The 55,599-nt window shown below is 63.0% G+C and carries 56 protein-coding genes (2 of these 56 running past the window's edge); 32 read left to right on the top strand and 24 right to left on the bottom strand.

Going from position 1 to position 55,599, the window contains the following annotated elements; translation table 11 throughout:
- The 5 genes from AC1Q6J_RS13000 to AC1Q6J_RS12980 all read left to right on the top strand — a co-directional run.
- Nucleotides 1–1,194, top strand: partial view of an LPS-assembly protein LptD gene (locus tag AC1Q6J_RS13000; RefSeq protein ID WP_492279692.1) — the 3' portion only. 1,281 nt of this gene lie to the left of the window's left edge; 1,194 of the gene's 2,475 nt are visible here — the last part of the coding sequence; the start codon falls outside the window, past its left edge; the stop codon is at nt 1,192–1,194.
- Between the two features lie 186 nt (nt 1,195–1,380).
- Nucleotides 1,381–2,316: a peptidylprolyl isomerase gene (locus tag AC1Q6J_RS12995; RefSeq protein ID WP_492279691.1), complete on the top strand. Its 936-nt coding sequence runs from the start codon at nt 1,381–1,383 to the stop codon at nt 2,314–2,316.
- Between the two features lie 22 nt (nt 2,317–2,338).
- Nucleotides 2,339–3,346: a 4-hydroxythreonine-4-phosphate dehydrogenase PdxA gene (gene pdxA / locus AC1Q6J_RS12990; RefSeq protein ID WP_492279690.1), complete on the top strand. Its 1,008-nt coding sequence runs from the start codon at nt 2,339–2,341 to the stop codon at nt 3,344–3,346.
- On the top strand, nt 3,343–4,209 hold the full coding sequence (rsmA, locus tag AC1Q6J_RS12985; protein ID WP_492279689.1) for a 16S rRNA (adenine(1518)-N(6)/adenine(1519)-N(6))-dimethyltransferase RsmA: 867 nt from the start codon (nt 3,343–3,345) through the stop codon (nt 4,207–4,209). Before pdxA ends, rsmA begins: the two co-directional genes overlap by 4 nt.
- A 13-nt stretch (nt 4,210–4,222) precedes the next feature.
- Nucleotides 4,223–5,281, top strand: coding sequence for an alcohol dehydrogenase (locus tag AC1Q6J_RS12980; protein ID WP_492279688.1), 1,059 nt, complete (start codon nt 4,223–4,225; stop codon nt 5,279–5,281).
- An 8-nt stretch (nt 5,282–5,289) separates the two neighbouring features.
- Here AC1Q6J_RS12980 and AC1Q6J_RS12975 read toward each other — a convergent pair whose 3' ends face one another.
- Nucleotides 5,290–5,967: a spermidine synthase gene (locus AC1Q6J_RS12975; protein ID WP_492279687.1), complete on the bottom strand. Its 678-nt coding sequence runs from the start codon at nt 5,965–5,967 to the stop codon at nt 5,290–5,292.
- Between the two features lie 209 nt (nt 5,968–6,176).
- On the opposite strand from AC1Q6J_RS12975, the gene AC1Q6J_RS12970 reads away from it, so the two are divergent.
- Nucleotides 6,177–7,199 (top strand): hypothetical protein, encoded by a 1,023-nt coding sequence (locus AC1Q6J_RS12970; protein ID WP_492279686.1) that lies wholly within the window; start codon nt 6,177–6,179, stop codon nt 7,197–7,199.
- Nucleotides 7,200–7,251: 52 nt separating this feature from the next.
- On the opposite strand, the gene gmk is transcribed toward AC1Q6J_RS12970, so the two are convergent.
- The 6 genes from gmk to fabG all read right to left on the bottom strand — a co-directional run bounded on the left by gmk (nt 7,252) and on the right by fabG (nt 13,068).
- Complete coding sequence (gene gmk, locus AC1Q6J_RS12965; protein ID WP_492279757.1) at nt 7,252–7,908, bottom strand: guanylate kinase; 657 nt, start codon at nt 7,906–7,908, stop codon at nt 7,252–7,254.
- 6 nt (nt 7,909–7,914) lie between these two features.
- On the bottom strand, nt 7,915–8,802 hold the full coding sequence (locus AC1Q6J_RS12960; protein ID WP_492279685.1) for a YicC/YloC family endoribonuclease: 888 nt from the start codon (nt 8,800–8,802) through the stop codon (nt 7,915–7,917).
- Between the two features lie 116 nt (nt 8,803–8,918).
- Nucleotides 8,919–10,271 carry an endolytic transglycosylase MltG gene (mltG, locus tag AC1Q6J_RS12955; RefSeq protein ID WP_492279684.1) on the bottom strand — a complete coding sequence of 451 codons (1,353 nt, stop codon included), beginning with the start codon at nt 10,269–10,271 and terminating at the stop codon, nt 8,919–8,921.
- Nucleotides 10,272–10,412: 141 nt separating this feature from the next.
- The gene (gene fabF / locus AC1Q6J_RS12950; protein ID WP_492279683.1) at nt 10,413–11,678 is read right to left on the bottom strand and encodes a beta-ketoacyl-ACP synthase II; all 1,266 of its coding nucleotides are present in this window, start codon (nt 11,676–11,678) and stop codon (nt 10,413–10,415) included.
- 111 nt (nt 11,679–11,789) lie between these two features.
- Nucleotides 11,790–12,029 (bottom strand): acyl carrier protein, encoded by a 240-nt coding sequence (locus AC1Q6J_RS12945; RefSeq protein WP_006610957.1) that lies wholly within the window; start codon nt 12,027–12,029, stop codon nt 11,790–11,792.
- A 301-nt stretch (nt 12,030–12,330) separates the two neighbouring features.
- Complete coding sequence (gene fabG, locus AC1Q6J_RS12940; RefSeq protein WP_492279682.1) at nt 12,331–13,068, bottom strand: 3-oxoacyl-[acyl-carrier-protein] reductase; 738 nt, start codon at nt 13,066–13,068, stop codon at nt 12,331–12,333.
- Nucleotides 13,069–13,418: 350 nt separating this feature from the next.
- Between fabG and eat the strand changes: the two genes are divergently transcribed.
- The 3 genes from eat to eutC are packed head-to-tail and all read left to right on the top strand — an operon-like array spanning nt 13,419 to nt 17,031.
- On the top strand, nt 13,419–14,831 hold the full coding sequence (gene eat / locus AC1Q6J_RS12935; RefSeq protein WP_492279681.1) for an ethanolamine permease: 1,413 nt from the start codon (nt 13,419–13,421) through the stop codon (nt 14,829–14,831).
- 26 nt (nt 14,832–14,857) lie between these two features.
- The gene (locus AC1Q6J_RS12930) at nt 14,858–16,252 is read left to right on the top strand and encodes an ethanolamine ammonia-lyase subunit EutB (protein ID WP_492279680.1); all 1,395 of its coding nucleotides are present in this window, start codon (nt 14,858–14,860) and stop codon (nt 16,250–16,252) included.
- Nucleotides 16,249–17,031 (top strand): ethanolamine ammonia-lyase subunit EutC, encoded by a 783-nt coding sequence (gene eutC / locus AC1Q6J_RS12925; RefSeq protein WP_492279679.1) that lies wholly within the window; start codon nt 16,249–16,251, stop codon nt 17,029–17,031. Before AC1Q6J_RS12930 ends, eutC begins: the two co-directional genes overlap by 4 nt.
- 175 nt (nt 17,032–17,206) lie before the next feature.
- On the opposite strand, the gene fabD is transcribed toward eutC, so the two are convergent.
- Nucleotides 17,207–18,160 carry an ACP S-malonyltransferase gene (fabD, locus tag AC1Q6J_RS12920; protein WP_492279678.1) on the bottom strand — a complete coding sequence of 318 codons (954 nt, stop codon included), beginning with the start codon at nt 18,158–18,160 and terminating at the stop codon, nt 17,207–17,209.
- Nucleotides 18,161–18,365: 205 nt separating this feature from the next.
- On the opposite strand from fabD, the gene AC1Q6J_RS12915 reads away from it, so the two are divergent.
- The 6 genes from AC1Q6J_RS12915 to rplI all read left to right on the top strand — a co-directional run bounded on the left by AC1Q6J_RS12915 (nt 18,366) and on the right by rplI (nt 21,566).
- Nucleotides 18,366–18,563, top strand: a complete 198-nt coding sequence (locus tag AC1Q6J_RS12915) for a hypothetical protein (protein WP_492279677.1) — start codon at nt 18,366–18,368, stop codon at nt 18,561–18,563.
- Nucleotides 18,560–18,775, top strand: a complete 216-nt coding sequence (locus tag AC1Q6J_RS12910) for a hypothetical protein (protein ID WP_492279676.1) — start codon at nt 18,560–18,562, stop codon at nt 18,773–18,775. Before AC1Q6J_RS12915 ends, AC1Q6J_RS12910 begins: the two co-directional genes overlap by 4 nt.
- A 304-nt stretch (nt 18,776–19,079) precedes the next feature.
- Entirely contained in the window at nt 19,080–19,556 is a 477-nt protein-coding gene (rpsF, locus tag AC1Q6J_RS12905; protein ID WP_019197431.1) for a 30S ribosomal protein S6, read from the top strand.
- A gap of 5 nt (nt 19,557–19,561) precedes the next feature.
- Nucleotides 19,562–19,801, top strand: a complete 240-nt coding sequence (gene rpsR, locus AC1Q6J_RS12900; RefSeq protein ID WP_002711478.1) for a 30S ribosomal protein S18 — start codon at nt 19,562–19,564, stop codon at nt 19,799–19,801.
- A gap of 137 nt (nt 19,802–19,938) precedes the next feature.
- Entirely contained in the window at nt 19,939–20,907 is a 969-nt protein-coding gene (locus tag AC1Q6J_RS12895; protein WP_492279675.1) for a DUF2232 domain-containing protein, read from the top strand.
- 56 nt (nt 20,908–20,963) lie between these two features.
- The gene (gene rplI / locus AC1Q6J_RS12890; RefSeq protein ID WP_492279674.1) at nt 20,964–21,566 is read left to right on the top strand and encodes a 50S ribosomal protein L9; all 603 of its coding nucleotides are present in this window, start codon (nt 20,964–20,966) and stop codon (nt 21,564–21,566) included.
- A gap of 64 nt (nt 21,567–21,630) precedes the next feature.
- Here the strand turns inward: rplI and AC1Q6J_RS12885 are convergent, their stop codons facing one another.
- From AC1Q6J_RS12885 to AC1Q6J_RS12870, 4 genes are all read right to left on the bottom strand, one after another.
- Entirely contained in the window at nt 21,631–22,086 is a 456-nt protein-coding gene (locus tag AC1Q6J_RS12885) for a PaaI family thioesterase (protein WP_492279673.1), read from the bottom strand.
- An 8-nt stretch (nt 22,087–22,094) separates the two neighbouring features.
- On the bottom strand, nt 22,095–22,910 hold the full coding sequence (locus AC1Q6J_RS12880) for an amidohydrolase family protein (RefSeq protein ID WP_492279672.1): 816 nt from the start codon (nt 22,908–22,910) through the stop codon (nt 22,095–22,097).
- Complete coding sequence (locus AC1Q6J_RS12875; protein ID WP_492279671.1) at nt 22,907–23,512, bottom strand: TetR/AcrR family transcriptional regulator; 606 nt, start codon at nt 23,510–23,512, stop codon at nt 22,907–22,909. The genes AC1Q6J_RS12880 and AC1Q6J_RS12875 overlap by 4 nt, the downstream gene beginning before the upstream one ends.
- A gap of 104 nt (nt 23,513–23,616) precedes the next feature.
- Nucleotides 23,617–24,477 carry a hypothetical protein gene (locus AC1Q6J_RS12870; protein ID WP_492279670.1) on the bottom strand — a complete coding sequence of 287 codons (861 nt, stop codon included), beginning with the start codon at nt 24,475–24,477 and terminating at the stop codon, nt 23,617–23,619.
- A 924-nt stretch (nt 24,478–25,401) separates the two neighbouring features.
- Here AC1Q6J_RS12870 and AC1Q6J_RS12865 point away from each other — a divergent pair.
- The 3 genes from AC1Q6J_RS12865 to alr all read left to right on the top strand — a co-directional run bounded on the left by AC1Q6J_RS12865 (nt 25,402) and on the right by alr (nt 29,766).
- Complete coding sequence (locus AC1Q6J_RS12865; RefSeq protein WP_492279669.1) at nt 25,402–26,661, top strand: cyclopropane fatty acid synthase; 1,260 nt, start codon at nt 25,402–25,404, stop codon at nt 26,659–26,661.
- A gap of 187 nt (nt 26,662–26,848) precedes the next feature.
- Nucleotides 26,849–28,348, top strand: coding sequence for a replicative DNA helicase (locus AC1Q6J_RS12860; protein ID WP_492279668.1), 1,500 nt, complete (start codon nt 26,849–26,851; stop codon nt 28,346–28,348).
- Between the two features lie 245 nt (nt 28,349–28,593).
- Nucleotides 28,594–29,766 (top strand): alanine racemase, encoded by a 1,173-nt coding sequence (gene alr / locus AC1Q6J_RS12855; protein WP_492279667.1) that lies wholly within the window; start codon nt 28,594–28,596, stop codon nt 29,764–29,766.
- 33 nt (nt 29,767–29,799) lie between these two features.
- On the opposite strand, the gene AC1Q6J_RS12850 is transcribed toward alr, so the two are convergent.
- The gene (locus AC1Q6J_RS12850) at nt 29,800–30,189 is read right to left on the bottom strand and encodes a BP74-related protein (protein ID WP_492279666.1); all 390 of its coding nucleotides are present in this window, start codon (nt 30,187–30,189) and stop codon (nt 29,800–29,802) included.
- 106 nt (nt 30,190–30,295) lie between these two features.
- On the opposite strand from AC1Q6J_RS12850, the gene cnbZ reads away from it, so the two are divergent.
- Both cnbZ and AC1Q6J_RS12840 read left to right on the top strand, forming a co-directional pair.
- On the top strand, nt 30,296–31,051 hold the full coding sequence (gene cnbZ / locus AC1Q6J_RS12845; RefSeq protein ID WP_492279665.1) for a 2-amino-5-chloromuconate deaminase CnbZ: 756 nt from the start codon (nt 30,296–30,298) through the stop codon (nt 31,049–31,051).
- Between the two features lie 54 nt (nt 31,052–31,105).
- Nucleotides 31,106–32,326, top strand: a complete 1,221-nt coding sequence (locus AC1Q6J_RS12840; protein WP_492279664.1) for an MFS transporter — start codon at nt 31,106–31,108, stop codon at nt 32,324–32,326.
- Nucleotides 32,327–32,383: 57 nt separating this feature from the next.
- On the opposite strand, the gene AC1Q6J_RS12835 is transcribed toward AC1Q6J_RS12840, so the two are convergent.
- Complete coding sequence (locus tag AC1Q6J_RS12835) at nt 32,384–34,159, bottom strand: adenylate/guanylate cyclase domain-containing protein (protein ID WP_492279663.1); 1,776 nt, start codon at nt 34,157–34,159, stop codon at nt 32,384–32,386.
- A gap of 220 nt (nt 34,160–34,379) precedes the next feature.
- Between AC1Q6J_RS12835 and radA the strand changes: the two genes are divergently transcribed.
- The 3 genes from radA (at nt 34,380) to purF (ending at nt 38,277) form a co-directional block, all read left to right on the top strand.
- The gene (gene radA / locus AC1Q6J_RS12830; protein ID WP_492279662.1) at nt 34,380–35,801 is read left to right on the top strand and encodes a DNA repair protein RadA; all 1,422 of its coding nucleotides are present in this window, start codon (nt 34,380–34,382) and stop codon (nt 35,799–35,801) included.
- A 267-nt stretch (nt 35,802–36,068) separates the two neighbouring features.
- Nucleotides 36,069–36,713 carry a CvpA family protein gene (locus tag AC1Q6J_RS12825; protein WP_024577527.1) on the top strand — a complete coding sequence of 215 codons (645 nt, stop codon included), beginning with the start codon at nt 36,069–36,071 and terminating at the stop codon, nt 36,711–36,713.
- A gap of 43 nt (nt 36,714–36,756) precedes the next feature.
- Nucleotides 36,757–38,277: an amidophosphoribosyltransferase gene (purF, locus tag AC1Q6J_RS12820; protein WP_492279661.1), complete on the top strand. Its 1,521-nt coding sequence runs from the start codon at nt 36,757–36,759 to the stop codon at nt 38,275–38,277.
- A gap of 28 nt (nt 38,278–38,305) precedes the next feature.
- Here purF and AC1Q6J_RS12815 read toward each other — a convergent pair whose 3' ends face one another.
- Nucleotides 38,306–39,397, bottom strand: coding sequence for a GNAT family N-acetyltransferase (locus AC1Q6J_RS12815; protein WP_492279660.1), 1,092 nt, complete (start codon nt 39,395–39,397; stop codon nt 38,306–38,308).
- Nucleotides 39,398–39,695: 298 nt separating this feature from the next.
- On the opposite strand from AC1Q6J_RS12815, the gene AC1Q6J_RS12810 reads away from it, so the two are divergent.
- The 3 genes from AC1Q6J_RS12810 to AC1Q6J_RS12800 all read left to right on the top strand — a co-directional run bounded on the left by AC1Q6J_RS12810 (nt 39,696) and on the right by AC1Q6J_RS12800 (nt 41,792).
- Nucleotides 39,696–40,439, top strand: coding sequence for an SDR family NAD(P)-dependent oxidoreductase (locus AC1Q6J_RS12810; RefSeq protein WP_492279659.1), 744 nt, complete (start codon nt 39,696–39,698; stop codon nt 40,437–40,439).
- Between the two features lie 100 nt (nt 40,440–40,539).
- Nucleotides 40,540–40,917: a DUF2147 domain-containing protein gene (locus AC1Q6J_RS12805; protein ID WP_492279658.1), complete on the top strand. Its 378-nt coding sequence runs from the start codon at nt 40,540–40,542 to the stop codon at nt 40,915–40,917.
- 50 nt (nt 40,918–40,967) lie between these two features.
- Nucleotides 40,968–41,792, top strand: a complete 825-nt coding sequence (locus AC1Q6J_RS12800; protein WP_492279657.1) for a class I SAM-dependent methyltransferase — start codon at nt 40,968–40,970, stop codon at nt 41,790–41,792.
- Nucleotides 41,793–41,803: 11 nt separating this feature from the next.
- Here the strand turns inward: AC1Q6J_RS12800 and AC1Q6J_RS12795 are convergent, their stop codons facing one another.
- From AC1Q6J_RS12795 to AC1Q6J_RS12780, 4 genes are all read right to left on the bottom strand, one after another.
- A complete protein-coding gene (locus tag AC1Q6J_RS12795) occupies nt 41,804–43,471 on the bottom strand; it encodes a Spy/CpxP family protein refolding chaperone (protein WP_492279656.1) in 1,668 nt (555 codons plus the stop codon).
- 153 nt (nt 43,472–43,624) lie between these two features.
- Complete coding sequence (gene der / locus AC1Q6J_RS12790; RefSeq protein WP_492279655.1) at nt 43,625–45,022, bottom strand: ribosome biogenesis GTPase Der; 1,398 nt, start codon at nt 45,020–45,022, stop codon at nt 43,625–43,627.
- 60 nt (nt 45,023–45,082) lie between these two features.
- The gene (locus AC1Q6J_RS12785; protein WP_492279654.1) at nt 45,083–45,601 is read right to left on the bottom strand and encodes a hypothetical protein; all 519 of its coding nucleotides are present in this window, start codon (nt 45,599–45,601) and stop codon (nt 45,083–45,085) included.
- 12 nt (nt 45,602–45,613) lie between these two features.
- Nucleotides 45,614–46,267: a tetratricopeptide repeat protein gene (locus tag AC1Q6J_RS12780; RefSeq protein WP_492279653.1), complete on the bottom strand. Its 654-nt coding sequence runs from the start codon at nt 46,265–46,267 to the stop codon at nt 45,614–45,616.
- A gap of 224 nt (nt 46,268–46,491) precedes the next feature.
- Here AC1Q6J_RS12780 and AC1Q6J_RS12775 point away from each other — a divergent pair, with 224 nt between their 5' ends.
- On the top strand, nt 46,492–46,698 hold the full coding sequence (locus tag AC1Q6J_RS12775; protein ID WP_492279652.1) for a hypothetical protein: 207 nt from the start codon (nt 46,492–46,494) through the stop codon (nt 46,696–46,698).
- A 50-nt stretch (nt 46,699–46,748) separates the two neighbouring features.
- On the opposite strand, the gene AC1Q6J_RS12770 is transcribed toward AC1Q6J_RS12775, so the two are convergent.
- Nucleotides 46,749–47,249, bottom strand: coding sequence for a helix-turn-helix transcriptional regulator (locus AC1Q6J_RS12770; RefSeq protein ID WP_492279651.1), 501 nt, complete (start codon nt 47,247–47,249; stop codon nt 46,749–46,751).
- 132 nt (nt 47,250–47,381) lie between these two features.
- On the opposite strand from AC1Q6J_RS12770, the gene AC1Q6J_RS12765 reads away from it, so the two are divergent.
- Both AC1Q6J_RS12765 and AC1Q6J_RS12760 read left to right on the top strand, forming a co-directional pair.
- Nucleotides 47,382–48,131 (top strand): outer membrane protein, encoded by a 750-nt coding sequence (locus tag AC1Q6J_RS12765; protein WP_492279650.1) that lies wholly within the window; start codon nt 47,382–47,384, stop codon nt 48,129–48,131.
- Between the two features lie 336 nt (nt 48,132–48,467).
- On the top strand, nt 48,468–49,253 hold the full coding sequence (locus AC1Q6J_RS12760; protein WP_492279649.1) for an outer membrane protein: 786 nt from the start codon (nt 48,468–48,470) through the stop codon (nt 49,251–49,253).
- A 110-nt stretch (nt 49,254–49,363) separates the two neighbouring features.
- On the opposite strand, the gene panB is transcribed toward AC1Q6J_RS12760, so the two are convergent.
- Together panB and AC1Q6J_RS12750 are read right to left on the bottom strand one after the other, a co-directional pair.
- Nucleotides 49,364–50,212, bottom strand: a complete 849-nt coding sequence (gene panB, locus AC1Q6J_RS12755; protein WP_492279648.1) for a 3-methyl-2-oxobutanoate hydroxymethyltransferase — start codon at nt 50,210–50,212, stop codon at nt 49,364–49,366.
- A 3-nt stretch (nt 50,213–50,215) separates the two neighbouring features.
- Complete coding sequence (locus AC1Q6J_RS12750) at nt 50,216–50,800, bottom strand: NnrU family protein (RefSeq protein WP_492279647.1); 585 nt, start codon at nt 50,798–50,800, stop codon at nt 50,216–50,218.
- Nucleotides 50,801–51,142: 342 nt separating this feature from the next.
- Here AC1Q6J_RS12750 and AC1Q6J_RS12745 point away from each other — a divergent pair, with 342 nt between their 5' ends.
- Entirely contained in the window at nt 51,143–52,117 is a 975-nt protein-coding gene (locus tag AC1Q6J_RS12745) for a Bug family tripartite tricarboxylate transporter substrate binding protein (RefSeq protein WP_492279646.1), read from the top strand.
- A 203-nt stretch (nt 52,118–52,320) separates the two neighbouring features.
- Complete coding sequence (locus tag AC1Q6J_RS12740) at nt 52,321–52,776, top strand: SRPBCC family protein (RefSeq protein WP_492279645.1); 456 nt, start codon at nt 52,321–52,323, stop codon at nt 52,774–52,776.
- Nucleotides 52,777–52,995: 219 nt separating this feature from the next.
- Here AC1Q6J_RS12740 and AC1Q6J_RS12735 read toward each other — a convergent pair whose 3' ends face one another.
- Nucleotides 52,996–54,612 carry a peptide chain release factor 3 gene (locus AC1Q6J_RS12735; protein WP_492279644.1) on the bottom strand — a complete coding sequence of 539 codons (1,617 nt, stop codon included), beginning with the start codon at nt 54,610–54,612 and terminating at the stop codon, nt 52,996–52,998.
- Between the two features lie 264 nt (nt 54,613–54,876).
- Between AC1Q6J_RS12735 and sugE the strand changes: the two genes are divergently transcribed.
- On the top strand, nt 54,877–55,191 hold the full coding sequence (sugE, locus tag AC1Q6J_RS12730) for a quaternary ammonium compound efflux SMR transporter SugE (protein ID WP_492279643.1): 315 nt from the start codon (nt 54,877–54,879) through the stop codon (nt 55,189–55,191).
- 57 nt (nt 55,192–55,248) lie between these two features.
- Here the strand turns inward: sugE and AC1Q6J_RS12725 are convergent, their stop codons facing one another.
- Nucleotides 55,249–55,599: the end of an inorganic phosphate transporter gene (locus AC1Q6J_RS12725; protein WP_492279642.1), read on the bottom strand. Its footprint extends 660 nt past the window's final position; only the last 351 of its 1,011 coding nucleotides appear in the window; its start codon lies beyond the right edge, outside the window; the stop codon is at nt 55,249–55,251.

The following is a 55,599-nucleotide window of genomic DNA, read 5'->3' as shown; positions in this document are numbered from 1 at the left end:
GTGCTCAACCGCAACATTCTCGGCGGCGAATTCAGCTACAAGGCGAACTTCACCAGCCTGAGCCGCCAGAGCGCTTCGTTCGATCCGATCAGCCCCACCGCGCTCCTCAGCGGCTGGTGCCTGCCCACGTCGGCAGACCCCACAAAGAAGATACCCTCGAACTGCCTGTTGCGCGGCGTTCCCGGCGATTACACGAGGCTGACGGGCGAGGTGGAATGGCGCCGGTCCTTCACTGACTCCATCGGCCAGATTTTCACGCCGTTCGCTTCGCTGCGCGCTGACGTGATCAGCGCCAACATCGACAACCAGCCCGGAGTCGCGAACTACCTGCCGGTCGGCTCGACGCAGACCGCGCGCCTGATGCCGACGGTGGGCCTCGAGTATCGCTATCCATTCATCAACGTGCAGCCGTGGGGCACCACGACGATCGAGCCGATCGGCCAGTTGATTATCCGCCCCAATGAGCCGAGCGCCGGCCGTCTTCCGAACGAAGATGCGCAGAGCTTTACGTTCGACGACAGCAATCTGTTCCGCGTCGACAAGTTCTCCGGCTACGACCGTGTTGAAGGTGGCGGCCGCGCCAATGTCGGCGTTCAGGCGACCACGCAATTCGACCGCGGCGGCTTCGTCAACGTCCTGTTCGGGCAGTCCTATCAACTGTTCGGGCTGAACTCGTTCGCCGTGCAGGACCTGACCAACACCGGCATCAGCAGCGGCCTGGAAACCGCCCGCTCCGATTACGTCGGCCGCATCGCTTATCAGCCGAACAAGATCTACAGCCTGATCGCCCGCACCCGGCTCGACGAGGCAACGGGAGCTGTGCGGCGCTTCGAGCTCGAAGGCCGGGCCAATTTCGATCGTTTCCAGGTAAGCCTGCTCTACGGTAACTACGACAAGCAGCCTGAACTCGGATTCCTCAACCGCCGCGAAGGCATCGTGGGAACCGGGTCGATCAAAATCGCCGCGAACTGGATGCTGTCGGGCGGATTGCGCTACGACATCACGAACCAGACGGTCAATCAGTACATCGTGGGCGCAGGTTACGTGGACGACTGCTTCATCATCGCAGCCAACTACATCACGGACTACGCCTACACATCGACGAGCTACGCGACCCCCGTCACCGATCATCGCATCATGCTTCAGATCGGTCTGCGCACCATCGGCACCAGTTCGTTCAACGCGTCGCAGTAGTATCCCGGTAGCGGAGTTGTGCGGCTCGGGCGATTGCAGGCTTCAAGACGTGTCCCGCAAGGCCGCGGGAATCACCGGGAGTTCATCGGATGCGCGCATTAACGCCGCAAACTCGGGGTTGATTTCGCCGAACGCGCGCTGGAATCTCCAGCTTTCGCCACGAGGGATTTGAAGACGGGTTTGAATATGATCGCGACTGTTTTTCTTCGCTCTGCACGAACAATTTCGCTCGCCGCTGCCGTTCTCGTCATGTCGGGCTTTGGCTCCGGCGTCATGGCGCAATCCGTCGCAGCGATGGTGAATGGCGAGCCCATTACCAATTTCGACATCGACCAGCGCATCAAGCTCACGCAGCTTACGACGCGGAAAGCAATCTCCCGGCAAGAAGCGCTCGACGAATTGATCAACGACAAGCTCAAGATCAAGGAAGGCAAACGGTACGGCCTCGACATGTCGTCGTCGGATATCGACGGCGCATACGGCAACATGGCATCGCGCATGCGCCTGAATCCCGAGCAGCTCAACAAAACGCTCGAAGGTCACGGCATCCGCCCTGAAACCCTCAAGGGCCGTATCAAGGCCGACATGACCTGGGGCAACCTGGTGCGCGGCCGGTTCCAGTCCAGCTTCCTCGTCCCGGAAAAGGATCTCGCCGGAATAGATACGTCCGGCAGCAAGTCGGAAGGCGAAAGCTTCGAGTATCTCGTCCGCCCGATCGTTCTGATTGTGCCGCGCGGCTCCGCGCCCGCCGCCATCGAAGCGCGCCGCAAGGAGGCTGAGTTGCTTCGCAACCGCATCCAGTCCTGCGAAGAAGCGCAGGAGCTGTTCCGGTCGATGCGCGATGCCGCGATCCGCGATCAACTCACCAAGACCTCAGCGGACCTTCCGCCGAACCTGCGCGAACTGCTCGACAAGATGCCCATCGGCAAACTGACGCCGCCGGAAGTCACCAAACAGGGAGTGGAAATGGTGGCGCTGTGCAGCCGCAAGCCAACCAAGGCCGACACGCCTGCCAAGCGCGAAGCGCGCGAGAAAATCTACAACCAGAAGTACGAAGCCAAGTCCAAGTCGTATCTTGAGGAAGTCCGCAAGGGCGCCATGATCGAGATGCGCAACAAATGAGCTCACCAGCGGCGCCGCGGCCATGACCAAAGCTTTGGCGCTGACGATCGGCGAACCCGCAGGCATCGGTCCTGACATCGCTATCGCCGCTTGGCTGAAGCGGCGCGAACTCGATCTTCCCGCGTTCTATCTGATCGGCGACAGCACCTTCATCGCAGCCCGCGCCCGGACGCTGGGTGTCAGCATTCCGACCACCGACACGACCACCGAAGACGCCGCCGGCGTTTTTGCAGATGCTCTTCCGGTGGTCACGACCCGCGTGGCGGCGACGGCAAAACCCGGACAGCCCGACGACAGCAGCGCACCGGCGGCCATTGCATCGATCCGGCACGCGGTCGCCGACGTTATTGCCGGACGCGCCAGCGCGGTCGTCACCAATCCGATCGCCAAGAGCGTGCTCTATCGGGCGGGCTTCTCACATCCCGGTCACACCGAATTCCTGGCGCAGCTCTCCGCTGCGGTGAACGGCTCGGTGCCTCATCCGGTGATGATGCTGTGGTCGCCCGAGCTTGCCGTGGTGCCGGTGACGATCCACCTGCCACTGCGCGATGCCATCACGCAACTGACCAGCGATCTCATCGTCAGGACCGCGCGCATCGTCGCGGCGGATTTGCAGGCCCGGTTTGGCATCGTCCGCCCCCGCCTCGCGGTCTCCGGCCTCAATCCGCATGCCGGCGAGGACGGCTCGCTCGGCACCGAGGACCAATCGATCATCGCGCCGGCGGTTGCGGCGCTTCGCGCCGACGGCATCGACGTCCGGGGCCCGTTGCCCGCGGACACCATGTTTCATGCGGCGGCGCGGAAGACCTACGACTGCGCGATCTGCATGTATCACGACCAGGCGCTGATCCCGATCAAGACCATCGCCTTCGACGACGGCGTCAACGTCACGCTGGGACTGCCGTTCATCCGCACTTCGCCGGACCACGGCACCGCGTTCGACATCGCGGGCACCGGCCGCGCCAATCCGTCGAGCCTGATCGCGGCGCTGCGCCTCGCGGCGCGCATGGCCTCGGCATCGAAGGCATGAGCGCCATCGACGATCTGCCGCCGCTCAGCGACGTCATCCGCCGCTTTGAACTGTCGGCGCGCAAATCGCTCGGCCAGAATTTCCTGCTCGATCTCAACCTGACATCGCGGATCGCGCGCGCGGCCGCTCCGCTCGAGGACGCAACCATTGTTGAGATCGGCCCCGGCCCGGGCGGGCTGACGCGTGCCCTGCTCGCGCAGAACGTCAAGCGCGTCATCGCTGTGGAGCGCGACGCGCGCGCCATTCCCGCACTCGAAGAGATTGCGCAGCGCTATCCCGGCCGCCTGACCATTGTAAATGCAGACGCGACGACATTCGATCCGCGGCCGCATCTCCATGGCGAACGCGCGAAGATCGTCGCCAACCTGCCCTACAACATCGCGACCGCCTTGTTGATCGACTGGCTCAGCGCCGAACCCTGGCCGCCGTGGTACGACATGATGGTGCTGATGTTCCAGCGCGAGGTCGCCGAGCGCATCGTCGCCCGCGAAAATGACGAGGCCTACGGCCGGCTCGGCGTGCTGTCGAACTGGCGCGCCGAGACGAAGATCCTGTTCGACATCTCCCCCGGAGCCTTCGTGCCGCCGCCCAAGGTCACGTCGTCCGTGGTGCGGCTGATCCCGCGTGCGGCGCCGGAACCCTGCGACCGCCGCATGCTTGAGCGCGTGGCTGCCGCCGCCTTCGGCCAGCGGCGGAAAATGCTGCGGCAAAGCCTCAAGTCGCTGAATGCCGATCCGGCATTGCTTGCCGCCGCGGCCGGTGTCGATCCGACCCGCCGCGCGGAGACCATCCCGGTGTCCGGCTTTGTTGCCATGGCCCGCGAATTGGCGGATATAACAGCCGCAAAATCAAAAACAGTGTAACGGAGAAAGCCCAATGGCCCAGATGCGCCGCCAGTCTCTCGTCAAGTTCGATGCTCCGCTCTGCGAAACCATCGTGGAGACCCCGAAGCCCCAGGGCCGGGAAGTTCTGGTGCGCATCGAGCGCTGTGGCCTGTGCCATTCCGACCTGCACATCCAGGACGGCTACGCCGATCTCGGCGGCGGCAAGAAGCTCGACACCACGCGCGGCATGACCCTGCCCTTCACCCTCGGTCACGAGATCGCCGGCGTCGTCGACGAAGTCGGCCCCGACGCGGACAAGTCCCTGATCGGCAAGAAGATGGCAGTCTTCCCCTGGATCGGCTGCGGCCAGTGCCGCGACTGCCAGAACGGCGACGAGAACCTTTGCGCACGCAACCGCTTTCTCGGCGTGTCGATCGACGGCGGCTTCGCCAGCCACGTCCTCGTGCCCGACCAGAAGTATCTCATCGACTACGGCCAGGTGCCGGTCGATACGGCGGCGACGCTGATGTGCTCGGGCATCACCGCTTACGGCGCACTGAAGCGCCTGGTCGATCGGCCGCGCCAGCGCAATCTGCTGCTGATCGGCCTCGGCGGCGTCGGCATGATGGGCGTCTCGCTCGCGCAGGCGATGTTCAAGCAGCCGGTCACGGTCGCCGATCTCAGTGCATCGGCCCGCGATGCGGCGCTCAAGAACGGCGCCTCGGCCGCTTACGATCCGACAGAAGCCGATATCGCCAAGCGCATTGTCAAGGAAACCGACGGCGGCTTCGACGGCATCGTCGATTTCGCCGGCAACGAGAAGTCGATGGCGTTTGCGACCTCCGTGGTGGCGCGCGGCGGCAAGATCGTGGTGTCGGGCCTGATGGGCGGCAACTTCAACCTGCCGATGGTGCAATGGATCTACAAGCGCATGACGGTCGAAGGTTTCATGACCGGCACTCTTGCAGAGGCTGAGGAACTGATGGCGCTCGCGCGCGCCGGCAAGGTGAAGCCGACGCCGATGAAGGAAGAGCCGATGGGCGACGTGCAGAAGTGGATCGACCAGTTGCGCGCCGGCAAGGTCGTCGGCCGCATCATGCTGACGAACTAGGCTCCTCCTTAGAGGCTTAGCCGGATCGCAATCCAGATCACATGACGCGCGCCACCACGCTTGCCGTTGGCGCGCGTTTTGATTTCATCCACATCGAAACCGGCTGCGCTCAGCCGCTGGGTGAAGCGCGGATCTGGGCCTGACGACCACACCGCGAGCACACCGCCGGGACGCAGCGCCGCATGCGCGGCGGCAAGGCCGCTCTTGTTGTAGAGCGCGCCGTTGGCTTCGCGGCTTAGCCCTTCGGGCCCGTTGTCGACATCAAGCAGGATGGCGTCGAACGCTCCCCGCTCAGCACGTATCAGCGCGCCGATGTCCTTCTCGCGGACGGACACACGCGGATCGGCTAGGCTGTCGCCGAACACCTCCGCCATCGGTCCGCGCGCCCACGCCACCACCTCCGGCACCAGTTCGGCGACGACGATCCGCGCATCCGCGCCAAGCACAGACAACGCCGCGCGCAAGGTGAAACCCATGCCGAGACCGCCGATCAGGAGCCGCGGCTTCTTGCATCCCTGCAACCTCTCGCAAGTCAGCGTGGCGAGCGCCTCTTCCGAGCCGCTCAGGCGGCTGTTCATCAGTTCGTTCTGGCCGAGCTTGATGGAGAATTCGGCGCCGCGCCGCATCAGGCGAAGCTCGCCGCCGCCGGGGATTCGCGCGGTATCCAGCAGGATCCAGGGGATCAACGATATGTCCTCGATTGTTGAGCGCGGCGCGCGGCAGCCTCTCGTTACGCCATACGGGTTCCCGAATGCCAGCCAGAATTGAGCAAAAGGGACCCTGCCCGTGCGCCCGAATGTTGCCCCAGCCTGTCCGGATTTGCGGCCTATTCCGACCCAACTTGTCGCTGAAAACGCAACGAGAGAATGGGTCCGTGTTGCGTAAGGGGGACAGAATGTCAAACCGCACCGCCGCAATTGCTTGTGCCGTCATCGCAGGCTGCGTTTCAATCCTTGGCACATCCCTTGGCACATCGGTGTCGGTAAACGCGGCGCCCGCCGCGGAACCCGCGGCCCAAAACGAATGTCTCTCGGCGCCGAAGGGCGCGACGCCGGCGGGCGCACATTGGTATTACCGCATCGAGAAAGGCACCAAGCGCAAGTGCTGGTATCTCGCAGACGAAGTCGCCAAGACGACGAAGGCGGCAACACCGGCCCCGGCATCATCGGACACCGCCGAAGCGGATACGCCGCCTCCGACAAGGATCACACCTGCGCCGAAGCAGGAAACTGCGAAAAAGCCCATTCAGAAATCGATCGCAAATGCACGCGCCGAATTAACCACCGGAACGGACGACGATCCGTCGCTTGCGGAAACAACGTGGCCGCCGATGCCTTCGCCTGCCGCCGCGGACGTCCGCGCCGACAATCAGGTGGCCGCGATCCAGCCGGCTCCTGAAGCTGCGCCCAAGCAAGGCTGGAATGTCGCGACGCGCTGGCCCGAACCGACCACCCCGGCCTCCGCCAGCGATCAGCCCGCCGCTGTAACACCGGCACCTGCGCAGCCTGCTCCTGTTCTGACCGCCGAACGTCTTGCCACAGCCGCTGCACCGACACCAGCGACGGCCACTGCGCCGGCGGCATCGCCGCAACAGGCTACACAGCCTGCGGACAGCGAAGGCTTGTCGCTCCGAGTCTTGCTGAGCATCCTCGTCTGCGTGCTGGCGCTCGCCGCCATCGTCGGCCCGCTGCTGTTCAAGTACTTCCGGCCGAAGCCGCGTGAAGACGAACGCACCCATGGTCAGCGCCGTCAGATCTGGGACCTGAGCGAATCCGGCCGCGCAATTCTGCAAGACAACCCGGCGCCGGCGCTGGCACCGCACTACGTAGACACCCTGCCCGAGCCGCGCATGCTGGACGTTACCACCGATGAAATCGAGGAGTTGCTCGCGCGTGTTTCAAAGCGTTCGGCGGCATAGGCTCAACGCATAAAAGGCGCAACGCTTGAAACGGCGGGCGAAAACCCGCCGCTTACTTTTCGAGCTGCTTCTGCAATTCCCGCACGAAGGCCGACAGTCCGGTCTGGCGTTCACGCTTCAGCCGTTCGGCCCTGAGAATGGTCACAACCTGGGAATACGCTTCGTCCAGCTCTTTGTTGGTGACGACATAGTCGTATTCCGCCCAATGGCTCAGTTCGTGGCTGGCGCGGCTCATGCGCCCGGCGATCACCTCATCGGAATCCTGTGCGCGGGTGTGCAGCCGCTTTTCGAGATCGGCGGCGGACGGCGGCAGGATAAAAACGCTGACGACATCGGCGCGGGCCTTCTCGCGCAATTGCTGCGTGCCCTGCCAGTCAATATCGAACAGCACGTCCTGCCCTGAGGATAGCGCGTCCTCGACCGGCTGACGCGGCGTGCCGTAAGAATTGTCGAACACGGTTGCGTGCTCGAGCAATTCCCTGCCCTTCACCATGGCGTCAAACTTCGGCTTGTCGATGAAGTAGTAGTGTTCGCCATCGGTCTCGCCCGGACGTTTGGCGCGCGTGGTCACCGACACCGACATGCGCAGATCGGGCATCTTCTCGATCAGCATGCGCGCCAGCGTGGATTTCCCCGCGCCCGACGGCGACGACAGCACGAACATCAGTCCGCGCCGCTCACCGCCTCTCAAGGTGCCCCCCGCCGCCATCACCGCTTACTCCAGATTCTGAACCTGCTCGCGAAACTGCTCGACCACGCCCTTCATCTCAAGCCCGGTGTTGGTCAATTCGATATCGTTCGACTTCGAGCAGGTGGTGTTGACCTCGCGGTTGAACTCCTGCGCCAGGAAATCCAGACGGCGTCCCACCGCGCCGCCCTTGCCGAGCAGTTCGCGGGCCTGCGCGATGTGCGAGACGATGCGGTCGAGTTCTTCGCGGATGTCCGCCTTCGCCGCGATCAGGATCGCCTCCTGATTGAGCCTGTCAGTGTCGAAACGATCCGACGTCTCGAGCAAGGCCGCGACCTGTTCGGCGAGCCGTCCCCGGACTGCCTCCGGCTTGCGACCGGGAGCAGCTTCCGCCCGTTTCGCGAGGCTTTCGATCTCGTCCATGCGTTGCGCAAGGATCTGGCCAAGCGCGACGCCTTCACGTTTGCGCATATCGATCAGGCTTTGCAGCGCCTGCTCGAACGACGCCGAGACGGCCGCGCGCGCGGCCTGCATTTCGGCCTCGTCGTTCTCAGGCTCAACGACTTCGATGACGCCCTTGATTCCAAGCAACCCGTCGACGCTCGGCGCGACGGCATCGGTCCGCGCGGAAATCTCGCTCGCCACTTTCAGGATCGATGCGAGAACGTCCTCGTTGATGCGTACAATTGATCCCGCACCGGTGCGTTTCACCGTGAGGTTGGCATAGACAGTGCCGCGCGAGAGAAGCTCGGTGGCCCGCTTGCGAGTCCCGGCCTCGATATCGTCCCATCCGACTGGCAACCGCATCCGGAAGTCAAAGCCCTTGGCGTTGACCGATTTCAACTCCCATTCGAACGCATAAGGTCCGCTGGTGCCGTGGCTTCGCGCAAAGCCGGTCATGCTCGACAGCGCCATCGCGAAAGTATCTCCGTTACTATGGTTCAACGACTCAACTGGTAAGCCGCCAGAGCAGCTCGCATCAGCCGTCAGCTTGTCCCTGAAATCGGCAGCGCACGCAAGCGAGAGCGGTGTTACTGCGTCTTCTCTTCTTCGGGCTCCGGCTCGGCGGGCGCCGCGGCCGGGGCGCGTTTTGCGGTGCGCTTGCGCGAGGCCGCGCCATCTGCCGCTGGCTCATTGGCCATGATGCTCGCAGGCGCGGATGCCTTTGGCGCAGCGGCCTTTGGCGTGGCCTTGGGAGCCGCACCGGCGGGCTTTGCGGGAGCCGCGGCGGCTGGCGCGCCTGTTGCGGGCACCGGTACCGTGGCAACCGGCGGCTGATCGTCAGCATCCACCGTATCATTCTGCTGCTGGCGCTCCATCGCGCGCAGCTTCGCAACACCCTTCTGATGCTGATCGTAAGTCTCGGAGAAGGAATGACCGCCGGTGCCATCGGCGACGAAGAACAGGTCACGGGTGCGTGCGGGATTGGCGGTGGCTTCGAGCGAAGCGCGTCCGGGATTGGCGATCGGCCCCGGCGGCAGGCCCTCGATTACATAGGTATTGTAGGGCGACGGCTGCTGGATTTCGCTGCGCTTGATCGGCCGGCCGAGGGTGCCCTTGCCGCCGACCAGACCATAGATGATGGTCGGATCGGATTGCAGCTTGATGCGCTGGCGCAGGCGGTTGGTAAACACCGCGGCGACGCGGCTGCGCTCGTCTGCCCTGCCGGTTTCCTTTTCCACGATGGACGCCAGCGTCACGAGCTGTTCCGGTGTGCGAACCGGAATCTCAACATTGCGGCGCGCCCAGACCTCCGCGAGGACCTTCTTCTGCGCCTGCTGCATGCGATGGATCACCTGATCGCGCTGCGTACCGCGCGGGAAATGATAGGTGTCGGGCAGCAGCGTGCCTTCGCGTGGCTGCTCTTTCAGCGAGCCCGAGAAAATGTCGTTGTCCTGAAGCCGGGCAACGATCTGCTCTGACGTCAGGCCTTCCGGAATCGTGATGGCATGCTGAACCACCTTGCCATCGACGATGGTGTTGATCACATCGCGCAGGCTGGCGTTCTTCTGGAACAGATACTCGCCGGACTTGAGACCGGAGCGCGCATTCATCGCCAGCACGCTGCCAATGAAAGTCCAGCGATCGGCGGAGATCACGCCGGCGCGCTGAAGAATGTCGCCAATGTCGGTCATGCCGGCACGCGGCGGGATATTGACGACCTTGTCTTCCGCGAGCGGGCCTTTGGCCTCGATCGTTTTCTTGCCGTAGAAAAAAGCGCCGCCAGCAAGCAGCATTGCGACGATCAGAAACGTGAAGATGGCATTGCCGACGACAACGAACGTACTTCGGGCGCGTTGCGAGTGCTTTGGCGGCTGCGGCACCTGCTCGGGCTCGAGCGCCGCACGCGGACTACGTGGCGCGATGGGGGGTCTCTGACTCATTGAGCAACCTAAAATCTTGCCGGCGTTTAGCGTGTCGGTTCAGCGTTATACGCGCGCCCGTGAGAGAAATTATGTCCGAATGAGGCAAAACCTTGAAGACAGTTTTGCCCGTTCCGTCAGTCTATTAACTCTTGAAACGCTCTAGTTCGCCAGCCGCCGGACGACCAGCGACGCATTGGTGCCGCCAAATCCAAACGAATTCGACAGGGCCACGTTGATTTCGCGGGGCCTTGCCTTATTCGGGACCAGGTCGATCGCGGTCTCGACGGAGGGATTGTCGAGGTTGATCGTCGGCGGCGCGACGTTATCCCGAATCGCCAGAATGCAGAAGATCGCTTCGATCGCGCCCGCCGCACCCAGCAAATGGCCGGTCGAGGACTTGGTCGACGACATCGATACTTTCGATGCCGCATTGCCGAGCAGCCGCTGCGCCGCGCCAAGCTCGATCTCGTCGCCGAGCGGCGTCGAGGTTCCGTGAGCGTTGATATAGTCGATGTCGGAGGCCGTCACGCCGGCACGCTTCATCGCCGCGCTCATGCAGCGGAATGCGCCGTCGCCGTCTTCGGCGGGAGCGGTAATGTGATAGGCATCGCCGGTCAGACCGTAGCCGACGATTTCGGCATAAATCTTCGCACCACGCTTTTTCGCGTGCTCGTATTCCTCGAGCACCACGACGCCGGCACCCTCGCCCATCACGAAGCCATCGCGATCCTTGTCATAGGGCCGCGACGCGATGGTCGGATTATCGTTGTATTTGGTCGCCATCGCGCGGAGCGCGCAGAAGCCGCCCATGGCGAGGCGGTTGACTGCGGACTCAGCGCCACCCGCCACCATCACGTCGGCATCGCCGAATGCGATCAGACGGCTGGCGTCGCCGATGGCGTGCGCGCCGGTCGAACAGGCCGTCACCACCGCATGGTTCGGACCCTTGAGGCCGTGCTTGATCGACACATAGCCCGACGCGAGATTGATCAGGCGGCCGGGAATGAAGAACGGCGACAGCTTGCGCGGCCCGCGTTCCTTCAGGATCACAGCGGCTTCACCGATGCCCTCGATGCCGCCGATGCCGGAGCCGATCATGGTGCCGGTGGCGCAGCGGTCTTCTTCCGTCGCCGGATGCCAGTTGGCGTCGTCAAGCGCCTGGCTCGCAGCGGCCATGGCGAAGATGATGAAATCGTCGACCTTGCGCTGCTCCTTCGGCTCCATCCAGTCGTCGGGATTGAAGGTGCCGTTGCTGCCGTCGCCACGCGGAACCACGCATGCGATCTGGCAGGTCAGGTCGGAGACATCGAAATGTTCAATGCGCCTTGCGCCGCTCTCGCCGTTGAGGATGCGTTTCCAGGTTGGCTCGACGCCATTGGCGAGCGGCGAAACCATGCCCAGACCCGTGACGACAACCCTCCGCATAACTTTCCTCTCCGGCTCAGTCCGTAGCAGCCAGTCGGCACCACCATGACAGCAAGACGGCGGGTCGTTCGATCACAACCCGCCGCGTGTCATTGTGGCTGCGCGCTGGCGTCAGCTCTTGGCGTTCTTCTCGAGAAACTTCGTGGCGTCGCCCACGGTGAGAATGGTTTCGGCGGCGTCGTCTGGAATTTCGCAGCCGAATTCTTCTTCAAACGCCATCACGAGTTCGACCGTATCGAGGCTGTCGGCGCCGAGATCGTCGATGAAGCTCGCATTGTCGACAACCTTTTCGGGTTCGACACCAAGGTGCTCGACCACGATCTTCTTAACTCGCTCGCCAATCTCACTCATCGTTTAACCTCGTGCTTGTTCCATTAAACTCGACCGCAAAACGATACGAGCCCCTCGCGGTGCGAAAAAATGCAAATTCGTGCCGTCCGTACCACGCATCCCTGTCCCTTCGCCACATGGACGAAGTCACCGAAAACGGCGGCTGGCGCCGGAACGGCAATATACGGGGTTTGGCGATCCTGCAATGGCGTTTTCCCCAACCGATTGCCGTTCGGTTACCATACTTCCCCGGACTTGACCACACAGCCCCGGCCACCGTCCAGCAGCCATTCCGCTTGACAAAAACCCTGTGGAACAGGGTCTAAATCATGGCCATTCCGCCGTTGACGTGGATGGTCTGCCCCGTCACGTAGGCCGCCTCATTGGAGGCAAGGTAAACGGCGGCGGCGGCAATGTCGTCCGGCGTCCCGAGACGCCCGGCGGGCACCTTGCCAAGCACCGCCTCGCGCTGCTTTTCGTTCAGCACGTCCGTCATCGGCGTTGCGATGAACCCGGGTGCAATGCAATTGGCCGTCACATTGCGGCGCGCATATTCCGCGGCGACTGATTTCATCATTCCGATCAATCCGGCTTTCGAGGCGGCATAGTTACCCTGCCCCGCATTGCCGGTGACGCCCACGACCGACGTGATCGCGATGATTCGCCCGAATCGCTTGCGCATCATCAGCTTGGTGGCGGCACGCGCGAGACGAAACGTAGCGGTCAGGTTGACCCGGATGACATCGTCGAAATCTTCATCGCGCAACTGCACGAACAGGTTGTCGCGCGTGATGCCCGCATTGGCGACCAGGATGTCGAGTTGTCCCATCGCCTTCTCGGCTGCCGGGACCAGTGCTTCGACCTCTGCCATATCGGACAGATTGCACGGCAGCACATGCACACGGTTCTTCAGTTCACCCGCCAGCGTGTCGAGCGCCTCGCGCCGGGTGCCCGAGATCGCAACCGTTGCACCTTGCGCATGCAGCGCGCGCGCGATCGCGCCGCCGATGCCGCCAGTCGCTCCGGTGACAAGTGCGGTCTTGCCAGTCAAATCGAACATGTCGCCCCCTTGGGAACAGCCCGGGAAATCCCGGGTCAAAATTCGTGCTCCGTTTGCCGCAAGAAAACGCGGTTCGTCAATGACCTATGCCTAATCTATTGCCACAAAACCGCCTGGTGTGGTGGTTCGTAAGTCCGCATCATGATGCTGCACGCCCTGTTTGCGGACCTGCGAACCAAAACCACCCTAGAATCATATTGATCCAGCATCCTTTTCGAATCCGAAATTCGCTGTGGCAGCACTGCGAAATGAGGCGAACTTCGGATTCTGGACACCAGGTTGAACTCCGCTCCACGGTCCCATGGCACCTCCCTTGCATATTGCCCTGCATCACAACGGAGGACAAACCGATGGCTCCCACCCAAGTCCCGTCTCATTCCGCCGGCCTGCAAAAGGTACTCGGCCCGTTCCAGCTCTGGGGCATCGCCGTGGGGCTCGTGATCTCGGGTGAATATTTCGGCTGGAGCTACGGCTGGAATACGGCCGGCACACTCGGCTTTCTGGTCGCCACGGTGCTCGTCGCGACGATGTATACAACCTTCATCTTCAGCTTCACCGAACTGTCGACTGCCATTCCGCATGCGGGCGGGCCTTTTGCTTATGCACGGCGCGCGTTCGGGCCGACCGGCGGCTTCATCGCCGGCTTTGCGACTTTGGTAGAATTCGTGTTCGCGCCTCCCGCCATTTCGCTCGCCATCGGCGCCTATCTCAATGTGCAGTTTCCCGGCATCAACCCGAAATTCTTCGCGCTCGGGGCCTACATCATCTTCATCGCGCTGAACTGGATCGGTGTCGGCATCGCCGCCGCGTTCGAACTGTTCGTGACAATTTTAGCGATTGCTGAACTGCTGGTGTTCATGGGGGTCGTCGCGCCGGGCTGGTCGATGGCGAACTTCGTCGCCAACGGCTGGGCGGGCAGCAACGTGCTCAATGGCGCGGCGATTTCCGGCATCTTCGCGTCGATTCCGTTCGCGATCTGGTTCTTCCTCGCGATCGAAGGCGCGGCGATGGCCGCGGAAGAAGCCAAGGACCCGCAGAAGACCATCCCGATCGCCTATGTCGCAGGCATTCTCACGCTGGTCGTCCTGGCATTCGGCGTCATGATCTTCGCGGGCGGCGTCGGCGACTGGAGCAAGCTTGCCAACATCAACGATCCGTTGCCGCAGGCGATGAAAGCCGTGGTCGGCGAGAACAGCGGCTGGCTGCACATGCTGGTGTGGATCGGCCTGTTTGGGCTGATCGCCTCGTTCCACGGCATCATCATGGGCTATTCGCGCCAGATCTTCGCGCTGGCGCGCGCAGGCTACCTGCCGAAGACGTTCGCGGCGCTCTCGCCGCGCTTCAACACACCGCACCGCGCGCTGCTGGCGGGCGGTATGATCGGCATCATTGCGATCTTCAGCGACGAATGGGTGCAGTTCGGCGGGCAGACGCTCACCGCCAACATCGTCACCATGTCGGTGTTCGGTGCGATCATCATGTACCTGATTTCGATGGCCGCGCTGTTCAAGCTTCGCCAGAGCGAGCCCGATCTGGTCCGCAGCTATCGCGCGCCGTTCTATCCGGCGTTCCCGGCGATCGCGTTTGGACTGGGGCTGGTTTGCCTGTTCGCCATGGTCTGGTTCAATGCTATGCTGACGCTGCTGTTCCTTGTGCTGATGGCCCTCGCCTATACCTACTTCAGGATGACCGCCGGTCAGCGCGACGCAGCAGCACCTGACGAGATGCTGTCGGTCACAACCGGCACCGTGCCCGCCGAATAAGGCATCCCAACGCGAGGTGGATACCGTTGCGCTATCGTACCGCCATCGATCAGCAACTGTTCGCCTTCGACGACCTGAAGCAGGTGATGGCGTTCGCGTCACCTGCGCGTTCGGGCGACTATCTCGCGGGCATCGGCGCCGCCACCGCGCAGGAACGGATGGCAGCGCGTCATGTGCTGGCGGAGGTGCCGCTGAAGCAGTTCCTCACCGAAGCATTGATCCCCTACGAGGACGACAACATCACGCGGCTGATCATCGACAGTCATGATGCGAAGGCGTTCGCGCCGGTCTCGCACATGACCGTCGGCGACTTCCGCAACTGGCTGCTGTCCGAGCAGGCGACGACCGATGCGCTCGCGGCGCTGGCGCGCGGCCTCACGCCGGAAATGGTCGCTGCCGTGTCCAAGATCATGCGCAATCAGGATCTGATCGCTGTGGCGCGCAAGTGCCGCGTCATCACGCGTTTCCGTGACACCATCGGACTTGGAGGCCATCTCTCGGTTCGCCTGCAACCCAACCACCCCACCGACGACCTGCGCGGCGTGGCCGCTTCCACGCTCGACGGCCTCCTGATGGGTTCCGGCGACGCAGTGATCGGACTGAACCCTGCGTCCGACAGCATGCCGGTACTCGGCGATCTGCTGCACATGCTGGACGAGGTGATCCAGCGTTTTGAAATCCCGACCCAGAGCTGCGTACTCACCCATGTCACCAACACGATTCAGCTCGCGGAGAGCGGCGCGCCGGTCGATCTGGTGTTCCAGTCGATCGGCGGCACCGAAAAGACCAACCTTTCCTTCGGCGTGACGCCGGAAATTCTCGACGAAGCGCAGGACGCGGCGCTGTCGCTGAAGCGCGGCACCATCGGCGACGACGTCATGTACTTCGAGACCGGCCAGGGCAGCGCGCTCTCCGCTGACGCGAATTTCGGTGTCGATCAGCAGACCTGCGAGGCCCGCGCCTACGCGCTTGCGCGGCGCTACAAGCCGTTGCTGGTGAATACCGTGGTCGGATTCATCGGCCCCGAATATCTCTACGACGGCAAGCAGATCATCCGCGCCGGTTTAGAGGATCATTTCTGCGGCAAGCTGCTCGGCCTGCCGCTCGGCTGCGACATTTGCTACACCAACCACGCCGAAGCCGATCAGGACGACATGGATACGCTGCTGGTGCTGCTGGGCAGCGCGGGCATCAGCTTCATCATGGGCATTCCCGGCGCAGACGACGTGATGCTGAACTATCAGAGCACGTCGTTTCACGACGCCCTGTTCCTGCGCGAGACCATGAATCTCAAGCGCGCGCCGGAATTCGAGGCATGGCTGCAACGCATGCAGATCACCGATGCCGACGGGCGATTGCGCCCACCCTCGCCCAATGCGCTGCTCGGCGGCATGGGCAATCTCAAATCGCTGGTCGCATGATGGACAAGAACGTGACCGAGTCTCCGTGGGCCGAATGGCGCAACGTGACGCCGGCGCGGCTGGCGCTTGGCCGCGCCGGTGCGGGTATGCCGACCGACGAGGTGCTGCGTTTCGGCTGGGCGCATGCGATGGCGCGCGATGCGATTCATGCCGCCCTGGACGTGCCGAAACTTGAAGCGGCATTGCATGACCAGGGCTGGACCGTCGCGCATACCCACAGCCGCGCGCCGGATCGCACCACCTACCTGCGCCGCCCCGATCTTGGCCGGGTGATCGATCCTGACGAGATCGCGAAATTGCGGACGGCGCCTCTCGTGCGCAGCGACGTCTGCATCGTGATCGGCGACGGCCTGTCGTCGCTGGCGATCGACCGCCATGCCGCGCCGCTGCTCGCGGCGCTGAAGCCGCATCTCGCCGATGAATTGAAGCAGGCACCGGTTGTGATCGCCACACAGGCACGGGTCGCGCTGGCCGACGAGATCGCAGAACTGTTGCAGGCGAAGCTGTCGATCATGCTGATCGGCGAGCGGCCGGGACTGAGTTCGCCGGACAGCCTCGGCATCTACATCACGCACGCACCATTTCGTGGGCGCAACGATGCCGGACGCAACTGCATTTCCAACGTGCGTCCGGAGGGGCTGAGCTACGCCGCCGCCGCCTTCAAGCTGGCGTGGCTGGTGCGCGAGGCGCTAGGCCGTGGCCTGACTGGCGTGGACCTGAAAGACGAGAGCGATCTGGCGCTGCTGAAATCAAAGGCAGCAACCCAGATCACAGGCTGACGGTTCGCGCATAAAAAAGCCGCCAGCGCCGGAAGACGCTGGCGGCAATGCCCCAGCCCAAAAAGGGGCACCGCTCAAAAACTGGAGTAAATGAGCAGCCCGAATGACGTAGCAACAATCGGGCCACGGCGGAACGCCGCGACGAGGCCCGCGCGAGCCAAGTCCGCCGGTAAGCTTAACGCGCCGCTGCGATCGCAGCCTTCGCTGCCTCGATGTCGCCCGGCCCACCGGCCGACACGCCGACCGCGCCGTCGGCAATGCGCTTGACCAGACCGGACAACACCTTGCCCGCTCCGATTTCGAGGAAATGCGTCACACCCTGCGACGCCATCCACGCCACGCTCTCGCGCCAGCGTACCGTTCCGGTCACCTGTTCGACCAGCCGTTTTCGGATTTCGTCCGGGTCGGTAATCGCCGACGCCAGCACGTTGGACACCACCGGCACCTTCGGCTTGTTGATGGTCACGCCCGCGAGCGCCTGCGCCATCGCGTCCGCCGCCGGCTGCATCAGGCGGCAATGGAACGGCGCGGACACCGGCAGCAGCATGGCACGCTTGGCGCCCTTGGTCTTGGCGATCTCAAGCGCGCGCTCGACGGCGGCCTTGTCGCCGGACACGACCACCTGCCCGCCGCCGTTGTCGTTGGCAGCCTGACAGACCTGACCCTGCGCGGCTTCGTCGGCCACCGCGACGGCGGCGGCGTAATCGAGCCCGAGCAGCGCCGCCATCGCGCCGACGCCCACCGGCACGGCCTTCTGCATGGCGAGACCGCGCGTCCGCAGCAGCTTCGCGGTGTCGCTGATGGAGAAGCTTCCGGCTGCGGCCAGCGCGGAATATTCGCCAAGCGAGTGACCGGCAACAAAGGCCGCGTCGCGCGCGATGTCGATGCCGGCTTCGGTCTCCAGCACACGCAGCGTCGCCAGCGACACTGCCATCAATGCAGGCTGGGCGTTCTCGGTGAGTTGCAGCGTTTCCGCAGGCCCCTCCCAGATAATCGCCGTCAGCTTTTCGCCGAGCGCCGCGTCGACCTCGTCGAACACAGCCTTGGCTGCCGGAAATGCGTCGGCGAGCGCTTTGCCCATGCCGACTGCCTGCGATCCCTGACCCGGAAAGGTGAATGCTGCTGTCATGAAAGTCCCCAAAGTGAGCAGGCCGTAAGACACCGCCGGGGCCACGGGTGTCAAGCCGTGGTGCGGTGAACCCGTGAACACGAAGCCTCATGGTCGGCCATCGGACGGCTCGTCCAGCGGCCCGGCAGGCCAGTGACCGAGCTGGGAGGGAACCCCGGTCCTGAATGTGAGTTTTACCTTCGGGGCACCCAGTGGAGTGCGCACCATGGAAAAAGATCCTCGCAAGCCACAGACGCTGGCTCTGGCGCCGGTTCTGATCTTCGCGCTGGTTCTCGCCGCCGTATTCGGGGCGGCGCTGATCACCACATTCGACCGCAGTCCGATGGTCGTGACCGCCACGGATACCGCACCGCCCGGCACGACGGGCCTGGCAAAATCCCGTCCGACCACGGAGCGCCGATGATCGTGAGCCACAATTCAGATGACACGGTTGGCGGCAAACGGGCCTACCGCAAGTTCCTCTGGGGCGCGGCCATAGGCGCCGTTATCCTTGGCGGCGCCTTGGGTTATTCCAGCCAGCGGATGGATGTCGGCAAGGTGCTTCCGATTGTTGGCGCCCCCTCCTTCCCGATTTCCCCTCATGCGGAAGCGCCGAGGCTGGCGGACACGAAATAGGGGTGACAAGCGGCCAAGGGGCTCAAAGCGTCGGCAAAACGGGCCTTTGAGGGGGTTTTCGGACCTCCATAAGCCCTGTTTTGCCTTGCAACCAGCCCCAGAATCCTTATAACCGCGCCATCCGTGGATCCCGGCCGGGAGCTGAACGGACGGTCTCACCAATCTCACCTTTGGCGATTTTGATGTGACAGGGCCAGTCGGTCCGTCGTCCCGTGCTTCCGCCTTCTGAGCAATATCGAGGTCCTTTCCGAAGGTCTCGAAGGGCTTGCCGCCAGGAACCGCGCTAACACTGGAAAGGACTCCCATGCCTCTTTACGAGCATGTTTTTCTCGCGCGTCAGGATGCGAGCGCCCAGCAGGTCGAGGAATTCACCACGCAGATTACTGGCGTGATCGAAGGTCTCGGCGGCAAGGTCACCAAGACCGAGAACTGGGGCGTGCGCTCCCTCACCTATCGCATGAACAAGAACCGCAAGGCTCACTTCATGCTGCTCAACATCGATGGCCCCGCAGCGGTGGTCGCCGAGATCGAGCGTCAGGAACGCATCAACGAAGACGTTATCCGTTATCTCACCGTTCGTGTCGACGAGCTGGAGGAAGGCCCCTCCGCCATGATGCGCAAGGCCGAGCGTGACCGCGACGAGCGCGGTGGCGGCGGCTTCCGTGGCGATCGTGAAGGCGGCGGATTCCGTGGCGGCGACCGCGAAGGCGGTGGCTTCCGTGGTGACCGTGGTCCGCGCCGTCCGCGTGACGAAGACGCAACCGCGTCGGTAGAGGAGTAAGAATCATGGCTGAAGCAGGTGCGCGCCGTCCGTTCTTTCGCCGCCGCAAGACGTGCCCGTTCACGGGCCCGAACGCGCCGAAGATCGACTACAAGGATTCCAAGCTGCTGATGCGTTACGTGTCCGAGCGCGGCAAGATCGTGCCGAGCCGCATCACGGCCGTGTCGGCAAAGAAGCAGCGTGAACTCGCCCGCGCCATCAAGCGCTCGCGGTTCCTCGGTCTGCTGCCTTACGTGATCCGCTAAACGACCGGGCGAGCGTGCGGCATTCGCGCGCTCGCCTGCTTTCTCGACGTTTATTCTCATAACATCGCGGGGTCGTCCCACGGTGGATGGTTGGGGTTCACAAAACCTCTAACTGCTCGAAAGGAGCAGGACAGCTGATGATGACAGGACTTCTCATTGCACTGGCGGCCGGCCTCGCGTCGGCACTGATGTTCGCGTCGATCATTTCCGGCGCGCTGATTTCGCTTGTCCTGTTTTACCTCGCGCCGCTCCCATTGATGGTCGCGGCACTCGGCTGGGGATCGGCCACCGCGCTGATCGGCGGCATTATCGCTGCGCTCGGCCTCGGCGCCCTCTTCGGCATCCCCTACATGGCCGCGTTCGCGCTGACCGTCGCGCTGCCCGCGTGGTGGCTCGGACATCTGACGCTGCTGGCGCGCCCGGTCTCGAACGATCCGCAACTCGCCAACCTCGCGCCGGCACTCGACTGGTATCCGACCGGGCGCATTCTGGTGTGGGCTGCGGTGTTCGCCACCGTCACCACCACAAGCGCGCTACTGACTCTCGGCTCCGACGATGCCACCATCAACGCCGCCTTGCGCCGCGGCCTGATGCGCATCATGGGCAGCAGTGGAACACCGACACCTGCCGGTGAAAGCGAACGCGTCATCGATGCATTGGTCGCGGTCGCGCCCGGTGCTGCGACCATCATCGCAATGATGACGCTGACGCTCAATCTGTGGCTATCGGCGAAAATCACCACCACATCCGGCCGGCTGAAGCGGCCGTGGCCCGACCTGCGCACCACCACGATGCCCAAGATGGTGCTGGCCGCGCTGCTGGCCGCCATCCTGCTCTGCTTTGTCGGCGGACTGCTGGCGATGCTGGCGCAGATCGCCACCGCCGCCCTGCTGATGACGTATGCCCTCACCGGCTTCGCGGTGCTGCACACCGTGACGCAGACTTTCTCGGGCCGCTCCTTCGTACTCGGCGCGGCTTATGCGGGCACGCTGTTCATCGGCTGGCCGCTGCTTGGAATGGTCGGCCTCGGTCTCGCCGACGCGATCTTCGGAATTCGACAAGCCTACTGGACACGGCACGGGCCGCCGCCCATGCCGACGACCTGACATTCAACCTAACGCGGCATCATCAACTCAACTCAGACACCGAACGGAGAACTCAAATGGAAGTCATTCTGCTGGAACGCGTGGCCAAGCTCGGCCAGATGGGCGACGTGGTCAAAGTGAAGGACGGGTTCGCCCGCAACTTCCTGCTCAAGCGCAACAAGGCGCTGCGCGCGACCAAGGAAAACCGCGAGAAGTACGACGGCATGAAGGCCGATCTCGAAGCCAAGAACATCAAGGCCAAGGGTGAAGCCACCGAGGTCGCCAAGAAGATCGACGGCCGCAACGTCGTCATCATCCGTCAGGCGTCGGAAACCGGCCAGCTTTACGGCTCGGTCTCGGTGCGCGACATCATGGCCGCGCTCGAAGCCGACGGCGTTTCGCTCAACCGCCAGCAGGTGCTGCTCGACGCGCCGATCAAGACCATCGGCCAGCACAAGATCACCATCGCCGTGCATCCGGAAGTCGAAGTGCATGTGTCGACGACGGTTGCCCGCTCCGAGGCTGAAGCCGAGCGCATCAACCGCGGCGAAGACGTCAACAGCCGCCAGGAAGACCGCGACGCAGCCGCAGAGGCTATCGCCGCTGCCGGCGAGTTCTTCGATCCGGAAGCGCAGCACGACGACGTTACCGAGCCGGCCGCTCCTGCCGAAGAGAAGTAAGACCTCGGCGCAAGCCGATCATTTACTGAAAAAAGCCCGGCCTCATCGAGGCCGGGCTTGTTGTTTAGCTGACCACCTTCGGCGCAATCGCCTGATCGATCATCGCAATCGATGCAAGGGCGGTGGCGGTGTGTTTCTCGGCGCCGTCGATCACGCAGAACACGTCGGCCGCGACGACCGACACCTGCCGTCCCGGCTTCACAACGCGTGCGCGGCAGATCAATCGATCCCCCGAAGCCGGTGCGAGCAGGTTCAGCTTGTACTCGGCGGTCAGCGCCGCCTGCCCCTTCACTGTCGCAGCCGCGATCGTGGTTGCATTGTCGATCAGGAACGCCGTGACGCCGCCGTGGAAGAATCCGTTCTGCTGCAACAGCTCCGGACGGCGATCCACCGACAGGACACATGTGCCGCGCGTGAGATCGGTCACCTCTGCGCCAACATGCGCCATGAATCCCTGACGCATGACGTTGCTGCGAATGCGGGCCGCAATCGGCGCAAAGTGATCGTCTGTTAGTTCCATCGCGGCTCTCATGTCGCGGCGAGCTTGAACGCGCGCACGGCATTGCCGCCGAGAAACAGCGCCTTGGCTTCGTCGTCCAGCGGCGCCTCGGAAAAACCTTCCAGCGCCTTGCGCGGGGCAATCATCGGCCAGTTGGTGCCGAACATCACCTTGGTCCGCCCGTGACCGGCCATGTATTTCACAAGGTTTTCCGGATAGCGATTGAAGGAATAAGCCGACGTGTCGATGTAAACGTTGGGATGCTTGGTGGCGACCGCGATAGCCTCCTCAGTCCACGGATACCCGATGTGCCCGCCAACGATCACCAGTTCGGGAAAATCCAGCGCAACCTGATCGATATAGGGAATCGGGCGCCCGACTTCGGACGGCTTCAGCGGTCCGGTGTGACCGATCTGCGTGCAGAACGGCACGCCGAGATCGCAGCACTCGGCAAAGATAGGGTAGAAGCGCCGGTCGGTCGGGGGCACCTCCCAAAGCCACGGCACCACGCGGATGCCCTTGAACCCGAGTACTTTCACGCAACGACGGACTTCGCGAACCGCCGCCATCGGATCTCGAATATCGACAGAGCCGATCCCGACAAGACGGTTCGGTGCGGCCTTCACCCAGCCGGCGACTTCATCGTTGGTGACGAGTTCGCCCATCGGCCCGATCCATGCACTGGTCAGACCGATATCGACATGCCCCTCATCCATGGCATCGAGTGTCGCCGACAGAGGCCATTGGCCGCCAAAATCATTGCGTGTCCACCGCTTGAGGCTGGCGAGCCAGGGCTGTGCCATGAACCGCTCGGTTGGATGCTGCATCCATGCGTCGACGATCATCGGGAACTCCCCTTATCAATCGTTGAGATTTTTGCTGTCAGCGCACGAACGGCGCATGCGATCAGCACGTCGGCATGATCGCGTGGATCGGATGGATCGCGGCCCGACAGCCACGCGCGGCAGACAAACTGCGCCGGGCCGATGATCTGGCTGAAGAACAGCGAGGCTTGCATCGGCAGCAGTTCACCGCTCGCGACCAATGGCGCGCGCCATGCCTCGACGCCTTCCGCAACGGTTGCGTTGCGTGCCTTGCGCGCGTCGCGCACGTCCTGCGCCCATTCGCTGCGCGATATCTCGAACAGGAAATTGGCTTCGCGGCGGTTGTTGACGACCCAATCCAGATGCGTGCGGATCAGACGCGCGATGCCCTCCTCCGCGCCAGGCGGCGGGTCGATCGCGTCGAGCATGGTGATGTGGTAGCGCCGCAGCAGTTCGAGAAACAGCGTCCCGGCCAGTTCGCGCTTCGAATTGAAGAAATGGAAGAAGCTGCCGTTGGATGCGCCTGCGCGTTCGCGGATCGTGGCCACAGTCGCACCCTCGAAACCGTCCCGATCGAACACCGCCAAGGCGGCAGCCAGCAGATCGTCGCGCGCACCAGCCATAGTGCCACCTCGTGATCGGTTAGAGCATCGCTCTAGAGTATTGCTCCAGTCAAGACGAAAGTCATTGTGCAGGCAAGCCCGCATGGACAGCCAAATTGCAGAATCTAGCGGGAGATCGGCGGTTCAGGCTTGCCAGCGGGCACCGGCGGCGGACCAACCGGCACAGCCTTGGGCGGAACTGGCGCGGGACCCATGTCGATGGTCAGAGGACCCGATGGGGTATCGTCCTTCGGTGGCACAGCCGCCACCTCGGCAGGCTTCGTGTCCTCCTTCGGCGCGGGCGTCACGGCGGGCACCGGGTCCGGGCGAGTTCCATCCACCTTGGCGGTCTCGGTCTTGCCGGAGTCCTTGGCCGCATTAGCCTTGTCCGCATCCGGCTTTGCGTCAGCAGACGGCGCGTCTTTCGGCGCCTCATGCCGCGCCTCGATCTTCGGCGGCGCAGGGTCTTTCCCGGCCTTGGCGGCCTCTCGGGCCGCCTGCCTCGCCGCCCTTCGTTCCGCAGCGGCCTTCTGCCGAGCCGTCATTGTTTGAGGATCGGGCGCTCCATTCTGCAATCCGTCGGCATCCGGCCGGGAAGCTTCGCGGGTCGGCTTGCGGCCCTTGGCGGCCTGTTCGGGACCCGGCTCCTGAGTCGGTTTCGGACCGGTTTTCGCTTCCTGGCCCTGCTTGGTCAAGTTGCCGCCGCCGGGCGCTGCATTTGCGGCACCGTTGGAGAGAACATAGGCGCTCATGGCCGCAGCCATGTCGGTGCTGGTAGTGTAGTGCTGGCGCAGGAAGCCCGGCAGTGATCCGGGTGAGACGCTTTTCAGCAATCCGCGCGAACTCTTGTGGCAGAGCGAGCAGGTGCTGGAGAAAATCTGGGAGGGAGGCTTGCCGGCTTCGAGATTCTGCGCGTCCGCCGGGATTGCCCCGAAACAGCCCAACACGAAAGCCACCGCCGCCAAAATGAGCGCTCGGCTCAACATCCAAGGTCTCCATAGCCAGTCAAGGACGGACGGCGGTTCATCCCTGCCCTCAGCCTCGGGTCACCTTTAGCGGATTATGAAGCGAATGGAAGCACCGAGATTTCGCATCAGGGTAACGTTGTTGATATTGCTGAGCTTCGTTTTGGCCCGGCCTGAGGGCCGAGTCAGATTCCGCTGCCGGGGGTAAAGCAGAAGACGTCCGCGCTGTACGCACGCTCAGGCCGGGGCGCGCAGAGGTGGCTGCGCCCGTCGGGGTTGTCGCGGTTCTGCTCGACTTTCTCAAGCGGGACACGAAGCCACTTCCCGTCTTCACGGCGTTTTGCAAACCAGACACCGTCTTCGACGCGAGCTTCGGTCGGGTAGCAGTCGTGTTGGCTACAGCAGGATAGACGAGGGTTATCCGGCCTCATCCATGTCGAATAAAACTTCTCGTGGATCTGCACGTCCTGCGGCGGATGCCGATGTTGCGCGAATGCGCGGACGGACCCGAACAAAAGCCCGGCGGAGATCAAGACAACAATGACGCGCCAAGTGATCACAAGCACCACTCCGGCCACGTTCCCGGCACGACCCGGGACTCGCTAAAAGTCTATCAGATATTGGCGGTCGGAAGGGCAACGGGGCCATCTGACGTTGTCGGCGGCCTGTAGCGCGATCTGGTCAAAGCCTGCCGGCGCGATCCGGATTCGCCGGGAACCATGGCCAGCAATATCAAAGCGATAGGCCCTGGTGACGAATGCCTCGCAACTGCATGAACCGTTAGAGGCCGCCAGAGCCGCTCCTTTTAGGCATACCGCCCCCGGCTCACCGGACAAAAACGCAGGGCAGCCTTCCGTGACAGTCGTCTACGGCAAATTGCGATTGAAACCGGAACAAAAATTACCAACATTTATCCGTATGTGAGACCACTTTGGATCATTGGACATGCGTTCGATGGATCGATTGCTGCGGTTTTTCCTGAGCCGGTTCATTCGGCGCGGCTCGGTGACGTTCACGATGACGAGCGGCGCCACCTTCACCTGCGGCGATGCTACAGGAAAGCCGGTCGCGGTGAGGTTTCTCACCAAGGAAGCCGAACGTCACCTGTTGCTCGACCCTGAACTTGCGCTGGGCGAAATCTACACCGACGGTGATTTTGTGGTCGAAACCGGGTCGATGACCGATCTTTTGGAAATCGTGCTCGGGCAGCCGGATCTTGTGCCGCGCTGGTCCAGAGCCCGGTGGTGGCTTCGCTACCTGATCCGGCACTGGCAACAGTTCAATCCGCCCGCCCGCTCGAAACGCAACGTCGCCAGTCACTACGATCTCGACGGCCGGCTGTATCGGCTCTTCCTCGACGCGGACATGCAATACAGTTGCGCCTACTTCGAGACGCCGGATTCCACACTCGACGACGCGCAGCTTGCCAAGAAGCGCCACCTCGCGGCCAAGCTACAGGTCAAGCAGGGCCAGCGCGTCCTCGACATCGGTTCCGGCTGGGGCGGGCTCGGCCTTTACCTCGCGGAAATGACCGGTGCGAACGTCACCGGCGTCACCCTGTCCGAAGAACAACTCGGCGTTTCCAATGCGCGCGCCGGAGAACTGAACCTGACCGACCGCGCGCAATTCCGCTTGCAGGATTATCGCGAGACGCCCGGCCCGTTCGACCGCATCGTTTCGGTCGGCATGTTCGAACATGTCGGCGTCGATTACTACGACACATATTTCAAGCGTTGCGCGGAACTGCTCAGCGGCGACGGCGTGATGGTGCTGCACTCCATCGGCCGCCCGGAAGGGCCCGGCATTACCAATCCATGGGTCGCAAAGTACATTTTTCCCGGCGGATACATTCCCGCGCTGTCGGAAGTCCTGCCGGCGATCGAGCGTTCGGGATTGCTGGTCGCCGACATTGAAATCCTGCGGCTGCACTATGCCGAGACGCTGAAGGCCTGGCGCGAACGCTTCCTTGCCCGGCACGAGGAAGCCGCGAAGCTTTACGACGAACGCTTTGTCAGGATGTGGGAATTCTATCTGGGCGCGTCCGAGATGTCGTTCCGCAAGCAGAACAGCATGGTATTCCAGATTCAGCTCACCAAGAAGCAGGACGCGGTTCCGGTCACGCGCGATTACATCGCCCGCGAGGAAGAACGGCTGCGCGGCATCGAGGCCACGAAACATCCGGTGCTTCGGCTCGCGGGCGAATAAACCTGGGGTCATGACGCGGCTGACGCAGCCGCTGAGGCTGGTCAAGCCTCACACCGATGACAATCCAGGTTCATTCGAAACAACTTGTGTGAATCGTGCATAAGACCATATGGCGCTTTCGTCCGGCCCCGCTGCGGTGCTTGATACGTGCCCCGCATTCGCCGAATTGGAAGCATACTCTCCCGCTATGGCCATTACTGATTCGAACATTATCAAGCTCGCGCCGGACGCCGGCACGCCGGCCTACCGGGTTGCGCCTCACAATATCGAGGCCGAACAGGGACTTCTCGGCGCCATCCTGGTCAACAACGACGCCTTTTACCGCGTCTCGGACTTCCTCGAGCCGAAGCATTTCTTCGAGCCGATCCATCAGCTGTTTTTCGAGACCGCGGGCAGCCTGATCCGCGCCGGCAAGATCGCTACCCCGGTCACGCTGAAGACCTTCGTTCCGGCGGACACCGATCTCGGCGGCATGACGGTCGCGCAGTACCTCGCCCGCCTCGCCGCAGAAGCAACCACCATCATCAACGCGCAGGATTACGGACGTGCCGTCTACGATCTGTCGATCCGGCGCGATCTCATTCGCGTCGGCGAGGACATGGTCAATGTCGCGTTCGACGCGCCGGTGGACTTCGCGCCGCGCGCGCAGATCGAGGACGCGGAAAAGAAGCTCTACGACCTCGCCGAGTCCGGGCGTTACGATGGCGGCTTCCAGAAATTCTCGCAGGCACTGACGGTCGCCGTCGACATGGCCGCCGCCGCCTACAGCCGCGACGGCAACCTGTCGGGCCTCGCATCCGGCCTGCGCGACATGGATATCAAGATGGGCGGTCTTCAGCCGTCCGATCTCATCATCCTCGCCGGACGCCCGGCGATGGGCAAGACCGCGCTCGCGACCAACATCGCCTTCAACATCGCACGCAACTGGCGCGGCGAGGTGCAGGCCGACGGCCAGATGAAATCGGTCGATGGCGGCATTGTCGGCTTCTTCTCGCTGGAAATGTCGGCGGAGCAGTTGGCCACACGTATTCTGTCGGAGCGCACCGGCATTTCATCGAGTTCGATTCGCCGCGGAGGCATCAGCGAGCGGGATTTCGACAAGATCCGCGACCACTCCATCGAGATGCAGAACCTGCCGTTCTACGTCGACGACAGCGGCGGCATCTCGATCTCGCAGTTGACCGCGCGCGCGCGGCGGCTGAAGCGGCAAAAAGGGCTCGATCTGTTGATTATCGACTACATCCAGCTTTTGTCTGGATCGGGGAAACGCTCCGACAACCGCGTGCAGGAAATCACCGAGATCACCACCGGCCTCAAGGCGCTGGCCAAGGAACTGAACGTCCCCATCATCGCGCTGTCGCAGTTGTCACGTCAGGTCGAGAACCGCGACGACAAGCGCCCGCAACTGTCGGACCTGCGTGAATCGGGTTCAATCGAGCAGGACGCCGACGTCGTGCTGTTCGTGTACCGCGAGGAATACTATCTCCAGAGCAAGGAGCCGCGCCCCGGCACGCCCGAGCATGAGAAATGGATGCTCGATATGTCGCTGGTCCACGGCAAAGCCGAAGTCATTATCGGCAAACAGCGTCACGGCCCCACCGGCACCATCAATCTGCATTTTGACGCCAACGTCACGCGGTTCGGCGACCTCGCGCATGACGGCCAGGTGCCCGAGCGATTTGGCTGATCGAGTCTACTTTCGCGCGCAAAGAGTGTGCTAGTGTGGTGGCTCGCAAGTCCGCATCATTTCCACCGCACGGTCTTTTGCGGACTTGCGAGCCAAAACCACACTAGAATCATAATTTCTAGTGTCCTTTTGAATCCGAAGTTCGCGCCAGAGGGTGCTGCAAAATGAAGCGAACTTCGGATTCAGGACACTAGAGTCTGGTTCAACATTCTGAATCAAACTCGCTGCAAACCTTTGCTGAGCCAATGACTCCTGCTTCCGATCTCAAGTCCGCGACACCTGCTGCTGCGAGCGTCGCGGACGTGCGCTTGCCTGCCAGCGCGACCGGCATCCTGACCATCGACCTCGACGCCATCGTCGCAAACTGGCGCAAGCTCGAAAGCCATGCCGTGCCTGCGGACTGCGCCGCCGTCGTGAAAGCCGACGCCTATGGCTGCGGCATCACGCAGGTCACCCGTGCGCTGGCGCGGGCGGGATGCAGAACCTTCTTCGTCGCCACGCTGGACGAGGCGCGCGCGGCACGCGCGGTGACGCCCACCTCCGCCATCTATGTGCTCGACGGATTTTTTCCCGGCTCGGGCGATCAGTTTGCGAAGATCGATTGCCGCCCGGTGATCGGCGACGCCACCGAACTCGCCGAATGGGACGCGTTCCGCAAGACCAGCGGTTGGGAAGGCCAGGCCGCGATCCATATCGACACCGGCATGAACCGTCTCGGCTTCCGCGTCATCGAAGCGCAGGCGCTGCTGCCACGGATCAGGAACGGCAATCACGGCATCTCGCTGGTGATGAGCCATCTCACCAGCGCCGAGATGCTGCACGATCCGGCGAACGGACGGCAGGTCGCGGCGTTCCGCGAGATCGCGTCGCAGTTCTCCGGTGTGCCCGCCTCGCTCTCGAACTCATCCGGCATTTTTCTCGGGTCCCAATTCCATTTCGATCTGGTGCGTCCAGGCGCGGCACTCTACGGCGTCAATCCGACGCCGGAAGCCGATACGCCAATGCAGCCCGTCGTCGATCTCAAGGTGCGCGTGGCGCAGGTCCGCAACATCGAAAAAGGCGAGCACGTCGGATACGGCGGCACCTGGACCGCACGGCAGCCGACGCGATTGGCGATCGTCACGGCAGGTTACGCCGACGGCTATTTCCGCGCCGCGGGCAGCATCGACAACATGCGCAGCGCCGAAGCGATGGTGGCGGGCAAGCGTTGCCCGGTTGCCGGGCGGATCTCGATGGACCTGATGGCGATCGACATCACAACCCTGCCGCCGGGCGCGACCCGGCGCGGCGCGCTGGTGTCGCTGCTCAACAACGAGATCACGGTCGATGAGCTCGCGCACCATTTCGGCACCATCGGATACGAGGTGCTGACCAGCCTCGGCAAGCGATATACGCGCGTCTACAAGGGCGGCGAGTAAGCGGGCCGGTCAACTCAACCAATAGCGCGGACATCAGGTGTCAGCGTATTCAATCGGCAGTCCGGCCATTCCAGCCGCGCTGTCGAAAACCACCTCTTCCACCAGACTCGATCGCCATGGGCACCAGCGGTTATGTGGCAGAAATGCTCCGCCGACCTCACTCAAATGCGCCTCGACCTGCACAATCGAGGCCTCGCACACCTCCATCGCCTCACCGAAGAATTCGATGGACGCCGGATCGAGATGCCAGCTCCAGGGCTTGTTGTAGGGCTTTGGCTGCTTGACGATCACGCCTCTTATGCTCGTACCTGTCGTTATGCTTCGCGACAGGATCGCGCGAGCTTTCTTCACTGTTGCTTCGTCGGTAATCTCGACCACAAAACAGCGATTAATGACCGCCTGGATACATCTGAAAAATGCCATGCCAATCCCCTTTGGTTTAATGTTGCAATGCTTGCATGAATGATCTGCGCCCTTCTACAGAATTCTGTATTGAGATTTGAGGAACTGGATCCGAAGGGACAATCGAATGCCGGACGTAATGGAATTCAAGCCGGGGAATTACAAATTCATCGTTTCGCCCGGCGGACCCTTCTCCAGCGGCGTCGCGGCGATGCCCGGCTACGCGCTGCGCAGGGTGCGCTTCGCGCATCCGATCCCGATGGCCGATGGCTTTGCCTTCATCAAGGCGCATCTTGAGCGCGAAGGCCGTCCCATCACTGCGCTGGCCGCCTGCGAACTGCGCTCGCCCGCTGCGATGACCATCGAGCAGTTTCAGGCCTTCAACAGCGAATATCTGAAAACGCTGCATCAGTGGGGCTGCAAGGCAGGCGACATCAATCCGCTCGCGCGCAGCAACCTCGCGCCGATCACGGAAATCCCGAACGAGACGATGTTCTTCGCTTTCACCTACACCGCCCCCGAAGCCGGCGCCTCGGGCGACTTCCTGATCTCCGGCAAACCTGAAATCCGCGATGGCGTCACCACCGACCGTATCGTCGGCGGCCGTGACGTCTCATTGAAGGGTCTGGAGACCAAGGCGCGGTTCGTGATGAACGCCATGCGCGAGCGCGTCGATGTGCTCGGATGTGACTGGGCCGCTGTCACCGCAGCGCAGATCTACACCGTCCACGACATTCGTCCATTGCTCGACACGGTGTTCACCGAATACGGCGTGAGCCAGATCGGCCTCGCCTGGTATCCGGCATGGCCGCCGGTGATCGGGATGGAATTCGAAGTCGATGTGCGCTGCGTGCGAACCGAACTGGTGATCGATCCGCGCTAGTCGGGCCAAAGCCGCCATGGAGCCGCGGTGTCCAGGAAGGCAAACAGGAAATCCATGACGAAAAGCGCCAGCGCAACTCACACCCTTCGCGCTATTCCAGCCGGTGTCTGGGCATTGGGCTTCGTCTCGATGCTGATGGACATCTCGTCCGAGATGATCCACGCCCTGCTGCCGGTCTATCTCGTCACGGTACTCGGCACATCGATGGCGACGGTCGGCGTGATCGAAGGCATCGCTGAGGCGACGGCATCCATTACCAAGATATTTTCAGGAGCCCTCTCCGACTGGCTTGGCAAACGCAAATTTCTCGCGGCAATCGGCTATGGTCTGGCGGCTTTCACCAAGCCCATCTTTCCCCTCGCCCCCACCGTCGGCTGGCTGGTAGCTGCGCGCTTCATCGATCGTGTCGGAAAGGGCATCCGGGGCGCCCCCCGCGACGCATTGGTGGCGGACATTTCTCCGGTTCATCTGCGCGGATCAAGTTTTGGCCTTCGCCAGTCCCTCGATACGGTGGGCGCATTCCTCGGTCCGCTGCTGGGCATTGGCCTGATGTGGTGGACGGCCGACAACTTCAAGGCGGTGTTCTGGTTTGCGGTCATTCCCGCGTTTCTGGCTCTGGCGCTGATCGTTTTCGCGGTGCGTGAGCCTGACCGGGTCCAGGGTCTGCGCGAAATACGCAATCCCATCAGCCTGACCGAAATCAGGAACCTTGGCGCGGCCTATTGGCGGGTGGTGGCCATTGCGACTGTGTTCACGCTGGCACGTTTCAGCGAAGCGTTCCTGATCCTGCGCGCCCAGAATGCCGGACTGCCCATCATGCTGGTGCCTGCGGTGCTGGTGCTCATGAATGTCATCTACGCCGCCGCCGCCTATCCTGCCGGCGTCATGTCGGATCGCACGAACCGCGTCGTCGTGCTGGCGATTGGAATTGTGCTGCTGATCGCCGCCGATCTCGCGTTGGCTCTGCTGCCTTCGGTCACCGGCGTCGCGATCGGCGTCATTTTGTGGGGGCTGCACATGGGATTTACGCAAGGGCTGCTAGCTACACTTGTCGCGGATACGGCCCCCGTCGAACTGCGCGGTACCGCCTATGGATTTTTCAATCTGCTCGGCGGTCTCGCCATGCTCGCGGCGAGTGTCATTGCCGGCGTGCTGTGGGATGCGATTGGGCCAAACGGCACGTTCTTCGCTGGCGCCGGCTTCGCGCTGGTGGCGCTCGCCGGGTTGCTGGCTGTACGCGGCGAAATTAACGCAAGGACGGACTCGAGAGTGTGAGCGGTCATCTTTTCAAGATGAAGCGCATTGCACGTAAATGCATCGCCTCACTCGCAATCATTCCGGCACGCCTGCCAGCCGATAGCCTTCCGCCAGCTTCGCGATATCCTGATCCCGCCGCAGCGGAAATCGCTCGCGGATCTTCGAAATCCGCATCGACGAATTGACTTGCCGCGCAGCCTCCCACGCCTTCCTTGCGGCATCGATCTGTCCCAGCAGCGCATGGGCCGCCATGATGACCCCGTGAGCGCCCAGAAAATTCGGGTTGGCGCGCCGCGCGAGTTCAGCCCACCGCAACGCCTCTTCATAGTGCCCCAGGAAAAACGCCGCCTGCGCGAGCGCGGTGTAGGTGCTGAAGATCGCCGAATCCAGCGGACTCAATCGTAACGCGCGTTTGCAGTAGTCCGTTGCTTCCTCGTGGTTGCCGAGCAGCACATTGATCGCGCCCCGGAACGACCATGCGAACGCGGAGTTCGGACTTTCGGCCGTCGCGCGCTCCAGATAATCGGCGGCCTGCTCGACTTCATCGGCCAGCAACGCGAGCGTCCAGCCAGCCTGCCCCAGAACGAACGTATCCCTCCTGCCAAGCTCAATGGCTTTGCGGGCAGCGCCGATCGCTTCACCGACGTCGCGGTCGCGATCGGTACTCCATCCGGAGAACAGCCACACGGTGTACCAGCCGGCTATGCCGGCATAAGGACGTGCAAAATGGTTATCGAGTTCGATCGCCTTTTTGAACAGAGCAAGCGCCTCGGTCAGGGCTTCCTTTTCGAACTGCTGGAACTTCGAGACGCCCCGAAGATAGTAATCGTAGGCCGTCAGGTTTTCCGTCGGCTTGCGGTTGGCCCGATCGAGTTCCGATTGCTGGAGCTTCGGAAAGATCGCGACGAGAACGCTCTCGGTGACCTTGTCCTGCAAATCGAAAATGTTGCTCAGTTCACCATCGAACCGGTCCGCCCAAAGGTGAGCGCCGGTCTCGGCATTGATCAACTGTCCTGTGATGCGGACGCGGCTGCCGGCCTTGCGCACACTGCCTTCCAGCACATAGCGAACGCCAAGCTCGCGTCCGACCTGTTTGATGTCCACGGCCTTGCCCTTGTAGGTGAAGGCCGAATTGCGGGCGATGACGAACAGCCAGTTGATGCGCGACAGCTCGGTGGTGATGTCTTCGACCATACCGTCGGCGAAGTATTCCTGCTCCGGATCGCCGCTCATGTTCTGGAACGGCAGCACCGCGATCGACGGCTTGTCTGGCAACGGCAATGGCGCCCTGGCTTCCGGCGATGGCGACGGAAGGGAGCGCTCGCCCGCGGCGCTCACAGCGTAGGCGCGAACGGGTTCGATGTTCTTGAGCTCCTGCATTCCGAGATCGACGAATGTCAACGACAGGATCTTCCGGACCTGATCGTGCGCGACGCCGGAAATGCAGATGCCGCCCGCTGCCGCATTGGTCTGAAGGCGCGCGGCGATGTTGACGCCATCGCCGAACAGGTCTCCGCCCCTGACCATCACGTCGCCGAGGTGGACACCGATACGGAAGTTGATTTTCCGGTTTGGGGGAACCTCGCTGTTGGCGTTCGCCAGGGCTTCCTGCGCGGCGACGGCACATTCAACCGCATCGACCGCGCTGCCGAATTCCGCCAGCACGCTGTCGCCCGCGGTATTCGCGATCCGGCCGCGATGCGACGCGATCAGATCGTCCATGATTCGCCTGCGTTCGGTCAGGTCGCGGAGCGTCCCGACCTCGTCGGCGCCCATCAGGCGGCTGAACCCCTCCACGTCGGCTGCGAAAATGGCCACCAGTCGCCGCTCGGTGTCATGAGATGTAGCCAAAGCGAACTCCCGGTTACGCCTGAACAGTTTGCTATGGCGGCCCCTCCGCCGTCCAGCAGCGAAGGGTCTGCGCCAAAGCGGATTGAACACACGCGAACACGTCGCGTGATGACAGTGCATCACGCGTTGCGAGGCCGGAAATTGCGGTTGACTTTTGCCGCAAAATAACGAACAAAAGAAGAACAAAAATGCAGACGATTTTGAAGGACGGAATTCGTAAATGGCCCGTACCGCAGTTCTCTCCTTTGTCTGCCAGAACTGCGGAGCCGCCTACAATAAATGGCAGGGTAAGTGCGAATCCTGCGGCGAGTGGAACACGCTGTCGGAAGAAGACACCACCGGCGCGACGTCGATGCCCGCGAATTTGCGCCCCAAGCGCAAGGGACGTCCGTTCGCACTGGAAACCCTGACCGGATCGAGCCCCGAAGCGCCCCGCCTGTCGTCCGGAATGGGCGAACTCGACCGCGTCACCGGCGGCGGCTTCGTGCGCGGCTCGGTGCTGCTGGTCGGCGGCGATCCCGGCATCGGAAAATCGACACTGCTGACCCAGGCCACCAGCCTGATGGCCCGTGCGGGGCATCGCGTGGTCTACATCTCGGGCGAAGAAGCCGTCGCGCAGGTCCGCCTTCGCGCCGCGCGGCTCGGTCTCGCCGACGCGCCCGTGCAACTGGCCGCGCAGACCTCTGTTGAGGACATCATCGCCACGCTGTCGGAAGGACCGCCGCCTCGCCTCGTGGTGATCGATTCCATCCAGACCATGTGGACCGACACCGTCGAATCCGCGCCCGGCACGGTGACGCAGGTCCGCGCGTCGGCGCAGGCGCTGATTCGTTTTGCGAAGAAATCCGGAGCGGCGCTGATCCTTGTCGGCCACGTTACCAAGGACGGCCAGATCGCAGGCCCTCGCGTGGTCGAGCACATGGTCGATGCGGTGATGAGCTTCGAGGGCGAAGGCTCGCAGCAGTTCCGTATCCTGCGCGCGGTCAAGAACCGCTTCGGCCCCACCGATGAAATCGGTGTGTTCGAGATGACAGGCCTCGGCCTGCGCGAAGTCTCCAATCCATCAGAGTTGTTTCTGTCGGAGCGCGATCTCGGCAGCCCCGGCACCGCCGTATTCGCCGGTCTTGAAGGCACGCGTCCGGTGCTGGTCGAATTGCAGGCGCTGGTTGTTCCGACAACGCTTGGAACGCCGCGCCGCGCCGTGGTTGGCTGGGAGTCGAGCCGCCTGTCGATGGTGCTGGCGGTGCTGGAGGCGCATTGCGGGGTCAAGCTCTCCGGCTACGACGTCTATTTCAATGTCGCCGGCGGCCTGCGGATCAACGAACCCGCGGCCGATATGGCGGCGGCAGCGGCGCTGGTGTCATCTCTCGCCAACGCCCCGTTGCCGGTCGATGCAGTCTATTTCGGCGAAATCTCGCTGTCGGGCGCGGTGCGGCCGGTGGCCCAGACCTCGGCCCGGCTCAAGGAAGCCGCCAAGCTCGGTTTCGGCCGCGCCGTGCTGCCGGAAAATGCCCGCGGCGATACCGGCGGCGACGCTGGATTGTCGCTGAATACGGTGGGATCGCTGGCCTCGCTGGTCGCGGACATCGCAGCAAGGGGCAACAAAGCCACAGCCAGAGGTAAAACCGCGGCTTCAGGCTGATTCAAGCCTGTTGAGAACCAAACGCGGCGTGACGCTGGCATGACTGGCCGCTATATAGCCTGCGGCGTTGCAACGGCTGCCGATTGCGCCCCGCTACGGATCGTTAACCGCAACAGGCGATCCAGGAGAGCGATGCAGTTTTGCCGTTGATGTCTGGGTTTTTGCGGGTTCCCGGCCCTTGCGGGACGTGCGATATGGCCGTCAGCTATCCGGACCTGAGACAACCCGATTCGGGGTTTCGAAACTGAAAGCGGATCTGACCAGCCGATGCCGATAACGCTTCTCGACATTATCGTTCTTGCCGTGATGCTGTTGTCGGGCCTTCTGGCGATGATCCGCGGTTTCATGCGTGAGATTCTGTCAATCGCGGCCTGGGGCGCAGCGGCCCTGACCACGCTCTACGCCTATCAGAAGCTGCTGCCGACCGCGAAAACATACTTCAATAACGAGACCGTCGCGGCGGTGGCCGTGGTGGCCGGCGTGTTCATTCTGACGCTGATCGTGGTGTCGATCATCACGGTGCGCATCTCGGACATGATCCTGGACTCCCGGATCGGCGCGCTCGACCGCACCCTCGGTTTCCTGTTCGGGCTCGCGCGCGGACTTTTGATCATGGTGGTGGCGTTTTTGTTCTTCGCCTGGCTGGTGCCGGATAAACAACAGCCAGATTGGGTCCGTAACGCCAAGTCGCGGGTGATGTTGCAGGGAACCGGCGATTGGCTGATGGGCCTCTTGCCTGACGACCCCGAGAACACCATCTTGAAGAGGTTCAAGAAAAAGGGCGACGAGGAGCAGACCGATGCTGCTCCCGAACCGCGCACAACAGCAACGGTGGGGAACGACGGCGGGTACGGGAAAACAGCCCGTGACGGCATGAAACAGTTGATCGAAGGCAAAGCCGCAGGACGCTAGATTCAGTTCTAGTCCTGCCTCAGACAAGGGCGCGGTGGACCATATGAAAACCCCTTCCGGCGATCACTCTCCCACTCCACCCTCCAAATCCGACCACGACCTGGATGACGATCTGGATAAGGATTTGAACGGCGACACGCTTCGCGAGGAATGCGGCGTGTTCGGCATCTTCGGCCATCCCGAGGCCGCCGCGATCACCGCCCTCGGGCTCCACGCCCTCCAGCATCGCGGCCAGGAAGCCGCCGGCATCGTCACCTACGACAACGGCCGCTTCCATTCCGAACGCCGCCTCGGTCTCGTCGGCGATACCTTCTCCCGCGCGGAAGTCATCTCACGTCTGCCCGGCAACATGGCCGTCGGCCATGTCCGTTACTCCACCACAGGCGGCACGATCCTGCGGAACGTGCAGCCCCTGTTCGCAGAGTTGAATGCAGGCGGTTTCGCCGTCGCTCACAACGGCAATCTCACCAACGGCCTGACGCTGCGCCGTGAACTGGTCCGCCATGGCACCGTGATGCAATCGACCACCGACACCGAGGTGATCCTGCATCTGGTCGCGCAATCCAAGCGCGGACGCTTCATTGAACGCTATATCGAGGCGCTGCGCGCCATCGAGGGCGCCTACGCGCTGGTCTCGCTGACCAACAAGAAGCTGGTCGGCGCACGCGATCCGCTCGGCATCCGCCCGCTGGTGCTCGGCGAACTCGACGGCTGTCCGATCCTCACCTCGGAGACGTGCGCGCTCGACATCATCGGCGCGAAATATGTCCGCGACATCGAGCCTGGCGAAGTGATCGTGTTCGACGAACACGGCCAGGAAATCCACAAGCCGTTCCCGCCGCAGCCACCCCGCCCCTGCATCTTCGAATACATTTATTTCGCGCGGCCGGATTCGATCGTCGGCGGCCGTTCGGTCTACGAAGTCCGCAAGGCGTTCGGCGCGCAACTCGCGCGTGAAAACCATGTCGACGTCGATGTGGTGGTGCCGGTGCCGGATTCCGGCGTCCCTGCCGCGGTCGGATACAGCCAGCATTCGGGCGTGCCGTTCGAGCTTGGCATCATCCGCAACCATTATGTGGGCCGCACCTTCATTCAGCCGACGCAGAGCGTGCGCGAGCTTGGCGTGCGCATGAAGCACGCGCCCAACCGCGCCGCCATCGAAGGCAAGCGCATCATCCTGATCGACGACTCGCTGGTGCGCGGCACCACATCGAAAAAGATCGTGCGCATGATGCGCGACGCCGGCGCCAAGGAAGTCCACTTCCGTCTCGCCTCGCCGCCGATCGTCAATCCGGATTATTACGGCATCGACCTGCCGGACCGCGGCGGGCTCCTGGCTGCGACCCATACGCTGGAAGAAATGCGCGAGATCATCGGCGCGGACTCGCTGGCGTTCCTGTCGATCGACGGCATGTACCGCGCCATGGGCGAACCGGCGCGCGACCCGGCCAATCCGAAATTCGCGGATCACTGCTTCACCGGCGCGTATCCGACCCACCTCACCGACCAGACCCAGGTCGAGCAGCCGCAACATCAGCTTTCGCTGCTGGCGGAAGCAAGCTGAGTTTATGGTCTATGGCGGATGCACCGGCTCAGCCGCTCTGCATCCGCGCCAGCCAGACCGTCAATCCTCCACAGTCCTGATCCTCCACCACATGCTGCACGGTTGAAAAGCCGTGCGCGGCAAGAAGCGCCTCGTATTCATCCGTATCGAGGCTGGCGTGATAAAGCGCCTCGCCTTGATACGCGCCGATGGCTTCGCCCGCCTTTGGCCCGCTGGTGAAAATCAGAGCTGCGCCGGCCTCCGCATGATCGCGAAAGACCCTGAACATCGCGCGCTGACCGTCCGGCGTCAGATGGAAAAAGCTGTTCCATGCGACAATGCCGCCGAAGCGGCGCGAGAGAGAAACGTCGCGCATGTCGCCCGCGATCCACGTCTGATCTGGAAAGCGCGAGCGGCACAGATCGATCAGCGTCGGCGATGAATCGACGCCTGTCACGCGATGCCCCGCGTCGGTCAGAAAGCGCGCGACCGGCTCACCCGATCCGCAACCCAGATCGAGCACGTCCGCGCCGCCGGGCATGACATCCCTGAACCGTTCGAACCATGCACGCTCAACCAGCCGCTTGCCGCGATCGCGGTCGAACGCCGCGGCATGACGCTCGTACAGCGCGCCGATCGCTTTCGACGCCGGGTGCCAGCCGGGCGCCTGAAGTGTCCGCGCCATGAAGCGGGCATCGTTGCCGTAACTGCGCAGCCTGGACTCCAGCAGCGGGTCATGCACGGCATCAAATCCCTGACGTTGCCAGAATCCCGTGGAGCCGTTGACCGCGATCAGCGACATGCTGGACAGGCCGCAGGCAGACGCATGACGCGCGAGCCATGCGACGACGCTTGTTGCCGCGCCGGTGCCCTGCACCTCCGGCGCCAGCGCGAGATCGTGGATGTAGAACGTCGACGGCTGCGGCGGCAGCGTGCCGAGCAGCGCGTTCAGCGGCGGTGGTTCCAGATGCCGCCACGGATGGCTGACCACATAGGCGACGAGGCCACGTTCGCCTTCCAGCACCCGGCAGCCTTCCGGATAGAGCCGCAGCCGCTCGGCAAAGACCGCGTCATCCTCCGGGTAATCCGGATGAATGCGGGCGGCCAGCTTATTGACCAGGGGCAGATCGGAGATCGACATGGCCCGCCACCGGCGGCCGGCGGCGGCTGGAGAGTTCGGGGTCATACCGGACCATGTAGCACGGTTCGGAGCCGTCTTCCTCTGTCACCTCTCCCCGCATGCGGGGAGAGGTCGGATCGCCATAAGCAAGGTCGCGCGTGTCCACGACGCGCTATGGCGATCCGGGTGAGGGCCGGCCCGGCATGGGTTTATTCATGCGCAGCATTGTGCAATAGCAGGCCCCTCACCCGGCGCGCCGCCGACGCGGCTCGCCACCCTCTCCCCGCAAGCGGGGCGAGGGAAAAACCGGGCTTTCCCTATGACCAAACCTCTCGCCTCCCGCATCGCTCTCGTCACTGGCGCATCGCGCGGCATCGGCCATGCCACGGCGCGCGCGCTGGCACGGGCCGGTGCCCATGTCATCGCGGTGGCGCGAACCCAGGGCGGCCTCGAAGAACTCGACGACGCCATCCGTGCCGACGGCGGCAGCGCCACGCTGGTCCCGCTGGACATGACCGATCTCGATGGCATCGCCCGGCTCGGCGCGGCGCTGAACGAACGCCACGGCAAGCTCGACATCCTGATCGGCAATGCGGGTGTCGCCGGAACATCATCGCCGCTCGGCCACACCGATCCGAAATTCTGGGACAACATGTTCGCGGTCAACACCACCGCGAATTTCCAGTTGATCCGCTGCATGGAGCCGCTGCTGCAAAAATCCGATGCCGGCCGCGCGGTGTTCATCACCTCCGGCATTGCTCACAAGGCCACTGCCTATATGGGCCCCTACGCAGCATCGAAGGCTGCGCTCGATGCGCTCGTGCGCGTCTGGGCGAACGAGACCGTCAGCACGCCGATCCGCGTCAACCTGTTCAGCCCGGGGCCGATCCGCACCCGCATGCGCGCGACCGTGATGCCCGGCGAGGACCCGATGATCCTCGACACGCCCGAGCAGGCGGCGGAATTCATCGTGCCGATGTGCATGCCGTCATGGACCGAGACCGGTAAGTTCTTCGACTATCCGTCAAGGACGCTGATGAGCTTCCGCACGCCGGTGGTGTGATGTCCGACATTACCCCCTGCGGTTGACACTCCTCAGGCCCCCCTGTTCAATTTGCGCAAGCCCGCACACAGAGGCTGGCGCACATTCGAGGGGAAACGAAATGGCATTGAAAATTGCAGCCGCAGTTGCTGCTCTCGCGCTCATGGGAACATCTGCGCTTGCAGGCGATCCGAGCGGAACGTGGCTGCGCGACACCGGCGCATCGCGCGTCAAGATCGGGCCGTGCGGCGGCGGTGCGTATTGCGGCTCGCTCGTCTGGCTCAAGCCGGGCGTCGAGACACCGGCCAAGGTCGGCCAGCGCATCTTCTACGACATGAAGCCGGACGGCACGGATGCGTGGAAAGGCTCCGCGTTCAATCCCGAAGACGGCAAGACCTATTCCGGCAAGATGTCGCTCTCGGGCGGCATGCTGACCACGGCGGGATGCGCCATGGGCGGGATGATCTGCAAGTCCTCGACCTGGACGCGGGCGAACTAAAATACTGGTGAACGAGAAGTGCTCCATCTTCCACATGACGGAGGATCGACATGGACGCGACCGACAAGCTGTTCTCTGGATCAATTCCCGAGATCTACGACAGGCTGTTTGTTCCTCTCATTTTCCAGCCTTACGCAAACGACCTCGCCGGGCGGATCGCCAGGACCAATCCAGAGAGTGTGCTGGAGACCGCTGCCGGAACGGGCGTTCTGACCAGAGCCATGGTGCCGCGGCTTCCCGACACGGCCCGGATCGTCGCGACCGATCTCAATCAGCCGATGCTCGATCACGCCATGGCGAAGCAGCCTCACCCGGATCGCGTGACAGTTCAGGTTACCTGGCGGCAGGCTGACGCGCTCGCCCTGCCGTTCGGCAATCAGGAATTTGACGTCGTTGCCTGCCAGTTCGGCGCGATGTTCTTTCCCGACAAGATCAAGGGTTTCAGCGAGGCCCGCCGCGTCCTGAAGCCGGGCGGTCATTTTTTCTTCAATGTATGGGACCGGATCGGCAACAACGAATTTGCCGATGTCGTCACCGCGTCACTGGCCACGCTTTTTCCGCAGGACCCGCCCATGTTCATGGCCCGCACTCCGCACGGCTATCATGATATCGCGCGAATACGCGGTGAACTGAGCGCGGCAGGTTTCTCAGCCATTTCCATTGAAACCGTCGACCACAGAAGCAAAGCCGCATCGCCACGGGACGTTGCCGTCGCCTACTGTCAGGGAACGCCGCTCAGAAACGAAATCGAGACGCGCGATGCATCATTGCTCGAAAAGGCGACGGAGATCGCGGCTGACGCGCTCGCACGGCGATTTGGAAATGGACCGGTCGACGGCCTCATCCGGGCGCATGTCATTACTGCCACGAACTGAGCGCATCCGATTCAGCGAACGAACGACATCATGCGCCGGATCATGTAATCGACGTTGCCATAGTGATGGTGACGGCGGCTGCGCGCCCGGCGCGGCGTATCCGCGTCATTGCGTGCAATGGCGTTCTCATCCAACGCGCTCAGCCGCTTCGGACCTATCGCATCGAAGCTCGCCTTCTGCTCGTCGGTGAGCGATCCATAAAAGCTGTCCAGCGGCGCGCGGACGGTCTTCACCGCTTGCAGCATGGTGTCGAGCCGCTTGCCGACAGCCGCGAGCCGCGCGGGCGGCGTATTCGCATTCTCGGGCTGGCACGACGACTTCAACATATCCGACGCCTTGGCCGCGGCATTCTGAAGCGCTTCCAGTCCTTTGCGCTGGGCATCGGTCGGCTTCACCGCCTGATCGATCATTGCACCCGGCCAATCGGTCACGCCCGGCTGCGAGACGTCGCAGCTCGGCTGCGCCGCATTCGCTGTCTGTCCGGCGCGCGCGGGCCGTTGCCGCTGCGCAAGCGCGTTGAACTTCGCTTTCTGCTCGTCGTTCAGAAGCCCGTAAAACTTCTCAAGCGGCGGCTGCACGGTCTTCACCGCTGCGATCATCGCTTCGATGCGCTGCTGCATGACCGCGAGGCGTCGCGGCGCCGTCAGTGCAATATCAGTGGGGCAAGCGGCCTTGATGTCCTGCCCGGCCTTCAGCGACGCGTTGGCGAGATCGTCGAGCGCCGCCCGCTGCGCGGCGTCGGGCTCGATCGCCTTCTGGATCGCGTCGATCGGCAATCCGGCGATGTCGCGGCTGTCCTCGCCGCACATTTGCGACAGACTCATGCGATCGTTCGGATCCGCCGACGCAAACGACTCGCGGCCTCTCCCGCTCCGGGCGGCGTAGCCCGGCAGATAGCCGGAATAGCCGATGAGATCGTCGTAGCCGTAAGGCGCGAAGATGCCGGCATAGATGTCGGGATATCCATAGTCCCAGAAGGCCACGTCGTAGTCGTAGCCCCACAGCGAATAACCGTAGATGTCGTAGAAGGCGAACGGCCAGAACACCGGGCCCACCCATCCGAATCCGCCGTGGCGATGACGCCACCAGCCGTGGTGGTTGTGCCAGCCTGCCGTTGCGAGGCGCGATGTCACGAGCGCGCGGGTTGCCGGGTTACGCAGAGCGCCGGTGTTGCGCAAGGCCCGGTTAACCGGGCGGGCGTGAAACGCATTGCGCACCGCGTTCGCATTGCGGGTGACATTTGCACCGCGCGCAACATTCAAGGCGCGTGTGCTCGACGTGTTCATCGCGTTGCGTGCGATACCGCGCGAGGAACCAAATCGCGCGCTGCGGTGGAATTGCCGGTTGTGGATGGCATAGGACCGCCCACCCCGGAAGCTCGGCCCCGCAAATGAACGGGAGACATGCGGCCGGGCGTGGAAAGCGTGTCCTCCACCCATCCGGAATCCGCCACCGCGAAACGCGGCGCCACCCCCGCGAAAGCCGCCGCCACGAAAAGCCGCGCCGCCCCCGTGGAATCCACCGCCGCGGAATCCGCCGCCGCCGCCATGAAAGCCGCCACCTCCGCCGCCATGACCGCCGCCTGGCCTTGCCGAAGCGGCATCATACGCCGCCACGAAGAACAGCGCGCCAAAAGCCAGCGCAAAGAGCGTGATGAACCCTGACCTGAAGATCGACATGGCACCCTCCGCTAAACGGACAGCGGGAGCCGCAGGTGCGGAGGCCCGCCGGGGCGAAACCTCAAATCAATCCATTAAGTGATAAATTGTTCCGATCCTGGCGTCCTGAATCCGAAGTTCGCCTCTTTTGCAGCGCGCTCTACACGAGTGCGCTCAAGACTTCCGCTTCGCTTTATGTGCGAACGGGTTGTCCTTCTCCCGCAGCGTGATACGGATCGGCGTACCCGGCAGTTCGAAATAGCCGCGCATGCTGTTGGTCAGGTAGCGCAGGTAGGATTCCGGGATCGCGTCCGAGCGCGAGCAGAACACCACGAAGCTCGGCGGACGCGCCTTGGCCTGCGTGATGTAATTGAGCTTGAGCCGCCGGCCCGACACCGCCGGCGGCGGATTGGTCTGGACCGCCTGCTCGAACCAGCGATTGAGCGATGCGGTCGAGATGCGACGGTTCCAGACGCCATAGGCGTCCTCAATCGCGCTCATCAGCCGGTCGATGCCCTCGCCCATCATGCCCGACACCGCGACCACCGGCATGCCCTTCACCTGCGGCAGCAGGTGATCGGCATCCTCGCGTAACCTGGCGATCTGGTTCGGCGCGCGGTCCATCAGGTCCCATTTATTGACCGCGATCACGATGGCGCGGCCTTCGCGCTCGATCAGATCGGCGAGCCGCAGGTCCTGCTCCTCGAACCTGTTCTGCGCGTCCATCATCAGCACGACGACTTCGGCGAAGCGCACCGCGCGCAGCGCGTCCGACACCGACAGCTTTTCCAGCTTGTCCTCGATGCGCGAGCGCCGCCGCAATCCTGCGGTATCGAACACGCGAAACTCGCGGCCCTTCCACATCACGTCGACGGCGATAGAATCGCGCGTCGTTCCGGCTTCGGGACTGGTCAGCAGCCGCTCTTCGCCAAGCAGGCGATTGATCAGCGTCGACTTGCCGGCATTGGGGCGGCCCAGCACCGCGACACGGATCGGACGCGTCGACAGATTTTCGTCCTCGCCATCCACGTTCTCGAACGACTCCGGATCGTCCTCCTCGTCGTCCCTTTCGGCCGGCTCCGGCATCAGCACGCGCAGCGCGTCGTAGAGGTCGCTGAGGCCTTCGCCATGTTCGGCGGAGATCGGAATCGGATCGCCGAGCCCAAGCGCATAGGATTCCATTGCCCCCGCCTCGCCGTGCTTGCCCTCACTCTTGTTGGCGACCAGCACCACCGGCTTGTTGGCCCGGCGTGCGAAATCCGCGAAAGCGCGATCGGTTGGCGTCAGTCCCGCGCGCGCGTCGATCACGAACATCAGCGCATCGGCGGAAGCGATCGCCGCTTCGGTCTGCTCCTGCATCCGCGCGGTGAGCGAACCCTTCGGGCCTTCATCGAGACCGGCAGTATCGATCAGGGTGAATTCGAGATCGCCGAGGCGGCCGTCGCCCTCGCGGCGGTCGCGCGTCACGCCCGGCTGGTCGTCGACAAGCGCGAGCTTCTGCCCAACCAGCCGGTTGAACAGGGTCGACTTGCCGACATTGGGCCGGCCGATGATGGCAATGGTGAAAGACATGGTGATCCGTTCGCCCTTTACGGACCTCGTGTCAATAAAGGGGCGCGTTGAAAGCCTAAATCAGCGCGCAAAGCCCCCGCTCGGCAGCGGCGCGGGGAAAGAGGATGGCGCTTGCTGTTGGGGCGCAGCCTGCTGCGGCGGTGCGGCCTGCTGTTGCCGTTGCGGCGCAGGCGCGGCCGGTTCGGCATCAGGCTCCGGCGCCGTGATGCGGGCCCGCTTGGGCTTCTTCATCTTCGGCGCAGCCGCGCCGGCATCGTCCACCGGCTGCGGGAACGGCTCAGGCTCCCGCGTCGCGGACTTGCGTGATTTAGCCTTCGGCTCCGGCGCAGGCGGCGGGGTCTCGGCGACCGGCGGCGGCGGGTCCTGGCGGGCGCCCTTGTACATATCCTTCGGCACACCCTGTTCGACGCCCGGAACGCCTTCAGGAAACACCGGCCTGCGCTCGCCGGGCAGCTTCTTCTTGGTGTCGAACCAGTCCATCACATCGGTCGGATCGAAGTTGCCGCTGGAGCAGCCAGCAAGCGCGAGCGACATCGCGGCAAGAACGGTGGCGGCAATCAGGCGTTGCGGGCGGCGCATCGGTATCTCGCCTCAGCTCTTCGCGGCGGGCGGCAGCAAGGCCTGCAACGCCTCGGCGCGGCTGCGCATGCTCGCCGGCGTGCGCGCATCGTTGCCGATCATGTCCAGCCATTGGCGGGCAGCCGCCGTATCGTTGCCCCGGTAAGCCGACAGGGCCAGCAACTCGCGGGCGGTATGCCGATAGGTCCGGCCCTCGCCGGTCGCAGGTTCAAGGCGCTGGCGCATGGCCGCATAGGGCTCGGTCTCCATCAGCAGGCCAGCGGCGCGGATGCGCGCGAGGTCCTGTTCGGGAGCGGAAACGCCGGGGTCGGCGGCAATGGCGTCGTAAAGCTTGGCTGCGGCCTGCGGATTCGCGGCGGCGGCGTCAGCGGCGGCGCGCAGCCGGGCAAGCACGCGATAGCCCCTGGAGCCGTCGGATGCGATCTTGGCGAAGGCGGCCTCGGCCTCACTCTTCTTGCCCTGCTCGGACAGCGTGATCGCGGCTTCGAAAGCGGACCCGGCCTCGGCGGCCTTCTTGGCCTCCAGGTACTGATAGCCTCGCCAGCCGCCGACGCCGGCGACAATCAGAATCGCTGCCGCGATGATGAAGATCGAATAGCGCTCCCAGAGCTTCTTGATCTGCTCCCGGCGCAAATCCTCGTCGATTTCATTAAATATTTCAGACACTTAATCGTCCCGCCCGGCCTGTTTTGAAAGAGATGTGATAGCGCCATCGGCTGCGCTGACGGCGCAGCTCCCCCCGATGTGACGGCGGCGATACAGTACCGGTATGGCGACCGCAAGGCAAAGTCAGCCGGATCAAAGCGTTAACACTGTTTGGCGGCTGTAGGGCCCTCGCATCGTTGCTTTAGCCCGACCGGCTGCTAAAACCCGCCGCAGCAGGAGAACCCATGCCATACAACTTCTCGATCAATGACGACGTCCATCATCAAAGTCAGGGGCCTCAGGGCCGCGCCGAGAAAATCCGGTCGAACGTCTACACGATCATCGGCTGCATGCCGATCGAGGCGGATGGCCGCGTGCGATACCGCATCCGAAGCAAGACCGAAAACATCGAGCGGATCGTGACCGAAGAGCAGCTCAGCCGGTCGCAGTGAACCTCGGCGCCTCCGCGAAATTTTGAAATCAGGGTTCGGCGTATTCGGCGTTACGCCGTCGCGCTTTCCGACGGATCAGCTTCGCTGCGCCCTTGCCTTAACCTGGATGGCGTGCAGCCGTAGCGTCTGCGGAAGACCCGGTTGAAATACGAAATATCATTGAAGCCGCATTTCAGCGCGATGGCGCTGATGGACTGCGTGCTGGCGTCGGGATCAAGCAGCATCCGCGAAACATATTCGAGGCGGGTTTCGAGGACGTAGGCCGTGAACCTCGCTCCCTCGGCCGCGAAAAGCTTCCTGACATAGCTCGACGAAATGCCCTGGTGCGCGGCGATGTCAGCCAGGCACAACGCGGGATTATCGATTTTGGAAACGATGTACGCCTTGATCGCGCTCAATCGCGAACTGCGCGTAGCGAAAAAATAGCCGTCCATGCAATCCATCCACCCCTTGGGGCGCTGCCCGCCCAAGGATGTGTCGCTGGATAGACACAGCCGGTTCAAATCGGGATGCGGGTAGCGTTCAGTCCAAGAGTGTGCCGCACAGTCCAAGACCGGCGTTCTTCGCGCTCCTAGGTTCGCGCCACGCTGATTTGCGCCATCGAATCGGGAGCGTTCGCCGAAATGAACGCAGCCCCGGACGGTTGGACAGATGAGTTCATTCAGATGATACGGAGAAGAATAATGAGAAAGCTTTTGGCAGCCGCGGCGTTGATTGCAGTTGCGTCGGGATCGGCATCTGCGGCCGATCTTGGTCCGCGTTACACCAAGGCTCCGGTCATGGCCCCTGTGTGGAGCTGGACCGGCTTCTATGTCGGCGGCCACGTCGGCGGCGGCTTCAGCGATACCAACACCACGGCGTTCAACCAGGCCACTCCCGGCCTCGATGTGGGGCGGCTTGGCACCAGCGGCAGCGGTGTCGTCGGCGGCGGCCAGATTGGTTACAATTGGCAGTTCGCACCGAACTGGGTGCTCGGCATCGAAGGCGACATCTCCGGAACGGGAATCCGCAATAACGCGACCGCGCCCATTACTGTTACTGGTGTTCCTGTTGGATTTGGTTTCAACCACGAAGCCGATCGCAACATCGACTGGATGGCGAGCGTGCGCGGCCGGCTCGGCTGGGTATCTGATCGCTGGATGGTCTACGGCACCGGCGGCGCCGCGTGGGCCGACGTCAACTACCGCACCAACTTCACTTTACCTGGCCTCAACAATCCGGTCAGCACCAACGCAACCTTGTCTGGCTGGGTCGCTGGCGGTGGCGTCGAATACGCCGTCGCGAACAACTGGACCGTGCGCGCCGAATATCTCTATTACGATTTCGGCAACGAAACCGTCGTCAATCCGACGGTTGCGCCCGGCCTCAATTATCTCACCACGTTCGACAACAAGATCCATGTCGTCCGCGCCGGCGTGAACTACAAGTTCTGAGTTTCAGCGGCACGGCCCTGCGGACGCGCCGCTGTCTCTTTCTACGGCTGAAAAAACAAAGCCCGGCGTACCGCGCCGGGCTTTTTCATTTCTTTCGCATGCTTCGCGCGGGTGCGCGAAATTATCGCGCACCCTTTTGACAAACCCGTAGCGAACAGCACGAAAAACGCACTTGCAAAATAAGGCATTTGCGCCAGTACAACTGACCTAACCGCTTAAAATTGCTGCCGGAACGTGACTTGCGAGTGACAGTCATCGGCTGCTTTTTGTGATGGTATTTTCTCAAGGGCATTTCCGGCTCGACTGCCAAACTCAGATTTTTTTGGGGAGTGCATCATGCGGAAATTACTTACGACGACGGCCTTCCTGGCCCTCACAATCAGCAGTGCATCTTTGATCTTCACAAGCAGCGGCGCATCTGCCGCGGACATGGCTCCGCGGTACAAAGCTCCTCCGCCCATCATCGCTCCTGTCTGGAGCTGGACCGGCTTCTATGCTGGTCTACACGTCGGCGGCGGCTGGAGTGATTCATCCATCACTCAAAGAAACGACCTCTTCCCGGGGTTCGATACAGCTTCGTTCGGCAACGGCAATCAGGCCGGTGTCGTGGGCGGCGGCCAGATTGGATATAACTGGCAATTCGCACCAAACTGGCTGCTGGGCATCGAAGGCGATTTCTCGGGCACCGGCATCCGCAATAACAATACCGCTCCGATCACCGCCGGCGGCGTTCCGATCGGGGCCTTCGGCTTCAACCATGTCGCGGATCAGAACATCAACTGGCTGGCGAGCATTCGTGGCCGGCTTGGCTGGGTGTGGGATCGCTGGCTGATCTACGGGACCGGCGGCGGCGCCTGGGCTGATGTCGACTACCGCACTGACTACACCGGTCTTGCGGTGAACAACCCTCTCACAACAAACCGGACGTTGTCGGGATGGGTTGCAGGCGGCGGCGTGGAATACGCGGTTGCCAACAACTGGATGGTGAGAGCTGAGTATCTCTACTACGACCTCGGAAACGAGACGGTTCTCAATCCGACGGTTGCGCCGGGGTTCAATCTCGTGACCACGTTCGACAACAAGATCCATGTTGTCCGCGCAGCCGTGAACTACAAGTTCTGATTGGTAAGTGGCGCGGCCTCAGGGGCGCGCCATCTATTTCTTCTCCAGTTTAAAAACTCAAGCCCGGCGCATTGCGCCGGGCTTTTTTGCTAACATAGCCGCTCCGCGCATCAGGCCTTCGGCTTGATGCCGTAAACATGCTCCGGTCCCGGAAACGCGCGCGAGCGCACTTCCTTTGCGTAGTCCTGAATCGCAGCCTCGATGCCCGGCCCGAGATTGCCGTAGCGCTTGACGAATTTCGGCACCCACGGCGAAAGCCCCAGCATGTCCTCAAGCACCAGCACCTGACCGTCACACGCATTGCTGGCACCGATGCCGATGGTCGGAACCGACACGATCTCGGTGATGCGGCGCGCCAGCGGCTCGGCCACTGCTTCCACCACCATCGAAAACGCACCGGCCTGCGCCACCGCGATGGCATCCTGCTGAAACGGACCGCTGCCATTTTCGCCCGCCGCGATCCTGATCGCCTCGTCCTTGCCCTGCGACTTGAAGCTGCCGAGCGTGTTGATCGACTGCGGCGTGAGGCCGATATGCCCCATCACGGGAATGCCGCGCGTGGTCAGAAACTCGATGGTTTCCGCCATGCGCACGCCGCCTTCCATCTTCACCGCGCCGCAGTGGGTTTCCTTCAGCACGCGCGCGGCGGAATGAAACGCCTGCTCCTTGGAGGCTTCATACGAACCGAACGGCATGTCGACCACGACAAGCGCTTCCTTCGAGCCGCGCATCACCGCGCGGCCTTGCAGGATCATCATGTCGAGCGTGACCGGCACCGTGGTCTCGAAGCCGTGCATCACGTTGCCGAGCGAGTCGCCGACAAGGATGACGTCGCAATAGCGATCAACGAGCGCCGCGGTATGCGCGTGATACGACGTCAGCATCACGATCGGCTCGCCGCCCTTGCGCTTGAGGATATCGGGCGCGGTCTTGCGTTTCACCGCTGTCTGCACGGACATGTCTTAAGCTCCAATCACGGGGACGCCGATTACGAGAGGATGGAAGGCAAAGGCCAGCGCGGCATAGACCACCACACCCACCGCGATCGCGATCAGATCGTTGCCGAGCCCGCCGACCGGAATCGGCGGCGCGCCGGGATCTTCGCGGCGCTTGAGCGAAATGCGATCGTACACCGCCCAGGCCAGAACCGATCCGAACAGGATGATCGATCCGAGATCGCCGTTCGCCAGAAGATGCAGCACGGCCCACAGCTTCACGCCGGCCAGCATCGGATGCTTCAGCGTGGTGAAGATGCGGCCGCGGATATAGGACGCCACGACAAGAATGACCGCGGGTAGCATCAAGGCCAGCGCGATATGCCGCATGGCGACCGGCGGATACCAGACGTTGATCCATTCGCTCGCGCGATAACGGCTGAAGCCCCACGCGATCAGCGCGATCCCTGCGAACGACACCAGCGCGTAGAGAATCTTGTAGCCGCCCTCGCCGAGCCGCGCGATGACGGCGGCGCGCGGACCGCGCAACGTGGTCAGCGTATGAACGCCGAGAAACAGCGCCAATCCAGCGATGAGGATCAACAAGCCCATCTGCCGCCCCTCCTTATCCGCTCTGCTCGCAGCGGTTTTCAGCACCGCTTCTGGTGGAGTGGATTTGATATTCGCTCCCAGCGAAGAGCGAGTCCGCAAAGCGGATATCAAATCCAAAACTCCTCCAGAAACGTATATTTGCTAGTGGTCCATCAATTCTAACATTCGCAACAAGGCCTGCTGGAACGGGATGCGAATGTTAGAATTGGACCACTAGGACGTTTCCACCGCGCAGCCGACCCTGATAAGGTCCGGCGGCACTGTGCCCCGGTATCACTTTTAGGGTGCGGCGCGCAATGCCGCTTCCGCATCGCAACCCTGCTCCAAATTCTTTCCGGCCCAATGAAATCCCTTGCAATCGCCGCACTCGCGCTGGCTCTCGCGGCGCCCGCCCTGAACGCCCGCGCGGCGGAGACGGCCTGGCCGCCGAAAATCGTGAAAATCATCGTACCCTATGCGCCGGGCTCGACGCCCGATCTGGTCGGGCGGATCGTCGCCGACGACCTTCAGGCGCGCCATCCGGGCACAGGTTTCATTGTCGAGAACAAGCCAGGGGCCGGCGGTAATATCGGCACCGACGCCGTCGCCAAGGCCGCGCCCGACGGCGCGACGCTCGGCATCAGCCTCGGCGGGCCGCTCGCCATCAACACGCTGCTGTTCTCGAAACTGCCCTACGATCCCGCCAAGGACATCGCGCCGGTGACAATGCTCACCTCGCTGCCGAGCGTGCTGGTCGTGCCCGCAAGCCTGAAAGTCAATTCGGTGGCCGAGTTTCTGGCGATGCTCAAACGCAAGGGGACGCCCCTCGCCTTCGGCTCGATCGGCGCGGGCTCGCTGTCGCATCTGACCATGGAAGCGATCGCGCAGCGCGCCGGCGCTACCATGGTGCATATCCCCTATGGCGGATCGCCGCAGGCCATCACCGCCGTGATCCGCGGCGACGTGCAGGCGGCATGCCTGCCCGCCATCTCGGTGACGCCGCAGCTCGCAGGCGGTCAGGTGAAAATCCTTGCGGTCGCGACCGCGCAGCGCTCGCGCTTTCTGCCCGAGGTGCCGACGCTGAAGGAAAGCGGCATCGATGTGGAATCCGATGCGTGGAATGCGCTGATCGCGCCCGCCGGTACGCCGCCCGCTTTCATCGCGCAGATCAATGACGAGGTCCACGACGCGCTGACCAGGCCCAGCGTGCGCGAGCGGCTGGAGACGCAGTTGATCGAGCCGACGCCCTCAACGCCGCAGGCTTTGCGCGCGCGGATGGATGCCGAGATCAGGCTGTGGTCCGATGTCATCAGGCGCGGGGAGATCAGGATCAACTGATGGGGCTCTGCCCTCTCAACTCGTCGTCCCCGCGAAGGCGGGGACCCATAACCACCGGACGTCTTGATCATGGTCAGAAGATTGCCCCAGCATCCCACTCCGATCGAGGACTCAGGGAGTATGGATCCCCGCCTTCGCGGGGACGACACCGAATGTTAGCTACCCGCAACGCCAACTAAGAAAATCCGGGAAAGAGGAACGCCATGAACGCCCCTGCTACCGTCGCTTTCGAGCGCAGCCACGACATCATCATCAATGCGCCGGCGAAAGCGGTGTTCGACTACGTCACCAACCCGCAATCATGGCCGGAATGGCTGGCGGCGTCGCATCACATCGACAGCGACAACCGCCCGCTCGAGACCGGCGAACTGTTTCACGAGAAATGGCACATCCGCTCGGGTGAAGTGTCGCTGAACTGGATCGTTCGCGCCTGTGTCAGCCCGAAACTGTGGATCGTGCAGGCCGAGACCGATTTCATCGGCCCCATCGTCGTTCAGTACACCTGCGAGGACGTCGATGGCGGCACCAAGTTCACCCGCACCCTGCGCAACCCCGCGCGCAAGAAGCCGCCGACCGACGAGCAGATCGCCAACATGGATGCGGAAGCGGCGATTGGCCTCGCGAACATCAAGGCGAATGTGGAGAAGCGGGTGAAGTGAAGATCATTTGGCTCGATTGAACACGTGGTCTTCGTCCCCGCGCAGGCGGTGACCCATAACCGCCGAACGTCGTAGTGGTGGCGAGAAGATCGCTCCGGCATCTTCCGTAAACGGAGAATTCAGGGAGTATGGGTCCCCGCCTGCGCGGGGACGACCGGAGAGAGCTTCGCCCACAACGTGGAGAAGTCAGCGCCAAAGAAGAAGAAGAAGAAGAAGCTATTACCCCTTCTTCTTCACGTCCTTGATGCTCGAGAACACGATGCCCTCGGCACGTTCGCGGGTGTAGCCAAGATAGAATTCGTTCTTGGCCAGGAAAACCGGATCGCCATCGACGTCGTCGGCGACGCCGGAGTTGTTCGCCGACAGGAACGCATCGAGCTTCTTGCGGTCGTCGGACGAGATCCAGCGCGCCAATTGAAACTCGCTGATCTCGAAATCCACCGGAAGCGAATATTCCGCGTCGAGACGCGCTTTCAGCACGTCGAGCTGCAACATGCCGACCACGCCGACCAGCGCGGGCGCACCGTCGCGCGGGCGGAACACCTGCACGACGCCCTCCTCCGACATCTGCTGCAAGGCTTCCTTCAACTTCTTGGCCTTCATCGCGTCAGTGAGACGCACGCGGCGCAGGATTTCCGGCGCGAATGACGGCACGCCGACGAAAGTAATGTCCTCGCCTTCGGTCAGCGTATCGCCGATCCGCAGCGTGCCGTGGTTGGGAATGCCGACCACGTCGCCCGCGAACGCCTCGTCCGCGATGGCGCGATCCTGCGCGAAGAAGAACTGCGGCGACGACAGGCTCATGTTCTTGCCGGTGCGTACCAGCTTGGCCTTCATTCCGCGCGTCAGCTTGCCCGAGCACAGCCGCGCGAAGGCGATGCGGTCTCGGTGATTGGGGTCCATGTTCGCCTGGATCTTGAAAACGAACGCGCTCATCTTCGGATCGTCGGCCTCGACCTTGCGCTTGTCGGCGTCCTGTGCGCGCGGCGGTGGCGCGTAGCGGCCGAGGCCTTCCAGCAGATCGCCCACACCGAAGTTGCGCAGCGCCGAGCCGAAGAACACCGGCGTCAGGTGGCCTTCGCGGAACGCCTCGAGTTCGAACGGCTTGCAGGCTTCCGACACCAGCGCCAGTTCTTCCTCGATCGCGGCGGCATCGAGATTGGGATTGCGCGCGGCGAGATCGGCGATTGCAATCTGCTCCGCCTGCCCGGTTTTGGCGCCGCCGCCCTCCAGCAGACGGACGCCGCCGGTCTGGATGTCGTAGGTGCCGAGGAAATCGCGGCCCCGCCCGACCGGCCACGTCAGCGGCGTGGTGTCCAGCGCCAGCGTCTTTTCGATTTCATCCATCAGGTCGAACGGGTCGCGGCTTTCGCGATCCATTTTATTGATGAACGTGATGATCGGAATGTCGCGCAGCCGGCAGACCTCGAACAGCTTTCGCGTCCGCGCCTCGATGCCCTTCGCCGCGTCGATCACCATGACGGCGGAGTCGACCGCCGTCAGTGTGCGGTAGGTGTCTTCCGAGAAGTCTTCGTGGCCCGGCGTATCGAGCAGGTTGAACACCAGATCCTGGAACTCGAAGGTCATCACCGAGGTCACGACCGAGATGCCGCGCTCGCGTTCGATCTTCATCCAGTCGGAGCGCGTGTTGCGCCGCTCGCCCTTGGCCTTGACCTGACCCGCGAGGTTGATCGCGCCGCCGAACAGCAGCAGCTTTTCGGTCAGCGTGGTCTTGCCCGCGTCAGGATGCGAGATGATCGCGAACGTGCGCCGTCGCGCCACTTCTTCGGCAAGCGGCGTCAGCGGGGATTCGGCGGCGATGGCGGTGTCGGACATGGCTCGAGCGTGTGGCAAAGAAACGCGGCAGGATCAAGGGACTTTGAAGTCAATGCACTTGCATCCTCTTTGCCTCTGAGGCATATTCATAAGGCGAGGACGACCTCGATTCACCCCACATCATCCGCAGGGACGGCCCGAGCGCGACCAGCAAAAGTGGGAACCGGTTTTGCGTCCGGGCGCGCTCGAATCATAATAGACGCATGATCTTGTCGCCGAACCGCACACACTTCGGCGGATCATGCGTTATGGAGGAGTTAGGCCATGGCATGGTCGATGCTGTTTGTTGCGGGTTTGCTGGAGATCGGCTGGGCCATCGGCTTGAAATATACCGACGGTTTCACGCGCCTGATGCCGTCGGTCTTTACCATCGTCAGCATGGTCGCGAGCGTTCTCCTGCTCGGCCTGTCGCTGAAGACACTGCCCGTCGGCACCGCCTACGCGGTCTGGACCGGCATCGGCACGGTCGGAACCGCCATCCTCGGCATCTGGCTGCTGGGTGATCCTGCGACCACCATCCGCATCGTCTGCATCGGTCTGATCGTCGCCGGGATCGTCGGGCTCAAGGTCGTCGCTTAGCTTTTCCGGGCATGATCTTTTCCGAAAACCGATTCCCGCTTTTCGGGATCATGCCTGTCAGCGCCAGCCCGCCAGCGTTACGGCGTAATAGGTGGCCGCCGCGACCAGCGCAGCGGCCGGGATCGTGAAGATCCAGGCCCAGACGATCGAACTTGCCACATTCCAGCGCACCGCGGACACGCGCCGCGCCGCGCCGACGCCAACAATCGCGCCCGTGATGGTGTGCGTAGTGGACACCGGAACGCCGAGGAACGTCGCAGCGAACAAGGTCGCTGCGCCACCTGTCTCGGCGCAGAAGCCCTGCATCGGCGTCAGCTTGGTGATACGCAGGCCCATGGTGCGAACAATGCGCCAGCCGCCCATCAGCGTGCCGAGCGCCATCGCCGCCTGACACGCGATCACCACCCA

The organism is Afipia sp. MLSD5-FHT05B12 (assembly GCF_058793355.1).
The sequence above is the reverse complement of the archived record's forward strand: the minus strand, read 5'-3'. Positions and strand labels throughout refer to the sequence as shown.

Bases quoted from the DNA above. Each gene is read 5' to 3' on its own strand.
- AC1Q6J_RS12995 (WP_492279691.1), top strand. From the start codon at position 1,381: ATGATCGCGACTGTTTTTCTTCGCTCTGCACGAACAATTTCGCTCGCC.
- pdxA (WP_492279690.1), top strand. From the start codon at position 2,339: ATGACCAAAGCTTTGGCGCTGACGATCGGCGAACCCGCAGGCATCGGT.
- rsmA (WP_492279689.1), top strand. From the start codon at position 3,343: ATGAGCGCCATCGACGATCTGCCGCCGCTCAGCGACGTCATCCGCCGC.
- AC1Q6J_RS12980 (WP_492279688.1), top strand. From the start codon at position 4,223: ATGGCCCAGATGCGCCGCCAGTCTCTCGTCAAGTTCGATGCTCCGCTC.
- AC1Q6J_RS12970 (WP_492279686.1), top strand. From the start codon at position 6,177: ATGTCAAACCGCACCGCCGCAATTGCTTGTGCCGTCATCGCAGGCTGC.
- gmk (WP_492279757.1), bottom strand. From the start codon at position 7,908: ATGGCGGCGGGGGGCACCTTGAGAGGCGGTGAGCGGCGCGGACTGATG.
- AC1Q6J_RS12960 (WP_492279685.1), bottom strand. From the start codon at position 8,802: ATGGCGCTGTCGAGCATGACCGGCTTTGCGCGAAGCCACGGCACCAGC.
- mltG (WP_492279684.1), bottom strand. From the start codon at position 10,271: ATGAGTCAGAGACCCCCCATCGCGCCACGTAGTCCGCGTGCGGCGCTC.
- fabF (WP_492279683.1), bottom strand. From the start codon at position 11,678: ATGCGGAGGGTTGTCGTCACGGGTCTGGGCATGGTTTCGCCGCTCGCC.
- AC1Q6J_RS12945 (WP_006610957.1), bottom strand. From the start codon at position 12,029: ATGAGTGAGATTGGCGAGCGAGTTAAGAAGATCGTGGTCGAGCACCTT.
- fabG (WP_492279682.1), bottom strand. From the start codon at position 13,068: ATGTTCGATTTGACTGGCAAGACCGCACTTGTCACCGGAGCGACTGGC.
- eat (WP_492279681.1), top strand. From the start codon at position 13,419: ATGGCTCCCACCCAAGTCCCGTCTCATTCCGCCGGCCTGCAAAAGGTA.
- eutC (WP_492279679.1), top strand. From the start codon at position 16,249: ATGATGGACAAGAACGTGACCGAGTCTCCGTGGGCCGAATGGCGCAAC.
- fabD (WP_492279678.1), bottom strand. From the start codon at position 18,160: ATGACAGCAGCATTCACCTTTCCGGGTCAGGGATCGCAGGCAGTCGGC.
- AC1Q6J_RS12915 (WP_492279677.1), top strand. From the start codon at position 18,366: ATGGAAAAAGATCCTCGCAAGCCACAGACGCTGGCTCTGGCGCCGGTT.
- AC1Q6J_RS12910 (WP_492279676.1), top strand. From the start codon at position 18,560: ATGATCGTGAGCCACAATTCAGATGACACGGTTGGCGGCAAACGGGCC.
- rpsF (WP_019197431.1), top strand. From the start codon at position 19,080: ATGCCTCTTTACGAGCATGTTTTTCTCGCGCGTCAGGATGCGAGCGCC.
- rpsR (WP_002711478.1), top strand. From the start codon at position 19,562: ATGGCTGAAGCAGGTGCGCGCCGTCCGTTCTTTCGCCGCCGCAAGACG.
- AC1Q6J_RS12895 (WP_492279675.1), top strand. From the start codon at position 19,939: ATGATGACAGGACTTCTCATTGCACTGGCGGCCGGCCTCGCGTCGGCA.
- rplI (WP_492279674.1), top strand. From the start codon at position 20,964: ATGGAAGTCATTCTGCTGGAACGCGTGGCCAAGCTCGGCCAGATGGGC.
- AC1Q6J_RS12885 (WP_492279673.1), bottom strand. From the start codon at position 22,086: ATGGAACTAACAGACGATCACTTTGCGCCGATTGCGGCCCGCATTCGC.
- AC1Q6J_RS12880 (WP_492279672.1), bottom strand. From the start codon at position 22,910: ATGATCGTCGACGCATGGATGCAGCATCCAACCGAGCGGTTCATGGCA.
- AC1Q6J_RS12875 (WP_492279671.1), bottom strand. From the start codon at position 23,512: ATGGCTGGTGCGCGCGACGATCTGCTGGCTGCCGCCTTGGCGGTGTTC.
- AC1Q6J_RS12870 (WP_492279670.1), bottom strand. From the start codon at position 24,477: ATGTTGAGCCGAGCGCTCATTTTGGCGGCGGTGGCTTTCGTGTTGGGC.
- AC1Q6J_RS12865 (WP_492279669.1), top strand. From the start codon at position 25,402: ATGCGTTCGATGGATCGATTGCTGCGGTTTTTCCTGAGCCGGTTCATT.
- AC1Q6J_RS12860 (WP_492279668.1), top strand. From the start codon at position 26,849: ATGGCCATTACTGATTCGAACATTATCAAGCTCGCGCCGGACGCCGGC.
- alr (WP_492279667.1), top strand. From the start codon at position 28,594: ATGACTCCTGCTTCCGATCTCAAGTCCGCGACACCTGCTGCTGCGAGC.
- AC1Q6J_RS12850 (WP_492279666.1), bottom strand. From the start codon at position 30,189: ATGGCATTTTTCAGATGTATCCAGGCGGTCATTAATCGCTGTTTTGTG.
- cnbZ (WP_492279665.1), top strand. From the start codon at position 30,296: ATGCCGGACGTAATGGAATTCAAGCCGGGGAATTACAAATTCATCGTT.
- AC1Q6J_RS12840 (WP_492279664.1), top strand. From the start codon at position 31,106: ATGACGAAAAGCGCCAGCGCAACTCACACCCTTCGCGCTATTCCAGCC.
- radA (WP_492279662.1), top strand. From the start codon at position 34,380: ATGGCCCGTACCGCAGTTCTCTCCTTTGTCTGCCAGAACTGCGGAGCC.
- AC1Q6J_RS12825 (WP_024577527.1), top strand. From the start codon at position 36,069: ATGCCGATAACGCTTCTCGACATTATCGTTCTTGCCGTGATGCTGTTG.
- purF (WP_492279661.1), top strand. From the start codon at position 36,757: ATGAAAACCCCTTCCGGCGATCACTCTCCCACTCCACCCTCCAAATCC.
- AC1Q6J_RS12815 (WP_492279660.1), bottom strand. From the start codon at position 39,397: ATGTCGATCTCCGATCTGCCCCTGGTCAATAAGCTGGCCGCCCGCATT.
- AC1Q6J_RS12810 (WP_492279659.1), top strand. From the start codon at position 39,696: ATGACCAAACCTCTCGCCTCCCGCATCGCTCTCGTCACTGGCGCATCG.
- AC1Q6J_RS12805 (WP_492279658.1), top strand. From the start codon at position 40,540: ATGGCATTGAAAATTGCAGCCGCAGTTGCTGCTCTCGCGCTCATGGGA.
- AC1Q6J_RS12800 (WP_492279657.1), top strand. From the start codon at position 40,968: ATGGACGCGACCGACAAGCTGTTCTCTGGATCAATTCCCGAGATCTAC.
- AC1Q6J_RS12795 (WP_492279656.1), bottom strand. From the start codon at position 43,471: ATGTCGATCTTCAGGTCAGGGTTCATCACGCTCTTTGCGCTGGCTTTT.
- der (WP_492279655.1), bottom strand. From the start codon at position 45,022: ATGTCTTTCACCATTGCCATCATCGGCCGGCCCAATGTCGGCAAGTCG.
- AC1Q6J_RS12785 (WP_492279654.1), bottom strand. From the start codon at position 45,601: ATGCGCCGCCCGCAACGCCTGATTGCCGCCACCGTTCTTGCCGCGATG.
- AC1Q6J_RS12775 (WP_492279652.1), top strand. From the start codon at position 46,492: ATGCCATACAACTTCTCGATCAATGACGACGTCCATCATCAAAGTCAG.
- AC1Q6J_RS12765 (WP_492279650.1), top strand. From the start codon at position 47,382: ATGAGAAAGCTTTTGGCAGCCGCGGCGTTGATTGCAGTTGCGTCGGGA.
- AC1Q6J_RS12760 (WP_492279649.1), top strand. From the start codon at position 48,468: ATGCGGAAATTACTTACGACGACGGCCTTCCTGGCCCTCACAATCAGC.
- panB (WP_492279648.1), bottom strand. From the start codon at position 50,212: ATGTCCGTGCAGACAGCGGTGAAACGCAAGACCGCGCCCGATATCCTC.
- AC1Q6J_RS12750 (WP_492279647.1), bottom strand. From the start codon at position 50,800: ATGGGCTTGTTGATCCTCATCGCTGGATTGGCGCTGTTTCTCGGCGTT.
- AC1Q6J_RS12745 (WP_492279646.1), top strand. From the start codon at position 51,143: ATGAAATCCCTTGCAATCGCCGCACTCGCGCTGGCTCTCGCGGCGCCC.
- AC1Q6J_RS12740 (WP_492279645.1), top strand. From the start codon at position 52,321: ATGAACGCCCCTGCTACCGTCGCTTTCGAGCGCAGCCACGACATCATC.
- AC1Q6J_RS12735 (WP_492279644.1), bottom strand. From the start codon at position 54,612: ATGTCCGACACCGCCATCGCCGCCGAATCCCCGCTGACGCCGCTTGCC.
- sugE (WP_492279643.1), top strand. From the start codon at position 54,877: ATGGCATGGTCGATGCTGTTTGTTGCGGGTTTGCTGGAGATCGGCTGG.